58 protein-coding genes and 1 riboswitch (2 of these 59 cut by a window edge) are annotated in these 57,671 nt (G+C 43.3%); of the genes, 16 read left to right on the forward strand and 42 right to left on the reverse strand.

Going from position 1 to position 57,671, the window contains the following annotated elements; translation table 11 throughout:
- Positions 1 to 86: the 5' end (the start) of an Lrp/AsnC family transcriptional regulator gene (locus FQV28_RS01045; protein ID WP_146493747.1), read on the reverse strand. The gene continues 364 nt to the left of window position 1, outside the view; only the first 86 of its 450 coding nucleotides appear in the window; its start codon is at positions 84 to 86; the stop codon falls past the left edge of the window.
- A 183-nt stretch (positions 87 to 269) separates the two neighbouring features.
- Between FQV28_RS01045 and FQV28_RS01050 the strand changes: the two genes are divergently transcribed.
- On the forward strand, positions 270 to 1,394 hold the full coding sequence (locus FQV28_RS01050; RefSeq protein WP_146493748.1) for an amidohydrolase: 1,125 nt from the start codon (positions 270 to 272) through the stop codon (positions 1,392 to 1,394).
- 87 nt (positions 1,395 to 1,481) lie between these two features.
- On the opposite strand, the gene FQV28_RS01055 is transcribed toward FQV28_RS01050, so the two are convergent.
- From FQV28_RS01055 to FQV28_RS01065, 3 genes are read right to left on the reverse strand one after another with little or no spacing between them, the layout of a single operon-like run.
- On the reverse strand, positions 1,482 to 1,985 hold the full coding sequence (locus FQV28_RS01055) for an NUDIX domain-containing protein (protein WP_146493749.1): 504 nt from the start codon (positions 1,983 to 1,985) through the stop codon (positions 1,482 to 1,484).
- Positions 1,975 to 2,655 (reverse strand): Type 1 glutamine amidotransferase-like domain-containing protein, encoded by a 681-nt coding sequence (locus FQV28_RS01060; protein WP_146493750.1) that lies wholly within the window; start codon positions 2,653 to 2,655, stop codon positions 1,975 to 1,977. The genes FQV28_RS01055 and FQV28_RS01060 overlap by 11 nt, the downstream gene beginning before the upstream one ends.
- A gap of 27 nt (positions 2,656 to 2,682) precedes the next feature.
- A complete protein-coding gene (locus FQV28_RS01065; protein WP_146493751.1) occupies positions 2,683 to 3,207 on the reverse strand; it encodes a P-loop nucleotide/nucleoside kinase family protein in 525 nt (174 codons plus the stop codon).
- Between the two features lie 166 nt (positions 3,208 to 3,373).
- Here FQV28_RS01065 and FQV28_RS01070 point away from each other — a divergent pair, with 166 nt between their 5' ends.
- The 3 genes from FQV28_RS01070 (at position 3,374) to FQV28_RS01080 (ending at position 6,734) form a co-directional block, all read left to right on the forward strand.
- The gene (locus tag FQV28_RS01070) at positions 3,374 to 6,142 is read left to right on the forward strand and encodes a YfhO family protein (protein WP_146493752.1); all 2,769 of its coding nucleotides are present in this window, start codon (positions 3,374 to 3,376) and stop codon (positions 6,140 to 6,142) included.
- Positions 6,143 to 6,190: 48 nt separating this feature from the next.
- Entirely contained in the window at positions 6,191 to 6,412 is a 222-nt protein-coding gene (locus FQV28_RS01075) for a spore coat protein (RefSeq protein ID WP_146493753.1), read from the forward strand.
- Between the two features lie 73 nt (positions 6,413 to 6,485).
- The gene (locus tag FQV28_RS01080) at positions 6,486 to 6,734 is read left to right on the forward strand and encodes a spore coat protein (RefSeq protein ID WP_255472753.1); all 249 of its coding nucleotides are present in this window, start codon (positions 6,486 to 6,488) and stop codon (positions 6,732 to 6,734) included.
- An 84-nt stretch (positions 6,735 to 6,818) separates the two neighbouring features.
- Here the strand turns inward: FQV28_RS01080 and lipA are convergent, their stop codons facing one another.
- From lipA to FQV28_RS01095, 3 genes are all read right to left on the reverse strand, one after another.
- On the reverse strand, positions 6,819 to 7,763 hold the full coding sequence (gene lipA / locus FQV28_RS01085) for a lipoyl synthase (protein ID WP_146493755.1): 945 nt from the start codon (positions 7,761 to 7,763) through the stop codon (positions 6,819 to 6,821).
- Positions 7,760 to 8,599 (reverse strand): lipoate--protein ligase family protein, encoded by an 840-nt coding sequence (locus FQV28_RS01090; RefSeq protein WP_146493756.1) that lies wholly within the window; start codon positions 8,597 to 8,599, stop codon positions 7,760 to 7,762. Before FQV28_RS01090 ends, lipA begins: the two co-directional genes overlap by 4 nt.
- A gap of 75 nt (positions 8,600 to 8,674) precedes the next feature.
- Positions 8,675 to 8,777: riboswitch (TPP riboswitch) on the reverse strand.
- A 110-nt stretch (positions 8,778 to 8,887) separates the two neighbouring features.
- Positions 8,888 to 9,817: an aldo/keto reductase gene (locus FQV28_RS01095; protein WP_146493757.1), complete on the reverse strand. Its 930-nt coding sequence runs from the start codon at positions 9,815 to 9,817 to the stop codon at positions 8,888 to 8,890.
- Between the two features lie 199 nt (positions 9,818 to 10,016).
- Here FQV28_RS01095 and FQV28_RS01100 point away from each other — a divergent pair, with 199 nt between their 5' ends.
- Positions 10,017 to 10,304: a hypothetical protein gene (locus tag FQV28_RS01100; RefSeq protein ID WP_146493758.1), complete on the forward strand. Its 288-nt coding sequence runs from the start codon at positions 10,017 to 10,019 to the stop codon at positions 10,302 to 10,304.
- A gap of 58 nt (positions 10,305 to 10,362) precedes the next feature.
- On the opposite strand, the gene FQV28_RS01105 is transcribed toward FQV28_RS01100, so the two are convergent.
- The 3 genes from FQV28_RS01105 to FQV28_RS01110 form a co-directional block, all read right to left on the reverse strand.
- Positions 10,363 to 10,839: a DinB family protein gene (locus FQV28_RS01105; protein ID WP_146493759.1), complete on the reverse strand. Its 477-nt coding sequence runs from the start codon at positions 10,837 to 10,839 to the stop codon at positions 10,363 to 10,365.
- Positions 10,802 to 10,942, reverse strand: coding sequence for a hypothetical protein (locus FQV28_RS19085; RefSeq protein ID WP_186763748.1), 141 nt, complete (start codon positions 10,940 to 10,942; stop codon positions 10,802 to 10,804). Before FQV28_RS19085 ends, FQV28_RS01105 begins: the two co-directional genes overlap by 38 nt.
- Positions 10,943 to 11,017: 75 nt before the next feature.
- Positions 11,018 to 12,028, reverse strand: a complete 1,011-nt coding sequence (locus tag FQV28_RS01110; RefSeq protein WP_146493760.1) for a glycosyltransferase family 2 protein — start codon at positions 12,026 to 12,028, stop codon at positions 11,018 to 11,020.
- Positions 12,029 to 12,171: 143 nt separating this feature from the next.
- Here FQV28_RS01110 and FQV28_RS01115 point away from each other — a divergent pair, with 143 nt between their 5' ends.
- Positions 12,172 to 13,713 (forward strand): glucosyltransferase domain-containing protein, encoded by a 1,542-nt coding sequence (locus FQV28_RS01115; RefSeq protein WP_146493761.1) that lies wholly within the window; start codon positions 12,172 to 12,174, stop codon positions 13,711 to 13,713.
- A gap of 8 nt (positions 13,714 to 13,721) precedes the next feature.
- On the opposite strand, the gene FQV28_RS01120 is transcribed toward FQV28_RS01115, so the two are convergent.
- The gene (locus FQV28_RS01120) at positions 13,722 to 14,393 is read right to left on the reverse strand and encodes a ribonuclease H family protein (protein WP_146493762.1); all 672 of its coding nucleotides are present in this window, start codon (positions 14,391 to 14,393) and stop codon (positions 13,722 to 13,724) included.
- A gap of 270 nt (positions 14,394 to 14,663) precedes the next feature.
- Between FQV28_RS01120 and FQV28_RS01125 the strand changes: the two genes are divergently transcribed.
- Positions 14,664 to 15,137: a hypothetical protein gene (locus tag FQV28_RS01125; RefSeq protein ID WP_146493763.1), complete on the forward strand. Its 474-nt coding sequence runs from the start codon at positions 14,664 to 14,666 to the stop codon at positions 15,135 to 15,137.
- Positions 15,138 to 15,184: 47 nt separating this feature from the next.
- Here FQV28_RS01125 and FQV28_RS01130 read toward each other — a convergent pair whose 3' ends face one another.
- Positions 15,185 to 15,937: a DUF695 domain-containing protein gene (locus tag FQV28_RS01130; protein ID WP_146493764.1), complete on the reverse strand. Its 753-nt coding sequence runs from the start codon at positions 15,935 to 15,937 to the stop codon at positions 15,185 to 15,187.
- Between the two features lie 178 nt (positions 15,938 to 16,115).
- Here FQV28_RS01130 and FQV28_RS01135 point away from each other — a divergent pair, with 178 nt between their 5' ends.
- Positions 16,116 to 16,823, forward strand: a complete 708-nt coding sequence (locus tag FQV28_RS01135; RefSeq protein ID WP_146493765.1) for an MBL fold metallo-hydrolase — start codon at positions 16,116 to 16,118, stop codon at positions 16,821 to 16,823.
- A 70-nt stretch (positions 16,824 to 16,893) separates the two neighbouring features.
- On the opposite strand, the gene FQV28_RS01140 is transcribed toward FQV28_RS01135, so the two are convergent.
- The 4 genes from FQV28_RS01140 to FQV28_RS01155 all read right to left on the reverse strand — a co-directional run bounded on the left by FQV28_RS01140 (position 16,894) and on the right by FQV28_RS01155 (position 20,378).
- Entirely contained in the window at positions 16,894 to 17,958 is a 1,065-nt protein-coding gene (locus tag FQV28_RS01140; protein WP_146493766.1) for a glycosyltransferase, read from the reverse strand.
- A gap of 184 nt (positions 17,959 to 18,142) precedes the next feature.
- Complete coding sequence (locus tag FQV28_RS01145) at positions 18,143 to 18,781, reverse strand: class F sortase (RefSeq protein ID WP_146493767.1); 639 nt, start codon at positions 18,779 to 18,781, stop codon at positions 18,143 to 18,145.
- Complete coding sequence (locus FQV28_RS01150; RefSeq protein ID WP_146493768.1) at positions 18,753 to 19,550, reverse strand: DUF4397 domain-containing protein; 798 nt, start codon at positions 19,548 to 19,550, stop codon at positions 18,753 to 18,755. Before FQV28_RS01150 ends, FQV28_RS01145 begins: the two co-directional genes overlap by 29 nt.
- 459 nt (positions 19,551 to 20,009) lie before the next feature.
- A complete protein-coding gene (locus tag FQV28_RS01155; RefSeq protein ID WP_146493769.1) occupies positions 20,010 to 20,378 on the reverse strand; it encodes a D-aminoacyl-tRNA deacylase in 369 nt (122 codons plus the stop codon).
- A gap of 255 nt (positions 20,379 to 20,633) precedes the next feature.
- Between FQV28_RS01155 and FQV28_RS01160 the strand changes: the two genes are divergently transcribed.
- From FQV28_RS01160 to ppsA, 3 genes are all read left to right on the forward strand, one after another.
- Entirely contained in the window at positions 20,634 to 22,118 is a 1,485-nt protein-coding gene (locus FQV28_RS01160) for a phytoene desaturase family protein (RefSeq protein ID WP_146493770.1), read from the forward strand.
- A gap of 228 nt (positions 22,119 to 22,346) precedes the next feature.
- Complete coding sequence (locus FQV28_RS01165; RefSeq protein WP_146493771.1) at positions 22,347 to 23,795, forward strand: sugar porter family MFS transporter; 1,449 nt, start codon at positions 22,347 to 22,349, stop codon at positions 23,793 to 23,795.
- A gap of 290 nt (positions 23,796 to 24,085) precedes the next feature.
- The gene (ppsA, locus tag FQV28_RS01170; protein ID WP_146493772.1) at positions 24,086 to 26,713 is read left to right on the forward strand and encodes a phosphoenolpyruvate synthase; all 2,628 of its coding nucleotides are present in this window, start codon (positions 24,086 to 24,088) and stop codon (positions 26,711 to 26,713) included.
- 81 nt (positions 26,714 to 26,794) lie between these two features.
- Here ppsA and FQV28_RS19400 read toward each other — a convergent pair whose 3' ends face one another.
- Positions 26,795 to 26,920, reverse strand: a complete 126-nt coding sequence (locus tag FQV28_RS19400) for a hypothetical protein (protein WP_255472751.1) — start codon at positions 26,918 to 26,920, stop codon at positions 26,795 to 26,797.
- A gap of 72 nt (positions 26,921 to 26,992) precedes the next feature.
- On the reverse strand, positions 26,993 to 27,859 hold the full coding sequence (locus FQV28_RS01175; protein ID WP_146493773.1) for an SDR family oxidoreductase: 867 nt from the start codon (positions 27,857 to 27,859) through the stop codon (positions 26,993 to 26,995).
- A gap of 207 nt (positions 27,860 to 28,066) precedes the next feature.
- Here FQV28_RS01175 and FQV28_RS01180 point away from each other — a divergent pair, with 207 nt between their 5' ends.
- Together FQV28_RS01180 and FQV28_RS01185 are read left to right on the forward strand one after the other, a co-directional pair.
- The gene (locus FQV28_RS01180) at positions 28,067 to 28,915 is read left to right on the forward strand and encodes an EAL domain-containing protein (protein WP_146493774.1); all 849 of its coding nucleotides are present in this window, start codon (positions 28,067 to 28,069) and stop codon (positions 28,913 to 28,915) included.
- Positions 28,916 to 28,954: 39 nt separating this feature from the next.
- Entirely contained in the window at positions 28,955 to 29,908 is a 954-nt protein-coding gene (locus tag FQV28_RS01185; protein ID WP_146493775.1) for a GGDEF domain-containing protein, read from the forward strand.
- A gap of 71 nt (positions 29,909 to 29,979) precedes the next feature.
- Here the strand turns inward: FQV28_RS01185 and FQV28_RS01190 are convergent, their stop codons facing one another.
- The 21 genes from FQV28_RS01190 to FQV28_RS01290 all read right to left on the reverse strand — a co-directional run bounded on the left by FQV28_RS01190 (position 29,980) and on the right by FQV28_RS01290 (position 52,458).
- A complete protein-coding gene (locus FQV28_RS01190; RefSeq protein ID WP_146493776.1) occupies positions 29,980 to 30,414 on the reverse strand; it encodes an Hsp20/alpha crystallin family protein in 435 nt (144 codons plus the stop codon).
- Positions 30,415 to 30,713: 299 nt separating this feature from the next.
- Positions 30,714 to 31,454 (reverse strand): GTP pyrophosphokinase, encoded by a 741-nt coding sequence (locus tag FQV28_RS01195; protein ID WP_146493777.1) that lies wholly within the window; start codon positions 31,452 to 31,454, stop codon positions 30,714 to 30,716.
- Positions 31,455 to 31,844: 390 nt separating this feature from the next.
- Positions 31,845 to 32,717, reverse strand: a complete 873-nt coding sequence (locus FQV28_RS01200) for an alpha/beta fold hydrolase (protein ID WP_146493778.1) — start codon at positions 32,715 to 32,717, stop codon at positions 31,845 to 31,847.
- 52 nt (positions 32,718 to 32,769) lie between these two features.
- Positions 32,770 to 33,858, reverse strand: a complete 1,089-nt coding sequence (locus FQV28_RS01205) for a hypothetical protein (protein ID WP_255472752.1) — start codon at positions 33,856 to 33,858, stop codon at positions 32,770 to 32,772.
- Between the two features lie 174 nt (positions 33,859 to 34,032).
- The gene (locus FQV28_RS01210) at positions 34,033 to 34,518 is read right to left on the reverse strand and encodes a glutathione peroxidase (RefSeq protein WP_146493779.1); all 486 of its coding nucleotides are present in this window, start codon (positions 34,516 to 34,518) and stop codon (positions 34,033 to 34,035) included.
- Positions 34,519 to 34,551: 33 nt separating this feature from the next.
- Positions 34,552 to 34,989 carry a MarR family winged helix-turn-helix transcriptional regulator gene (locus FQV28_RS01215; RefSeq protein ID WP_146493780.1) on the reverse strand — a complete coding sequence of 146 codons (438 nt, stop codon included), beginning with the start codon at positions 34,987 to 34,989 and terminating at the stop codon, positions 34,552 to 34,554.
- Positions 34,990 to 35,012: 23 nt separating this feature from the next.
- Entirely contained in the window at positions 35,013 to 35,432 is a 420-nt protein-coding gene (locus tag FQV28_RS01220) for an organic hydroperoxide resistance protein (protein WP_146493781.1), read from the reverse strand.
- Positions 35,433 to 35,617: 185 nt separating this feature from the next.
- On the reverse strand, positions 35,618 to 35,941 hold the full coding sequence (locus tag FQV28_RS01225) for a hypothetical protein (protein ID WP_146493782.1): 324 nt from the start codon (positions 35,939 to 35,941) through the stop codon (positions 35,618 to 35,620).
- 157 nt (positions 35,942 to 36,098) lie between these two features.
- Positions 36,099 to 36,839: a Na-translocating system protein MpsC family protein gene (locus tag FQV28_RS01230; protein ID WP_146493783.1), complete on the reverse strand. Its 741-nt coding sequence runs from the start codon at positions 36,837 to 36,839 to the stop codon at positions 36,099 to 36,101.
- A gap of 350 nt (positions 36,840 to 37,189) precedes the next feature.
- Complete coding sequence (locus FQV28_RS01235) at positions 37,190 to 39,463, reverse strand: glycoside hydrolase family 65 protein (protein ID WP_146493784.1); 2,274 nt, start codon at positions 39,461 to 39,463, stop codon at positions 37,190 to 37,192.
- Positions 39,464 to 39,500: 37 nt separating this feature from the next.
- The gene (gene pgmB / locus FQV28_RS01240) at positions 39,501 to 40,184 is read right to left on the reverse strand and encodes a beta-phosphoglucomutase (protein WP_146493785.1); all 684 of its coding nucleotides are present in this window, start codon (positions 40,182 to 40,184) and stop codon (positions 39,501 to 39,503) included.
- Positions 40,185 to 40,212: 28 nt separating this feature from the next.
- Positions 40,213 to 41,235 (reverse strand): LacI family DNA-binding transcriptional regulator, encoded by a 1,023-nt coding sequence (locus tag FQV28_RS01245; RefSeq protein WP_146493786.1) that lies wholly within the window; start codon positions 41,233 to 41,235, stop codon positions 40,213 to 40,215.
- 80 nt (positions 41,236 to 41,315) lie between these two features.
- Positions 41,316 to 42,020, reverse strand: coding sequence for a YesL family protein (locus tag FQV28_RS01250; RefSeq protein WP_186763749.1), 705 nt, complete (start codon positions 42,018 to 42,020; stop codon positions 41,316 to 41,318).
- A 25-nt stretch (positions 42,021 to 42,045) separates the two neighbouring features.
- On the reverse strand, positions 42,046 to 42,882 hold the full coding sequence (locus tag FQV28_RS01255; protein ID WP_146493809.1) for a carbohydrate ABC transporter permease: 837 nt from the start codon (positions 42,880 to 42,882) through the stop codon (positions 42,046 to 42,048).
- Complete coding sequence (locus FQV28_RS01260; protein WP_146493788.1) at positions 42,882 to 43,757, reverse strand: carbohydrate ABC transporter permease; 876 nt, start codon at positions 43,755 to 43,757, stop codon at positions 42,882 to 42,884. Before FQV28_RS01260 ends, FQV28_RS01255 begins: the two co-directional genes overlap by 1 nt.
- Before the next feature lie 115 nt (positions 43,758 to 43,872).
- On the reverse strand, positions 43,873 to 45,117 hold the full coding sequence (locus FQV28_RS01265; protein WP_146493789.1) for a sugar ABC transporter substrate-binding protein: 1,245 nt from the start codon (positions 45,115 to 45,117) through the stop codon (positions 43,873 to 43,875).
- A 104-nt stretch (positions 45,118 to 45,221) separates the two neighbouring features.
- Entirely contained in the window at positions 45,222 to 47,585 is a 2,364-nt protein-coding gene (locus tag FQV28_RS01270) for a glycoside hydrolase family 65 protein (protein WP_146493790.1), read from the reverse strand.
- Positions 47,586 to 47,924: 339 nt separating this feature from the next.
- Positions 47,925 to 49,091 carry an NADH-dependent flavin oxidoreductase gene (locus FQV28_RS01275; RefSeq protein ID WP_255472754.1) on the reverse strand — a complete coding sequence of 389 codons (1,167 nt, stop codon included), beginning with the start codon at positions 49,089 to 49,091 and terminating at the stop codon, positions 47,925 to 47,927.
- Positions 49,092 to 49,215: 124 nt separating this feature from the next.
- Positions 49,216 to 50,139 (reverse strand): DUF5996 family protein, encoded by a 924-nt coding sequence (locus FQV28_RS01280; protein WP_146493792.1) that lies wholly within the window; start codon positions 50,137 to 50,139, stop codon positions 49,216 to 49,218.
- Positions 50,140 to 50,389: 250 nt separating this feature from the next.
- Complete coding sequence (locus tag FQV28_RS01285; protein WP_146493793.1) at positions 50,390 to 51,835, reverse strand: DHA2 family efflux MFS transporter permease subunit; 1,446 nt, start codon at positions 51,833 to 51,835, stop codon at positions 50,390 to 50,392.
- A 56-nt stretch (positions 51,836 to 51,891) separates the two neighbouring features.
- A complete protein-coding gene (locus tag FQV28_RS01290) occupies positions 51,892 to 52,458 on the reverse strand; it encodes a TetR/AcrR family transcriptional regulator (protein ID WP_146493794.1) in 567 nt (188 codons plus the stop codon).
- A gap of 194 nt (positions 52,459 to 52,652) precedes the next feature.
- Between FQV28_RS01290 and FQV28_RS01295 the strand changes: the two genes are divergently transcribed.
- Positions 52,653 to 53,816, forward strand: coding sequence for an MFS transporter (locus tag FQV28_RS01295; protein ID WP_186763752.1), 1,164 nt, complete (start codon positions 52,653 to 52,655; stop codon positions 53,814 to 53,816).
- 48 nt (positions 53,817 to 53,864) lie between these two features.
- Here FQV28_RS01295 and FQV28_RS01300 read toward each other — a convergent pair whose 3' ends face one another.
- From FQV28_RS01300 to FQV28_RS01310, 3 genes are all read right to left on the reverse strand, one after another.
- Positions 53,865 to 54,914 (reverse strand): YkvI family membrane protein, encoded by a 1,050-nt coding sequence (locus FQV28_RS01300; RefSeq protein WP_146493796.1) that lies wholly within the window; start codon positions 54,912 to 54,914, stop codon positions 53,865 to 53,867.
- A 197-nt stretch (positions 54,915 to 55,111) separates the two neighbouring features.
- Positions 55,112 to 55,660, reverse strand: a complete 549-nt coding sequence (locus FQV28_RS01305; RefSeq protein ID WP_146493797.1) for an alpha/beta hydrolase — start codon at positions 55,658 to 55,660, stop codon at positions 55,112 to 55,114.
- Between the two features lie 89 nt (positions 55,661 to 55,749).
- On the reverse strand, positions 55,750 to 56,919 hold the full coding sequence (locus FQV28_RS01310; RefSeq protein WP_146493798.1) for a M20 peptidase aminoacylase family protein: 1,170 nt from the start codon (positions 56,917 to 56,919) through the stop codon (positions 55,750 to 55,752).
- Positions 56,920 to 57,068: 149 nt separating this feature from the next.
- Between FQV28_RS01310 and FQV28_RS01315 the strand changes: the two genes are divergently transcribed.
- Complete coding sequence (locus FQV28_RS01315; protein WP_186763753.1) at positions 57,069 to 57,620, forward strand: PadR family transcriptional regulator; 552 nt, start codon at positions 57,069 to 57,071, stop codon at positions 57,618 to 57,620.
- A 2-nt stretch (positions 57,621 to 57,622) separates the two neighbouring features.
- On the forward strand, positions 57,623 to 57,671 hold the beginning of the coding sequence (locus FQV28_RS01320) for a DUF4188 domain-containing protein (protein WP_146493799.1). The gene runs 452 nt beyond the window's last position; 49 of the gene's 501 nt are visible here — the first part of the coding sequence; the start codon lies at positions 57,623 to 57,625; its stop codon lies beyond the right edge, outside the window.

Genomic DNA, 57,671 nt, shown 5'->3' on the forward strand with positions numbered 1-57,671 from the left:
TTTGACAACTCGGCGAATGATACGCGCCCATCTTCTGATAGCCTCTTGATGATTCCGTGATCCAATTCGTCAAGTTCGTAAATCATGAAACACCTTCTCTCTGCCTTGGCGCCTCCTCGTTACCGGAATAAGGTCTTTTTTTCGATTTCAGTAACGCTTTACAATATTCTTAATATATTTTATTATCTAAAAAAGGAATATTAATGCTTAGTTTATAATATGTATTTTTATAAATCAATCCTTTTTTTTATCGAAATGGAGGTTTTTTTATGATAGCGATTACAAACGCGAAAATTTTTAATGGTATAGGTAAAGTGCTGGATGACCAGGTAATTTTCGTGAAAGACGGAAAATTTGAAGCAATCAAATCTTCTAACAATATTCCTGAAGGCTATCGAATTATAGATGCTTCAGGAAAAATCGTCACACCCGGATTGATCGATGTGCATACCCATTTAGGAATTTCAGAAGAAGGCGTCGGGAAAGAAGGCGCCGATTTTAATGAGACGAGCTCGGCCGTCACCCCCCAAGTCCGGGCGATTGACGGCATCAATCCAATGGAAGCCGGATTTGAAGATGCCCGCCGCGCCGGCGTCACGACAGTCCAAGTCATGCCGGGAAGCGCCAATGTGATTGGAGGAGAAATGCTTGTTTTGAAAACAGTCGGGCATATTGTAGATGAAATGGTGTTAAAATCTCCTTCCGGCATGAAAGCGGCTACTGGCGAAAACCCGAAAAAATATCACGGAGACAAAGGAAGAATGCCGGTGACCCGGATGGGCGTTGCGGCATTGATCCGCGAGAAACTGATTGAAGCGCAAAATTACATAAACGGAGAGAAAAAAGAACGCAAGCTGGACATGGAGAATTTAGCGAAGGTGCTGAACAAAGAAATCCCGCTGCGCGTCCATGCCCACCGGGCGGACGACATCCTCACTGTTCTTCGCATCAAGCGCGAATTTGACATTGACATCACCATTGAACATTGCACCGAAGGCCACCACATTGCTGACTATATCGCGAAGCACGATGTGCGGGTTTCGGTTGGCCCGACGCTGTCCACCCGCTCGAAAGTAGAACTGAAAGACAAGAACTGGGCGACGATCAAAACTTTGCTCGACGCCGGCGTTCCTTGTTCATTGACGACCGACCACCCTGTTGTCGGAATTGAGTATTTGGTGACAAGTGCCATCCATGCAATCAACCACGGCATTACTGAGCAGCAAGCACTGACGGCCTTGACTTCGGATGCCGCCAAGCATCTTGGCGTGGACGATCGTGTAGGATCCATCGAACCTGCCAAAGACGCAGACTTTGTCATTTGGAGCGGCAACCCGTTTGAGCTTTCAAGCCGGGTCGAAAGTGTCTATATCAATGGTGAAGCAGTTAATTGAACGGATGATAAACAAAAAAGCAGCCTCTTTAAAAATAAGAGGCTGCTTTTAATGTTGGATGAGGCATGCTAAAAAGTTAACATCAATTTATTCGTTTCGTTTTTCGAGCTTCAAAGCGTCCATTAAAATCAATGCACCGATTTCATGGTCGTCCATAACATATGAAAGTTCTTCGGGTTCGACCCAGATGCGGGAAAGGGTTTCGTTTTCTCTTAAAAATGGCAGACATTCGTCGATGTCGACTCGGTAGAATAATTGGTAGCCGATCTTTGGGTACGGGCCATTTTCCATGAAATCCGGATTGTCCGTATGATCCACTTCAATGGCTCCTATGTATTTAGAAGTGCCGACAACATAGGCTTCTTCGAAAATTTCCCTGTGCAGCGCCGCTTCTGCCGTTTCCCCGTTTTCCACATGTCCACCAGGCACATTAAAGCCGCGTCCCTTAACGTGGACCAATAGCACTTTTCCTTCGCTGAAGCAATAGCCATGGACACTTGTGACAAGGTCTTCTGCTCCAACTTTCTTCTTGGCGTGCCACCGCAGGCAAATCCTTTGTCCTCCCCAATTTACAAACACATCATTGGCCATTTAGCTTCTCCTCAATCCAGTGTCCGTTTTTGCATTCAAGTGTATATGCATCTCCACCTTCGATGGATGCCAATTGTTCGTTTTCAAAATACAAACCTGTCTCATCATCTATTCCATATCCACCTGAAGCACCTGTTTTGGCAATTGCCTTCTTCAAGTTATCTTCCTCTTCCCAAAAGGTATAATGGACGCTAACGACACGGTCTCTCAAAAGCCCTAATCCTTCCAAAAACAAATGTTCATTTTTCGCATTATCAATCGGCGGGATAACGCATACTTCCGGACTAATCAAAGCGCCAGCCGAAAAACCGGCAACCGGAATTCCCTGTTCGTACCGTTCTTTTATGAGCGGCCCAATTGCCGTATCAACAATATACTCCCGGTAGCGTTCAGTGTCGCCACCGCCGATAATGATGCCAGTACAAAACCGCAGCTCCTCTATGTCTTTACTAGATGTCTGGGATTTTAATAGCAAACAAAAGAAATCCGCCACTCCGTTCTCTCTTAAAATATCGGTATATTGAGGCAAATATTTTTCCCATCCTTCCCGCTCTACAAGCAAGATGGCCACCTTTCCTTTTTCTTTCAAAGATAGTCTGGAAAATTGTTCGGCCAATTGCGCTTCAAAAGGCGGACTGCCCCCTTGTAAAAATAAATGTCTTTTCCCCACTTCCTCTTCCCCTCTCTATATCAATTGCTATTTCAAGATATAATCGAGCACCTCGTCTATATAGCTGTCGACCGGCTTGCCTGAATCGATTATCAAATGCTCAACATTGAGCGGTTTTTCGCTGCTGTCGACAGCAACGGAGAATATCTTTTCAGATAGAACTTCTTGGATTTGGCTAATTTTCGGATTCCGATTTTTCAAACGCTCGTTTATTTTTTCAAAATCATTCAAATAACATTCGACATATTTATATTTGACATTGTACTTTTCCGCCAAACGCATGCCTTTACCGAGCATTTCGGCGTATAAGCAAGGGCTATCAAAGATGACAGCATGGCCGATTGATAAGTGGAAATCGATTAAGGACCAATCGATTCCATAGGAAATTTTCCCGGCAGTTTTGGCGTCAACCGCTTGGATTTCCATAAATTCCATCAATGCAGATTTGACCACATCATGATCTACTATGACGGCGCCTGTTCTTCTCGCTAGCAATTGGGCCAACGTTGATTTTCCGGAGCCTGGAAATCCGGACATTTGAAGAAAAAACATAGCAGCAGCCTCGCTTTTTCAAGTTATTTAGGACAATGCTATCCTATTTTATTTTCTAAAATATTTTAACGCGCTCTTTACTTTCCAACGCTATACTGAATAAAAACCTGGTGATTAAAACACAAAAGGGTTGGCAGTTCCCCGCCTAAACTAAAGGAGGTTGCCCATGCGAAAAGTGCTGTTCTGCATTCTTTTTTTAGCCGTATGCCTGATTGTCAGTACACTTTCCCACATTACTTACTTATACGAATGGACGCAAGGCCGTTTCATGGTGGGCAATAATGATGGCTTGTCTCAAATGCTGCCATTCAAAAACCATTTATATCATCAATACACTTCCGGTGAATTTTTCTATTCGACACAACTAGGACTGGGAAGCGGCACTTTAGGCTGGCTTTCCTATTATTTCGCAACATCCATTCTATTTATTTTAACCATTTGTGTGTTTTATGCGCTGGAATCACTCGGCATTATACCTGAACCAGATATCTTATTTTGGGGACAAGCTGCTGTCTTTATCAGCATTATCCGCCTAGCTGCGGTTTTGGCTATCGCCTCTGCGGTTTTTCGTTTTATGAAATTCGGACCGATTCCTGCTTTTCTCGGTGCTTGCGTCTATGGCATATCCGGCATGTATTTTAGCCATACCACATATTGGGAATTTTTCGCAGATGCTTATTTATGGCTTCCTTTGCTGTTGTTTGGCGTTGAAAAGATTTTTCGGGAACAGCGCTCTGGCTGGTTCTTGTTTGCTGTCGCGCTATCCATGTTCGATAACTTTTACTTTGCTTATATCAATTTACTGCTAACAGCTATTTACATTCTTTTACGGCTCTTTATGCCGCTAGGAAAAAACGAAGTATCCAAATCCATCATTTTTAAACAGCTATTGATTGCCGGTTTGGCAGGCGCCGGCATCAGCTCCATCTCTTTTGTCCCGGCGGCCTATTCTTTTTTAAATAATTACCGTCCGCCGTATGCCCACGAAATCAGCTGGTTTGAGTGGATTGACAATATTTTATTTACAAGCAGTTACTTGGTTTTGCCCGCCATTTTTGTATTGATGGCGTTTGCGTTTCCCCTTTACAAAAGTGTCCGATTCCGCTTTTTTTCGTTGCTTGTATTAGTTGGCGTGGTGCTCCATTACAGCCCGGTAATGGCAAGTGCCTTTAACGGCTTTTCCGCTCCTCAATACCGCTGGGAATATTTTATTTCCTTTGCTGCAGGAGGTGCTGTAGCAGCAGGTTTCAGCAAGTTGGAACAGCTGAATATAAAACATGCCGCAATTGCAGGCGTTTTCGGGTTGGCAGCTTACTTCAGTTTTGCCGTAATCGATCCGGCACGTGACGTATCCATACCTTTCTTGGTGGCAGTTTTCGGTTTCGCGCTGTCTATTTTCTTCTTGTATACCCGGGCCGTTCAAAAAAATTCTATGAAAGGCCAACTCTTGGTCTTAATTATCATACTATTGGTTATTTTAGGAAGTGGCTACCAATTTATACAGGCGATTGCAGAAAACCAACTCGATGTCCGCCTTCCTCTGTATATCGGCGTAATAGGGGTCGCCATCGTCACTTTTATGTTGTTCTCGAGGGCTGCCAAGGATAATGGAAAAGCATCACAGCTCGCTCTATTCGTGGTACTTGCCTTGATTTTGGCTGCTAATGGTTTTCAGTATGTCGTACTCGTTACTAGCGGAAATACGCATAAAGTTTCGGAAGAGCTTATTACTGGCCAGGATTATGATGATCCGGAAATAGTAGATCTTCTAGCTGAGATAGAAGAACGGGCATCCGATTCAGTTTACCGGGTCGAATGGATGGAGAGCCAGCGGAACAATACACCGCTTGTCCAAAACTTCAGGGGATTGAGCGCTTATTCCAGCATCTTAAACGGCGAAGTGGTGCATTTTTATTTGACGGACCTTGAAATCGATATGGCACGTGAAAGTGTTAGCCGCATTACGACGCTTGGCAAACGAACAAATCTGCACAGTTTGCTTAAAGCCGATTATGTCATTTTACGCCCGAACAATGAAAACGTGCCTGCTGGTTTCGAACAAGTGCTGGCTGGCGAAAATTTTGCGGTTTTTGAAAATCGTTATCGGCTTCCTTTTGTCCGTGCCGCATCACTTGTCTACAGTGAACAAGAATTGGATCAGAAACCCATTCTTTTAAGGGAGCATGCGATGTTAAAGGGGGTCGTTTTGAACAACCCAGAAGCCCCTGCGCCGCTCCCCCCTGCACCTGAAAAGTTGAAGTATAGCATCCAGGAAGACAACGCCAGTTTTGAAGGCAAGATTCTTGATGTGACCGGCGACTCGGGCGGTTTGGACTTGATATTAGACAAGCCGCTTCCTGCAGCAAGCGATTTGTATGTATCGTTTCAGTTGACCAACAAAAAGCCCGATAACGGGTTTACCCTGCAAGTCAATCCGTATAAAACTTCTCGAAAATGGAGCGGCTCTGTCTATAAGACATATATTGACGACTTAACCATCCGTATTCCTGCTGATAACACAATCCGGATTCGGGTCCCCCGGGGAGTTTACGAACTTGCGGAATTGGAAGTTTATGAAGAACCATATGAGGTGCTGCGACAGGAAGTTGAAGAGGCGTCGCAAGAAACCAAAGCGGAATGGAATGGCAGCCGTTTTTATGCCGAGTATCCATCTGCCGAAGAAGGAGATTTCCTTGTAATGCCGATTCCTTATGAAATCGGATGGAGCGCGAAAGTGAATGGGAAAAGCAAGAAGATTCTAGAAGCAAACTACGCCTTCACGGCTATCGCAGCTGAAGGCGGCTTCAACAAAATCGAACTTACTTACCGGCCGCCCTATTTTTACCGTTCGCTTTTCTTTTCCCTCCTTTCACTTGCCTTCGCCTTTATCTGCATTCGAAAAGAAAAGAGGGTTAAAAGGCACGAAACTGGGTAAACCGGTACTAGCAACTTTAGTAACTAACTTATACCAGGAGGAGATTACATGGCAAAACAGCTCGCTATGCATGAAACACTCGAAGTCCATGAGGTGCTTATTTTTAAAACGGCATGCCTCGCAAAAAACAAATTGTTTGTTGACATGGTGCAAGACAAGAAGCTAAAGGAAATTATCGAAGAAGATACTGAGTTATCCACAAAAGCGGTCAAAGATTTGCGTAAAATCCTGGCGGATGCCAGCAAACAATCAAGCGGGGAGGAAGCCTAATATGACTAAAAAAGATGAAGAAAAACAGTTGGAGGCTGAAGTGCAAGTCGTGCCTGAGGGTTTGATCGATGATATGGTCATTGCAACCGACCTGCTTGTATCTGCAAAAGCCGGTGTCCGCAATATAGCCGTTGCCATTACGGAAACAGCAACCCCAAGCGTAAAAAAGATTTTGCGCCGTGAATTGGACAATGCTATCGAGCTTCATGACAAGCTCGCGCAATACATGATCAAAAATGAAATGTACCACGCTTACGATATAGACGAACAGCTTGAACACGATCTTAAAAAGGCGGATATTGCTCTTAAATTCAGCAAATAAGCTATTATCGAGAAAAAGCACCGGCAAATCAGATGATTTGCCGGCGCTTTTTTGCGTCGAGGAGTTTGGTGAATTCAACTCCTTTTAAAATTCCGCGCTTTCCAACAGTTTCCCCTGTGATTCATAGCCTTTCATGTATTTGATCCGCCGCTGTGCCGATGTTTCGCTGACTTGTTCATCCGCGTGGTAAGAAGAACGCACCATTGGGCCGGCTTCACAATGCTTGAATCCTTTTTCAAGAGCAATTTTCTTTAGTTCCGCAAACTCATCCGGATGGTAATACCGGACAACATCCAAATGCTTTTTGGTCGGCTGCAAGTACTGGCCGATTGCCATAATATCCACGTTATTTGCGAGCAAATCGTCCATCGCTTCCAAGATTTCTTCTTTCGTTTCTCCCAGCCCCACCATGATGCTCGATTTGGTTGGAATATGGGGAGCTATTTCTTTAACACGCTCCAAAAGCTTCAGCGACCGGTCATAAGTCGCAACAGCTCGCACGCGTTTCGTCAAACGGCGGACGGTTTCAATGTTGTGATTGAAAATATCCGGCTCGCTGTCCATTAACATATGTAAACTTTCATAGTCCCCTTTCATATCGGAAGGCAAAATCTCAACAGTACAGGCAGGAACTTTCCGTCGGATGGCCCGAACTGTTTCAGCGAATACTGCTGCTCCGCCGTCTTTCAAGTCGTCTCTTGCCACGGCGGTGACTACAACGTGTTTCAAGCCCATAATTTCAGCAGATTCGGCGACACGTTCCGGCTCTCCCCAGTCGAGTTCGTTCGGCAATCCCGTTTTGACCGCACAAAAACGGCATGCCCTTGTGCATGTGTCGCCTAATATCATGAACGTCGCCGTTTTCCGCACACTCCAGCATTCATGGATATTCGGGCACCGGGCTTCTTCACAGACGGTATTCAAGTTTTTCTCCCGCATCAGCTTTTTCAATTCGGTGTAAGATTCGTTAGTATTCAACTTTACTTTGAGCCATTCAGGTTTGCGTATGTATTCTTTGTTTCTTGTCATGATTGCCGCACTTCCTTTCTTCCTCTTGAATAGTTCCACTCTTTACTCTTGTACTTATGTTCCAAATGCAAAACTTCCTCCAATAAAGAAGGAGGCAGTTCAAACGGAATCAGTTCAATTTCCAGCCCTTGCTCGAATCCTTTTTTAAAAGCCGCTTTTGCCTCATCAAAACTGATAGGATGCGGCAAAACATCATTTATGGCAACTGCACGATTGCCAAACGCCTTTCTTGCCCGTTGTTTTACTTCTTCATTTGGGTACAAAAACAAATCAAACAATTTGATGTCATCTATTTCGAGCGGTATTGATCCATGCTGAAGAATCACACCGCTTTTGCGTGTTTGGGCGCTTCCTGCCGCTTTTTTTCCATCAATCACCAACTCGTACCAAGAAGGTTCTTCAAAACAAACCGCTGACCCTTTTTTCGCCAGTTCGCTTTTCGGCATCGCAAACTCCGCTTTAATTCCGAGCTCTTTATAGCCTTCGAATAGCCCTCTGGATAACACCAGATAAGCCTCTTTAACGGTTTTCGGCATATCCGGATGCTCCTCTGAAACAATGACGCTATACGTTAATTCACAGTCGTGCAGTACCGCCTTGCCGCCAGTCTGCCTGCGCACAAGTTCAATTCCGAAGTTTTTGGCGCCTTCCATATCAATTTGCCCATCCACTTTTTGAAAAAAGCCGATGGAAATACCGGCCGGTTCCCATCCATAAAAACGCAAAACCGGCGGTATTTTGCCAGCGCTGTGCCAATTCAGCAAAGCTTCATCAAGCGCCATATTAAACGCCGGAGTGCAATGGCCGGAATCTATAAAAAACCATGTATCCTTCATTTTCCCCCTCCTTTTTTGAAAATAAAAAGCGCCGCTTCCCATGGTGGGAAGCGGCGCATGCAGTCGCAAAAAAGAAGCATTCGCACACTACTTCCCTCCGCTGGCATGGTCCAGATCAGGTTCAAAGGGTCCGAGCAATGCTCGTCTCAGCCGATATGCGGCTCCCCCAGTAGTCAACTTTTATTTTCATTTGAGTAAAATTCTATCACATTGCAAACAAGAGAACAATGAATAGTAAGAAATTTCCTATTTATTTTTAAAATCTAATTTCGCATCACAATTCTGCCTTTAGCTTTGCAAAATCTCTTCGATTTCGTCCATCAACTCAGATTCAATCCGTATTTCTGCAGCCGCTATATTTGACTGCACCTGCTCCGGTCTTTTCCCTCCCGGAATGACAGCATCGACTCCTGGCTGCTCAAGCAGCCAGGCCAGTGCCAAGTTAGAGACGTCCGTCCCTTTTTTGTCCGCTATTTTTTTCAGCTGTTCCACTTTATCAATATATTTTTCAAAATTTCCTGATTGGAACAACGGCGAACTATTACGCCAATCTCCTTCTTCCAATTGAAAATCTTTGGAGTATTCCCCTCCCAGAATACCATATGCTAACGGCCCATATGCAATGACCGAAATATTGTTTTGAACGCAATATGGAAGTAGATCTTTTTCGATTTCCCGCTGGAACATATTGTATTGCAATTGGACAGCAGAAATTTCAAGGCTGCTATTGGCTTCTTTCAATTGTTCGAGCGAAACGTTTGAAACACCGATCGCCTTGATTTTCCCTTCCTGCTTCAGCCGTGACAATTCGGCCACCGCTTCACCAAGCGGCGTTTTTTCGTCTGGCCAATGGATATAATACAAATCCACAGAATCCAGCTGCAGACGCTTCAAGCTATCTTCCAAGGCGCTGCGGAGATAAGCCGGGTTATTGTCTTTTGTTCCGTTTCGCCAGTTGCTTCCGCCTTTTGTAGCGATAACATATTGATCCCGCCCGTACTCTTTCAGCACTTCACCGACCAATTCCTCTGAACGCCCTTCGCCGTAAACATCAGCAGTGTCGATAAACGTGATGCCTAAGTCTATTGCAGCGCGCACCAGATTTCTTCCATCATCCTCATTTAAATCTTGGTAGAGGTTATGTCCGCCTACCGCATTCGTTCCAAGGCCTAAAACAGAAATTTGAAGATCTGTTTTTTTCAATGTGGAAAATCTCATCAAAACATCCTTTCTATTGAATTCATTCTTTCAGAATAACCGGCCTGATTTTTTTCTTTGAAAAGAAAAACACCAACTTATCCTGCCAGTAGTCTCTTTTACCCGCATTCCACAGATATATGTCAGCTCTTCAAAATGATTAACTTTCCGATAAAAGGGAAATGCAGAAGAAACACTATTTTTGAATGGAGGAAGAAGAATGGATAAATACAAGACACAGAATATCTTATACGCTGGAATTGCGGCGACCAGCATATACTTGCTTCTTAAAAATTATAAAAAACAAAAAAATACGTATTGGATTTATAAAGATCACGATATTCGAAATAGCGTAGAAGTCGACCATAGAGAAAGCCCAAATGCAGCATATGACGATGCAGAAATTGGACTTTCGGAACTTGATGCCACATACCGCGCCGAATGGACGTCAATGGGCTATCCCCTTACCAACCGCGAGCTTGAAGAAAATGAAAACAAATATAGCTAAAAAAGAAGCCGAGTTGGATGAAACACCAATTCGGTTTCTCTTTTTCGCTTGATATTCTTTACCAAGTATCCCTGCCTGAAGGAGGCGGCCAAGCTTCAAGCATTCTCCGGACCAGAACTGCTTGGCCAGTGTGGTAAGCATTGTGGAGAATAATGCCCATCAACCAGTCTGCACGTGTTCTTCCTTTGCCTTCCAGGCCTTTTTCCATCAAATCTTTTGCGGCTTCCTGTTCGGCTTCCTGCAAGCCGAACAGGAAGCGGGAAACTGTATTGTCCCATTCTTCCTCGCTTGCTGGAGCAGGTGAGTCCGGCCATGATTCTGCTGCATGTTCCGGGCTTTCCGGAGTTTCCCCTTTCAAATAAGCCAACATGAAGTCTTGCCAGTAAACCATATGTTTGAGAAGTTCCCAGACCGAATGCGGGCAATTCCCCGGCTTTTCACCAGCCAATTGCCATTCCAGGCCAGCAAATACTGTCGCTGTGTCAACATGTGCACCTTTACCATGAAACCCATTCTGAAAAAATTCCTTTTCCATAACGCTCCCCCTTCACTGCTGTCCCTTGGCGAAACAGTTCTGCTTCCGGTATAGTTTCGTACCAGGCATACCACTTTTCACGTATTGTCCAAAATCCTTGCATCCATCCCTCCCTATGGATAGTCAATGGCCGCTGAACTGCTGATTAATACCATTCAACGTAAGCAAAAAAGCCTGCTTAGAAATCATTCGATTTCTTAGGCAGGCTTTTTCGATTTAACTGAATAACCGATTTGTTTTCCTTGCGTTTGTCAGCGTGCATACGGGAATAATATTCTTGCACCAAATAAACAGGTCGGCCTTTTGTTTCTTGAAAGACTTTCCCTAAATATTCACCGATAATCCCCAGGGACAGCAACTGGATGCCGCCGAGGAATAATATGACCGCCATCAGCGATGGATAACCGGGAACAGAATCATTGAATAAAAGAGTTCGCACCAATATGAAGAGCATATAAAGAAAAGCGCAAAGTGATACCGCCATCCCCAAGAATGAGGATATCCGCAACGGGGCAATTGTCGATGCCGTGATGCCGTCGACCGCCAAGTTGAACAATTTGGGATAATTCCATTTCGTCGTCCCTGCTGCCCTAGGCTCACGGTCGAATAATATTTCTTTTTTGTTATAGCCGATCCAGCTGAACATCGCTTTCGTGTAGCGCTGGGTTTCCCGCATCTGGTTCAGCGCTTCGATGCATTTGCGGTCGAGCAGCCGGAAGTCGCCGGTATTGCTTTGGACTGGAATGGAAGATACTTTTTTCAGCAGATTATAGTAGGACTCGGACGACCATTTCTTAAACCAGGTCTCGCCCGCCCGGCTTCTCCGCCTAGCAAACACATCGTCATAGCCTTGTTCCCAATAGCGCAGCATCTGCGGAATCAATTCCGGTGGATCTTGCAGATCCGCATCGAGAATGATGACCGCATCTCCGCGCACGTGGTCAAAGCCGGCAAGCATGGCGATTTCTTTCCCGAAATTCCGGGATAAATTAATATAAGAGATTTCCGGATGAAACACAGACATTCCCTTCAACATTTCCAAGGTACGGTCGGTACTCCCATCATTGACGAACAAATATTCAAAACGGTAGTCCGGAATTTGGGATGTCACTTTTTTCAATCGCTCCAAGAGGACGGCAAGAACGGCCTCTTCGTTATAAGCCGGAATAAGAATTGTAATCAGCCTCATCGTCTTCCACACCTTTCATGCATCTGTTCTTTTCTAGTTGAAATTGCAGTATAGTAGCTTGCTTTGAAATCGGGGGTTGCTATGCTATACTTTCGATAGTTTTTCCCCTATAACAAGGGAAATTTAAAACAAAGGAGCAGCTTATGCCAGAACAGTTATTATCCAAATGGATTCAACACGTTAAACCCCGCTGGAAGACGGCTTTTCTTTCCACGGTGATCATCGGCTTCTTAACCCATATGTATATATTTACCAATGCAATCCCGAATCACGATAGCTTAATTAATATATACACCCCTCAATTCAATTTTAATCTTGGCCGCTTTTATCTATCCCCGTTTAGTGGAATCAGTTCTTATTTTGATTTGCCCTGGATCAATGGGATTCTGTCCATTTTTTACTTGGCAGTGTTTTCCGCCATGATTGCGGAACTGCTGGAATTGAAAAAAACGCTTTCCATCGTTCTAACTTCCAGCCTGATCGTCTCGTTTCCGGCAATAAGTGCCATTTTTTCGTATATGTTTACGGCAGACGGCTATATGGCAGGGTTTTTGCTTACAGCATTCGCTTTATTGCTGACGAAAAAATACAAGTATGGCTTTTTGCCAGGCTCACTACTGGTTTATTTCGCAGTGGGAATCTATCAAGTCAATTTACCACTACTCTTAACATTGACTACCCTTTTCTTGATTAGCGAAATCCTTTATAGACAGATTTCGTTAAGAAAATTTTTTACATACGTCCTTCGCTTTTTTGCATTAACTGCCATCGGCATGGCGCTTTATACTATCACATTCACGCTTTACCGCAATTTCTTTGCAGGTAAGGTGCGGGATTACCAAGGGTTGAATGAAGTAGGCAGTGCATTCAGTTTATGGGATCCTATAATTCGGGTCCGCAATGCCTTTTCCCACTTTTTCTTCCGAGGTTTTGGCCCCGAGATGCCGGTCAATTTGTTTGAGATTGCTAACGTAGCCGTTTTTGCGTTGCTCCTGCTGGGATTTGTGATGTTCATCAGGCAGCGCAAACAAGCTATGGCAAAGCCCATGGTGGCCATTGCAGCTGTTTTGATCTTAAGCTTGCCTTTTTCGGCCTACAGCCTTTACTTTATTTCGCCTGGCGTGAATTACCATATGTTGATGATGCTGCCACTCATTCCATTTTATTTACTGCCTATTCTTTTTTACGATAATTTTACAGCCTCCACTCAAAAAACAAAGCTGTTTTCTTGGGGAACCGTTCTTGTATCGGCAGTCGTCATCTTTAACTTTGCGTTGATTGCGAATATCTCGTATTTCAATATGAACTTGAAATATGAAAAATCGACCGCAGCAGTAAACCGGATCGTCAACCGCATTGAACAGACAAGCGGCTACGAAAACGCCAGCAAACTGGCAATATTCGGAGAAATCGCTATGGAATCCAAACTGGCAACAGAGGATGTTCCAGAAAGTGTCCCACGGATGACAGGGACGCTTGGGGATACTTTCTTGAGGTTTCCAAGCCATTACCAGTATATGATTGAAAATATGTATGGCATCTCCTATGATTTAGTAACACCTCAAGAATATGAAAGCATCTTGTCAAGCAGCGTTTATGCGGATATGGAAAGCTGGCCCGCTGCAGATTCGGTCCGGATTATCGGCGATACGCTCATCATCAAGTTAGGCGAAGAGCTCGAATAAGGTGTTTGTCAGCTTTTTTCATCAGCTCCCAATTCCAGCGTCCCGCTGATTTCGATGCCATTTAACGCTTGGGTCGCCAGCCGGTCCGCTTCTGCATTCGATTTTCTCGGCACCAGTTCGTACTCCGGCTGGATGCCGAGTTTTTTTAATTTGTCGTCAATCCGGTCTGCCCACCGGGCCAAATCGGTTTCAAGCGCTGGCCAGTTTCCGCCCATCTGGTTGATCACCACTTTGGAATCCCCGATGAACCGCACAGGCAGATGATGGACATTCAATAGCTCCAATTCCTGGACGGCCAAATGCAGCGCTGCATATTCCGCTTCATTGTTTGATGTCAATTCCGAAGAAGGTGCATTTTGGCGCAACCGGTACGCCTTGCCATTTTGGTCATAGTAAATCACACATCCGAGTCCCGAACGATTTGTCGCCACGTCAAAACCTCCGTCAAAATAGACCTCGATATTATGGGGTTCCGTTTCGATTCCTTTTATATAGCCTTTCAACTCTTTTAGTGTCCACATGCTGTCAAACCGGTCAACAAACTGCAGGCTTCTTACGCGCCCTGTCCGCTCAATATCCTCTGCAATCAATACCGCTTGCGCTGCCGGCATTTCTTCCGAGCGGAAAAAAGTTTCTGTCCCCTTCGGTGTGCGGTAAGCCCATTCAATTCGAATATTCATAGCTGCTACCCCTTTTCATATTCATGTACTTTAATGTACTTGTCTTATTTCCGTTTCAGCAGCCTGTAAACACCCACCCACTAGCAGCTTTTAAAATACACATTATTAAAATATTTTGCTTCCATTCTTATAATTTAATGCCGCTTATTTTATAATTAATTCAAAAACGCTCTTCAGTTAAAGGGGAATGGAAAAGTTGCAACAGCCAGTTGTTAAAAAACGCAAAACCAATTATTGTCTTGGTTCGTTTTGATCATTGGTGGATTATTTTTGATTTCCACTTTGCCGTATATGTTGATTTTGTTATTTATGCCGCTCTGGAAACCGGACGAAGTCAGCATGCTTTCCATGATATTTACTGTGATTCCTGTCAGTATATGTGCACTTGTGATCTGGACAATGCGCAGGGCCTATAAAACGGTGCGATCCATTAAAACCTTGGCAACCTGGCAAGCACCGGACTTAGAACCGGCGACCCAAAACACCGGAGCCGAACCGCCTCATGCAGTGAAAAAACCAGTCTGGCCTTGGTTGGTTATCGTTCCCGGCGCTTTGCTGCTGCTCTCTATGGGGCCAGGTGCTATGATGCTGCCAATCATGCCCTTGTATTTAGCAGCTATGTCCACCGATTCAGGAACAGCGCCAAGCTATGTGCCTGCACTCTTAGTCATTATTGGATACGCATTGATTTGTGGATATGTCGTGCTGCTTGTAAGAGCGATAAAAGCGCTGCGGGCAAAATAAAAAGAACTTTCCAAGCAAATGCTTGGAAAGTTCTTTTTAGTTCTCAATCATTCTATTACTACAACGGTTTCCCAGCCATCGTATTCCCCTTGGAATCTCTCTGAAATTTCCAGCAGAAAATCGGTCAGTTCATCGATAGCATTGTATGTTACAAAATCGACTCTTGAGATATATACCACGTAATTGCCTTCATCGTCTTTTTCGAATGAGCCTTCTTCAATTGTAAAACCTTCCCGTTGAATGCTGTTTGCAAACCGCTTCATCATCTTCTTATCTTGGAACAAAATAAAATGGTCCACTCTTCGCGGCGCTTCTAAATTATCGCCTGACAGCGCAAGTGTCTCCAATACATCTCGGTTGCCCATATGCTGAAATTGACAAGGATCCGGGTAAAGGAATTCAAAATAGAAATCCCAGCTCTGGGTTTCCTGCAGTTTAAAAACCTCCACTTCATAGCCGGCTAAAAAGTATAATTTGTTCGCAAGCAGTGCAAGCGGCTCCTCTTCTTCCTGCGGTGAATAAAAGAATATATCCCGATTGCCGTCAGTCGTCAGTTTGCCGACATTGGCATACATCTTAAGCTCTGCTGCTTCTAACAGCTCTTCTTCGATGAGGGCCAAACGGTCCGCTTCCACCCCGGCATGCAAGCCGTCCACATTAGGCTTTTTCAGAGGCACCCGTACTGCAAAGGCGTATTTGTACTCTTCCGCATTAAGTTCTTGCGAAACCTCCATATCCAAAACGATTGATGCCGGTTTGCCATCAATTAAATCCACATACGCATTCCAGTATTCCGACATTTCAATCCCTCCATCCCATGGATAATTTCTTGCCCAGATGCCATTCAATTGCAACCCTTATAGTAAGAGTTGAATTTATTATACTTTTTTTCAAAGAAAATGAAATGAAAATTTTCCGACTTTTGAAGTTTTACTTGCAGCCTCTGTTGTATAATCAGAAAAAAGGAGTGGTGTATCTGTGAAAATGGTCCAGGCAGGAACTGTTTACCAATTGACTTTCATGCCCCGTTTTTTTCCTGTGAGCTGCTATTTGGTTGAAGAAGAAAATGAACTGACATTGATTGATGCCGCGCTTCCCTTCAGTTCAAAAGGCATTTTGAAAGCTGCGAAGAAAATAGGCAAGCCAATTACGAACATTATTTTGACACACGCCCATAGTGACCATATCGGTGCACTTGACACATTGAAGGCGAAGTTTCCGGAGGCTATGATATCCATATCATCGAGAGACGCGCGCTTATTGGCCGGAGACAAAAGCCTGCTCCCTGGAGAAGCCGGGCATCCGATAAAAGGCGGCGTTCCGAAAAACATTAAATCCAAGCCGGATATCCTTCTTCAGGAGGGGGATTTCATCGGTTCTTTAGAAGTGATTTTTTCACCAGGCCATACACCCGGCTCCATCTCCCTTCTCGACCGGCGAACCAATAGTTTGATTGCGGGAGATGCACTTCATACGAGAGGCGGCGTTGCCGTATCAGGCACCTTTAAACCACTGTTTCCATTTCCTGCCCTCGCCACATGGAATAAAAGAACCGCGCTTGCAAGCGCCAAAAAGCTGCAAAGTTTCCATCCCCATCTGCTGGCAGTTGGCCATGGAAGAATGATTCAAAATCCCGCGAAAGCCTTTCAAAAAGCCATAAAGGAAAGCGAAAAAAATATAAAATAAGATGGCAATGCCGCTTCCAAAACTTCCCGGTTTTTGGAAGCGGCTATTTTATTTGCACTCGCAAACCGGGCTAAATCCATTTTTTAGATTTTGGCCCAAAAGCATTCAATTTTTTGCGAAGAAAACTCCTGATTTTAAAATACCAGTAAATCCATTCCACTTTTCTTGCCGCCAGCAAGTTTCCGACAAGTTTTTTCTCAAAATTTCCTGTCGCAAAATAAGGCAGTTGTTTATTCACTTCATCATCCCACATGATTATCAATATATGTTTTTTTATTTGGCGTGAAGATAAGGTGCTATTGGGGTGAAACAGATTCGAGAAGCAGGCCACAATTCGGGTTGTATAAAACTCTTCTACCAAGTCGATATTTCTGTCGGTATATGCCTGGTTGCGCTGCAGGAATTCCCGGGCACTTTGAAAAAGCAGCTGCTGGTTTTCAAACAAGTCAGGGCGAAAAGTACTGGTGATTGAGCCGCTGTTGGACGTCATATAATTGTAGAAGGGATCTTCAATGATTTTTATGCGGCTGCATTTTTCCAGGTAGTTAAGATTAAACAGCATGTCTTCTCCACGGCTCACGCCGCAGTCAAACCTCAAACCGTTTTCTTTGATAATTTGTGCCACATAAATTTTATTCCAATTAAAATGGATGTAATAGTCCCGGTAAAGTTCACCAAAAAAGCCTAGAAGGTCTTCTTTTAGGAAACTCCCTGTTTTGTAAAAACAAAAAATTTCATCACTGATTAAACTGTTATTGCACTCAATCATATTTTTGTATCCGCAAATGACCAGCTGGTTTGCTTCACCAATTGCGGCTACCATGCTTTGCGTCATGTCCGGTTCAACTGTATCATCACCGTCGACAAACTGAATATAGTCTCCCCCGGCTGCATCGAGTCCCGTATTCCTGGCCGCTGAAGCTCCCTTATTTTCTTGGTGCAGCACTTGTATTCGGCTGTCTATCTGGGCATATTCGTCGCACACCTTGCCGCTTTGGTCTGTGGAACCATCATCTATAAGAAGCAATTCAATATTCTCATAAGTTTGATTCAGTATGCTGGATATGCAATTGCCGATATAGTTTTCCGAATTATAGACAGGGACAATGATGCTGACTAACTTTTGCCTTTCCAAAATTCCCCTACCCCCTTTGCTTCAGTGCGGGCCACCCATCCTTCCTATAATCATTTTATTCTCTGAAGCAGGCACTATCTCCTTCTCTGCTAGCTCCGCTAAAGACTTTCCTCCAATTCTACTGTTTCTTAAAATAAAAATGCAAAAAGGCTTTGCCCTGGCTAAGAGGCAAAACCTTTTTGGTCTACTCTTCTATATGACTGGCATACACAAACAATCTTTCCTCACGAGTGCCCATGGAATGGCTATATACCCCTGAACAAGTGATGAGAACCAATTCCGGCGAAGAGGTATAGCCGAAAACGGAAGATACATCAGCCTGTTCAAGCGGGACCGACTCCATTGCATAGACTTGGAACGTCAGCTGCTCTCCTTCACCTTCCACAATTATTTTATCCCCTTCTTTTAATTGAGTCAGGTTCCAAAAGATGGCTGGGCCGTCCAATCCGTCTACATGTCCAGCAATAACGGCACGTCCATTCTGCCCCGGCCGGTACCCCGGTTCAAACCAACTGACCTCATTGATATCATCCGGTACGGCCATTGCCCCGGCTTTTGTGGTTCCAAGATGCTGTACGGCTGCTTCCACGCCGATGGCTGGAATAGACACCTTTGCCGGTTTGACACCTTCCCGTTTAGCAGCATTGATAGGATTTTCAGCGGCAGGGCGATGCGAAAGTGTAACTGCCGCAGACTGTTTTGAAGAGAACTCGATATTTTCACTTCGTATGCTCACTTCGTCTTTTGTGCTTTGGCATCCAGCTAATAAAACGAGCGACAGCAATATCAGCCGCTTAGTTTTGAATGCGTTTTTTCCAAACAAAACCGCTCGCTCCAACTACCAGGATGAGGCCTCCTACCATTAATAGCCAAGAGCTTTGCTGGGTATCTGGCGTACCAAGGCCGGTAGTCGGCATGCCGCCTGGAGAACCGGCGCTTTCATAATCCACCAATGCTATCACTTCAAGCGCATCTGCGTTGTTCACGGCAAAGATGCTATAGACTGTCCCTGCTGCCAGTTCCGTTCCTTCAAGCGGCAATACTTGTGTGCCATCAGGCAAGCGGATTTCAAGATCGTATGTGCCGGCATCCACCTCAGCATAATCGGTGATGCCAGGAAATTCAGCTCCGCTGAAAAGGGCATCTCCATCGATCACACCGACATCAACTGCTGGAGCATCTGGCGATAAATGGCCGACACGGACTTTCGCTTTTCCTTCTGATACTTCCATTGAATCTTCAGCAACTACAAATTCCAATGCATCGACTGTATTGGCCGCTGCTACGGTATAAGCTTTTCCGGCTTCAACCGCCAAATCCGCCCGCAGCACCCCTTCACCTTCAGCATATTCAGATCCATTTGCAAAAACTTCTACATCATGTGTTCCAGCCGGAACATCCAAATATCCGGAATTCGCCTTAAAAGCAACATTTTCTAACGTTAATTCGCCATTGACATAGACATCGACCGCCGGGGCATCGGGTGAAGCATGAACGACCCTAACTTTGGCTGTATCCGCTGCATAAACTCCTGAAACCATTGTAAAAACCAAAGCGAAGGCAACAGCGATCAAAGCAAAAACCTTTTTCATCCTAACATCTCCTCTTTTGTATAAGATTTATATAACATTGACACACTTTATTTATACTACTTTTTTGATTTAAAAGCAATATAAAATTCTGATAATTAAAAATATTTACTACAAGTTAATAAACTTTAAGGTTTTGATAAACATAATGAGTTAAGTTTGCAGGTTTACGGGTAACTTAAAAATTAGGAAATATACGAAAAGCCACTGTTGGAAAACCGCAGTTTTCGTGCGGGAACTGATATTATCGAAACTAAACAATCGATTGGCCTAAAGAGCCTAAAAAAACCAAGCTTTTAAAGTACAAGATTTATGCCAGACAAGCCTGCACTTTGATTTTTCCAGATACAGAAGAATTTTTAACCTTTAGGAATGCGCCATACTGCCATATACAGCAAAAAGCGATGCTGCCTCCGGTTAAAGAAAGCATCACCGCTTTGTTTTATATAAAATCTATATATTTCATTCTTTTCGACTGTCCAACCGCATGATCCATCTGCGCATTGTTCGGCGTTGCCGTCTCTCTTTCGGCAATATCTCCCTTGCCTTATTCAATAATACATCGATTTTCTCTTCAATGGCCGCATCTTCATGCCAACTGTATTCGTATAAAAAGTAGTGAAGCAAACGGATGGCTTCTATGCAACTATCTTTGTCTTGAGGGTTCAAAAGGTTGATGTCATCCAATATAATCGAAGCCTCGTCATCCTCCTCCAAGTCTTCCTTTTTAGGTCCATACTCTTGGCAGTATTTCAACATTTCTTCATAGAGTTTTTGCAGTTCTTCCGGGATCGCAGCGGACATAAAAGATTCATGCGGATTGATCAACATCTTCTTTTCCCCCTCTTTTTTTCTGCGACATTAAAGTAGCTCGGTACCCATTTGTTTGACATCTTCTCTTTTTCGTCTAATACTTAAATTCGCTGAAACTTTTAAAAATTCCTGCATATTTATAGGCATGACCGAATATTTTTATATCATTGTTTTATTATCATTCACTAAATGCCATTACCTATGCTTACCTGTTTCAAGGATTTTCAAACTTATATATTTCTTATGCATTTCAAACTTTAAGGGGCGGTTAAAATGAATCAAAAAGCAATAGTCATTGGTGCGGGAATAGGTGGATTGACAGCCGGAGCATTACTCGCTAAGCATGGAATGGAAGTTATCCTTCTAGAAGCTTCTTCAGAATTTGGGGGCAGCGCAGGAAAATTCAAGCGCAAATCTTATTTGTTTCCAGTAGGAGCGACGCTCGGCATGGGGCTCGAACCTGGCGGCATCCACGAACGGGTCTTCCGTTACTTGGAAAAGCCTTTGCTAATCGAACCGCTTGAAACCGTTATGGAAATGGTTCATCCAGAAGCAACATTCACATTTATCAAAGACCGGCAGCGCCATGTTGATGAACTTGTTCGACACTTTCCGGATCATAAAAAAAACATACGCGGCTTTTACAAAGAGATCTATCAAACCGCTGCCATTGTTCGGACACTCATGGGGCCACTGCCGGCACTCCCTCCTTCGACCATTAAAGAGTGGATCGATTTGATGAGTTCAATCCGGCTTCAACATAGCCAGCTTCTGCCTCTATTCCACCAAACGCTCGGACATCGGCTAAAACGCCATCACTTGGATAACCTCACTCCTTTTCGCCAAATGCTCGATGGTTTGTTGATTGATAGCATGCAAACGGACAGCGGGCATGTGTCTTTTCTGCTTGCTGCTGTCGCACTCGACATTTATCATGAAGGCGCTTATTACGTACCGGGCGGCTTGTATCAGTTTGCGGAACTGATGGCATCTAGTATTCAGGAAAATGGCGGCGTTGTTAAAAAACGGCGGACCATAACTAAACTTGAGCAGAATGACGGCCAGTGGCTAGCGACAGACCAGCGCGGCAATTTATACAGTGCAAAAAATGTTGTGTTAAATATACCAATTCACCAACTGCCCTCCCTAATGGCGCCTGATCTGATCGCTAAACTAAAAAAACCGCTCCGTGAAGGACTAAAGACGCCAACTTGGACAACTTTAACACTCTATATGGCAATCGATGAAAGCAAACTGCAAGCGCCTTTGCTTCCATTCCGTCAAATTTCAACCGGCGCAGGCGACTCGCTGACAGAAGGAGAACATTTTTTCATGTCCGCTTCCCTTCCGGGAGATAGCTTGCGGGCTCCTACAGGCTTTCAAACCGTCACTGTATCCACCCATTCCAAGGCGCAGCTATGGAATACAAAAGAGAAATACGATACCATGCGCGAGGTGTTGACTGAGCGGATCTTGAAGGCAATCGATCAAGTGATCCCTCATTTCCGAGATGCGATTGTCCATTTGGAAACGGGCGCCCCTAAAGGCTGGGAGCGCTACACTGGCCGGCTAAACGGCTATGTCGGCGGATTTCCACAAACATTGGACAACGCTTTGTTCAACTCTATTTCCCATCGTTCGGGTTTGCCTGGACTTTACGTCTGCGGCGACCATATATTCCCCGGCGGCGGCACTATTGGCGCGGCGGCAAGTGGCATTCACGCTGCCCGCTCCATAGCCGGCAGCCGGCTCATTTAATTAGAATTCCAATCACTCTATAAAAAATTGGAAGCAGCCTGATAACTAATTTTAAAAAGCTCACTTTATTATACTTAAATAATTATTTTTCATCTCTTTTTTCTGTTTTCAAGTTTTTGTCTCTTCAAAAGCTATGGCTCCCTTAAATTATTAAATAATTTACTTAAGTTTAGTTAACAACATAACGGGTAAATCTATTTTTATATAATTTATAGGAGGCGACCCATAATGGATCAACATTCACTTGGGAGTGATAAATCGGACACCCCCCAAAAATCGGTTAGAAAAATCGCTATAATTTCTACGTTCGGCGGGTTGCTCTTCGGATATGATACTGGAGTTATAAATGGCGCTTTGCCATTTATGTCTAGAGAAGACCAACTCAATCTCACCCCTTTCACCGAAGGCCTCGTTACAAGTTCACTATTATTCGGAGCAGCTTTCGGCGCTATGTTCACCGGAAGATTGGCAGACCGGTTCGGACGCAGGAAAGCTCTCCTTTTCCTTGCCGTCTTCTTTTTAATCACTACACTTGGCTGTACATTTGCCCCCACCGTGCCAGTAATGGTCACATTCCGCTTCTTGCTCGGACTTGCGGTCGGCGGCGCATCAGTAACTGTTCCAACTTTCCTTGCTGAAATGGCACCAGTTGAACGAAGGGGGCAAATCGTCACCCAAAACGAATTGATGATTGTTTCTGGTCAATTATTGGCTTATGTAACGAATGCTATTCTCGCCACTGTCTTTGAAGATTCCGGGCATGTCTGGCGCTATATGCTTGTGCTGGCTACTCTACCGGCAATTGCGTTATGGATTGGAATGTTTATCGTTCCTGAAAGCCCGCGCTGGTATGCAACCAAGGGCAAATTCGGAGAAGCATTGAATGTCCTGCGCAAAATTCGCAGTGAACAACGCGCACATTCAGAAATAGAAGAAATCAGAAATTCACTCGGCGAAGAATCAAAAGTCAAACAGGCTTCATTTAAAGATCTGACGATTCCTTGGATTCGCCGGATTGTTGTTCTTGGGATTGGGCTTGGGGTCGTCCAGCAAATTACTGGCGTTAATTCCATCATGTACTATGGAACACAGATTCTTGAACAATCGGGATTTTCTACTCAAGCAGCTTTAACTGCAAATATTGCAAATGGGGCAATCTCCGTGCTTGCTACATTTGCAGGCATTTGGCTTCTTGGCCGCATCGGCCGCCGTCCGTTGTTGATAGGTGGATTGATTGGAACCACATCAACATTATTATTGATCGGGATTTGCTCGAACGTCCTCGAAGGCTCTGCTTTTTTGCCTTACGTCGTCTTATCATTGACTGTGACATTTCTCGCGTTCCAGCAAGGGGCAATCTCTCCAGTTACATGGCTCGTTTTGTCCGCCATCTTCCCGCTTAAATTACGCGGCATCGGTATGGGTGTAGCAGTGTTCTGGAGCTGGATCACAAATTTCATGATTGGCTTTGCATTTCCAATTTTACTTGATGCGATTGGCTTGTCTAACACGTTCTGCTTTTTTGCAATTTTTGGAGTAGGGGCCATTGCGTTCATCTACAAGTTTATGCCTGAGATCAAAGGGCATAGCCTAGATGAAATTGAACACCACTTCCACAGCCATAATAAAAGTACAAAAATCAAGAAAAAGCCAACTGAACCTCTTTCTAGCATATAAACTGAAATACTCCTTTCCCCCTTGCGTGGTGGTAAAGGAGTATTTTTCTTTTAACTTATGCGCATCTTTTCGTATGCTACCGCTTTGCTTCTGTAAGAATTCTCATTTTTTAAATAATAATAAACCTGCATTCTGTTATATTTAAGATTATAATAGTCCTAATAAAAAAATATTTTCTTATGTATCCTTTCGTCAATAAAGTTAATATAACTATTTACTTTTTGTTTTTTAATAATTCTATTCCTTAAACATAAATTCATGTTTTTCATTTTCGCTGAGGAGGGATCGTGTTGAAAAAGTATGTATTAGACTTCCAAGAAATCGAAGCAGAGGATTTATCGCTCGTAGGCGGCAAAGGATTAAATCTTGGCGAAATGGCGAAGATTCCAAGAGTACGGGTGCCTATCGGTTTTTGTGTCACAACAGAAGCTTACAAAAAGATGATGGAACAATATCCTGAAATCAACGAATTGCTCGAACACCTTGCCCTTTTGAGTGTTGATGATATTGAGCAAATTCGTGAACTTTCACAAGTTATAAGAGATACCATTGAAAAAACAGTTATTCCTCCCGAGGTGCTGGAAGACATTCTCCGCCTCTTTCTAAACTTTGGAGAAAACTTCTTTTATGCAGTACGCTCCAGTGCGACGGCAGAAGATTTGCCTACCGCTTCGTTTGCCGGACAGCACGATACGTACTTGAATGTCCAGGGCCAACGCGCCATCCTGCAGCATATCCGCAAGTGCTGGGCTTCGCTCTTTTCAGACCGGGCAATTGTCTACCGGATCCAGAACGGCTTCGATCATCGGAAAGTGTACTTGGCAGTCGTCATTCAGCAAATGGTCTATCCCGAAGCTTCAGGTATTCTTTTTACGGCAGACCCTGCTACTTCAAACCGAAATGTGCTATCCATCGATGCAAGCTTCGGTCTTGGTGAAGCTTTAGTGGCCGGAATCGTCAGCGCTGACAATTACAAAGTACGCGAAGGGAAAATACTAGAAAAAAAGATAGCCGAGAAAAAAGTGGCCATTGTTCCCTTGAATAATGGCGGAATCGACAAACGGGAAATTGCCACTTCCCAGCAAAAAGAACAAACCCTTACCGATGAACAAATTCTGCACTTGGAAAAGTTGGCAAGAAAGATTGAAGGGCATTTCCGTTCGCCGCAGGATATCGAGTGGTGCTTAGCGGATGGTGTGTTTTATTTTGTCCAAAGCCGTCCTATCACTACTTTATTCCCGCTGCCAAATAAAATGGATGGCAAACTTCGAATATATTTGTCAGTCGGCCATCAGCAAATGATGACAGACCCCATTCGGCCGCTTGGCATGTCTTTTTTTGGGTTCTTAACGGAATATCAGGTGAGTGAAGCCGGAGGGCGATTGTTTGTGGATTTGACGCACGATTTGGCTTCCCCTCTTTCCCGCCGCACTCTCTTGGGTACTATGAAAAAAAATGATCCTTTGGCGTATAACGCCATTCTCGCTTTTTTAGATCGAAAAAATCCGCTTCCTAAAGGAAAGCGAATGTTGAAGTTTGGCAAGGACCAGTTTTCATGGGCTCTCCCGGGTGAATTGCTTCGCTTGCAGCGCAATAACGACAGCAGCCTTGTGCCGCAATTGATAGCTGAAAACGAAATTTCCGTAAAACGGTTAAAGCAGGAGATTCAATCGGTTTCAGGAGATGAAGTGTTTGCATTCATTGAACAGGATTTAAAAAAGGAACTTCGAAGAATTTTATACAATTACAAAAACATGGCCGCCCTTTTGACAGGCATATATGCTTCTTACTGGTTGAATGAAAAAATGGAAAAATGGTTAGGGGAAAAAAATGCAGCGGATGCCTTGACCCTATCGGTACCGAATAATATCACTTCCGAAATGGGGTTGGCGTTATTGGATGTAGCGGATGTTGTACGGCAATACCCAAAAGTGGCAACCTACTTGGAACAGGCCAAAGACGAGAGCTTTTTTGAAGAACTGGAAAATCATATTGGCGGAATACAAGTCAGCAAAGCCATACGGAACTATCTTGAGAAATACGGTGTACGCTGTACCGGTGAAATTGACGTTACCAATCCTCGGTGGATCGAACAGCCGACAGCAATCGTTCCGATGATTTTAAGCAATATCCAAAATTCCGAACCGAACGCCCGCCTTGCTAAAATCGAAAAAGGGCGAAAGGAAGCGAAAGAAAAAGAACAAAACTTATTGCAGCGCTTGGAAAAATTGCCTCAAGGCAAGACGAAAGTGAAAAAGACAAAGAGGCAAATCAGCCTTTTGCGAACCTTTATCGGCTACCGGGAATACCCGAAGTTTTCTTTTATCCAGCGGTTTTATTTCTATAAGAAAGCATTGATGAAAGAAGCAGCCATCTTGGAGCAAAAAGGCGTTTTGCAAAACAAAGAAGATGTTTTCTATTTGAATTTCGATGAATTCCGAAAAGCGGTACGAACCGAAAGGGTGAATCTTCAAATCATCGAAAAACGAAAATCGGACTATGCTTATTATGAGAAACTAACACCGCCCCGAGTGATGACGTCAGAAGGCGAGGTAATATCCGGCAAATATTCAGTTGAAAATTTGCCGATTGATGCGCTTGCTGGAGTGGCCGTGTCTTCAGGAATCGTGGAAGGCCGTGCCCGAATCGTTTTAAAAATGGAAGACGCAATTCTAGAAAAAGACGACATTCTCGTGACCGTTTCTACCGATCCAAGCTGGACACCGCTTTTTGTATCCATTAGCGGGCTGGTCACTGAAGTTGGCGGCTTGATGACACACGGCGCTGTCATTGCCCGTGAATATGGGCTTCCAGCCGTTGTCAGCGTCGAAACCGCTACCACACGCATTAAGGATGGGCAGCGCATCCGGATCAATGGCACAGATGGCTATGTGGAAATATTAGAGGAAGATACATGAAAAGGGCCTTTTCCAGGCCCTTTTTATATGCCGTATTGTGCCGCTTCCAGATACCATCCAGGGCTAGTCGACAAAACTCATTTAAACGCGAGTAAACAAACCGGCTGTTTCGGCAAGGCGGTGTTTCGTGCCGCGGTCATTAGCTTTAAATTCATGTACTTTAAATACTTTTGGGTTCCTGAAATCGACGGCTGCGTTTTCACTCATCGGGCTTCCCCTTTCATCCAGCATAAAAAAGTTGCAGAAAACGCGCATGTCGCGCTTTTCTGCAACTTATTTTTAAGAAGACATTAGCATGCCGCCGTTGACATGGATGCATTGCCCTGTAATATACGCGCCTTCATCTGAAGCCAGTAACACATAAGCTCCAGCATGGTCTGCCGGCTGTCCTGGGCGTCCAAGCGGCGTGGATGTTCCAAATTCCTCTACCGTTTCTTCATCCATAGTGGCCGGAATAAGCGGTGTCCAGATAGGCCCTGGTGCAACCATATTCACACGAATCCCTTTTTTCGCCAAGCTTTGCGCCAAACTGCGGACGAATCCGACAATGGCGCCTTTTGTTGCCGTATAGTCCATCAGTTGCGGATTCCCTTTATACGGGTTGATGGAAGTGGTGCTGATGATTGCGTCGCCTTGTTTCAAATGCGGGACCGCATGCTTGCTCATGAAAAAGTGGGAGTAAATATTGGTCCGGAATGTTTTGTCCCACTGTTGTTCTGTTATATCTTGAATGTCTTCTGTCGGGAATTGAATGGCAGCGTTATTGACCAGTATATTCAACTGCCCCAATTCCGATACAGTTTTTTCGATTAATTCCCGGCATGTCTCTTCCTTGGATACATCTCCAGGAAGCAGCAAGCAACGGACGCCTTCCGCTTCGATTAATCGTTTTGTTTCTTCCGCATCATTATGTTCTTCTAAGTAGTTGACAGCTACGTGTGCGCCTTCCTTCGCGTAAGCGATGGCGACAGCGCGGCCGATTCCGCTATCTCCACCGGTAATTAAAGCCACACGGTCTTTTAATTTTCCGCTTCCCTTGTATTCATAAGGCTGAACCGGTTTGGGATCCATTTCTGATTCGAGTCCCGGCTGATTTTCTTGGGTTTGGGCAGGCTGCCCCTCTTTTTGCCGATCATAAATATTCATCGCTCTTCTCCTCCTCATCCAAATTTTCTCACGCTACTCTTTAACCCTTCTATTTAGGGCTTAAACGTAAGAATTAAAATGACGTTTTTGTATTTTTTATTTACATAAAAATCATGAAATCTTTACATGAACCCTACAATGAATTAGTACTATAGCATTATCATCAAGGAATATTGTAAGTATTAAGCATTAAAAGGAGTTAAGTTCATGCAGCTAGATTTATTGATGACTCGTACAAATAATCCTTTGTGGTATATTTCCTTTTTACTCCGGAAAAGAAGGAAAACCTTGCTGGAATATAAACAGCTAAAAGAATTGCAATCTATTTTAAAGACACAATCAGTAAAAACCTACTTTCAGCCATTAGTATCGTTGGAGAATGGAGAGACAATAGGTTATGAAGTTTTTAACCGCCCTGTCGCCTCCCCCTTATTTCCAACTACAGAAATGTTTTATGACTTTGTTGGACAGACTGACTTGATATTCTCACTTGAAAACACATTCCGGGAAATATCGTTAAACCGCTTTTCCCAATGTGTCCAGCTTCAGCCCAGCGAGAAAGATTCGCTAATCTTTTTAAATGTTCATCCGCATATTTTGATGGACCCCCATTACCGTACGGGGGAAACATTAAAATTGCTGGCTAGCTATGGCTTTTCACCAGAACAAATCATCTTCGAAATATCGGAAAAAGCTGCCATAGAAAACTACTCCCACTTTGAAGAGATCTTGACCAATTACCGTTCACAAGGATTCAGGATTGCCTTGGATGATGCAGGGTCTGGATACAATAGCTTAAAAACACTTGTTTATTTGAAACCTGAATTTTTAAAACTGGATAAGACGGTCATCCAAAACATCGATCAAGACCAAACAAAGCAGCAATTGGTCAAATTGCTGCTTAACTTTTCAAACGAGTCAAATACTCACTTAATAGCCGAAGGAATTGAAAGTGCTGAAGAACTTCTTTACTTGAAACAGAACGGCATACATATTGGACAAGGCTATGCCCTTGGCAAACCAAAGCAAGAATTAGTTAAAGGGACAATGCGTTAAATCACCTACATGGTAATTTAAGTTTTGGGGGAAAATGAGATGTTTACATCTATTGGAGAAATCTACGAGGAAGTGCCGTGTGTGGGGCCGGAAACAAAAAGCCGCGAAGTCGATAAAATTTTTAAAAGCTTGCCCAATATTCAAGGCATCATCGTTAAAACTGATGAGTCTTACTTTGCGCTCGTTATGAAAACATCGTTCTACCAAGTAATCGGCAATCAATATGGATATAATTTGTACATGGGCCGGCCAATTGACTTGATTATGAACAAATCTCCATTGGTGCTGGACCATATGAGGCCGATTTTGGAAGTAAGCCAACTCGCTATGGAAAGGCCCATTGAGGAGCTTTACGACTATATAATTGTAACAAAAGAAGACCAATGTCTTGGCGCAGTGAGCATTCAAAGTTTGCTGCTGGCTTTTGCCAAAATCCAAAAAGAAACGGCACTCTTGATGAATCCACTTACTGGGCTTCCCGGGAATAATTCAATTGATCATGAGTTGGCGAAAATACTGGATGTGGAAAGATTCAGCGTATTGTACGTTGACTTGGATAATTTTAAAACTTATAACGATACGTATGGTTTTAAAAAAGGGGACGATCTGCTTTTGGCGACTGCAGATGTTATAACCAGAAATGTTGCCAACAATTTCTTTGGACATATAGGAGGAGACGATTTCGTAGCTATCCTCCATCATCACAACTATGAAGAAATTGCCGGAAATATCATCAATGATTTTAGCCGGACCATACAAGGTTTCTATTCCGATTTGGATTGGGCACAGCAATACGTTATTGCTGAAAACAGAGCGGGGCATATAGAAAAAATCCCTCTCGTAAGCATTTCGATAGCCATCGTGACCAATAAGGAGCAGTCATTCGTCGGCATCCAACATATTGTGGACGAAGCCGCAACGATAAAAAAATTGTGCAAACAGCAACAATTCAGCTGTTTTATCACCAATTCTCCTAAGACGTTGGCCAAGTGATTCGTTTTATAATATTGAAACACAGCAAACAAAAAAGGGTCCTTTAGGGACCCTTTTTTGTGCATCATCCTTTATTCGATCATGATGCGGTGAGATTTTTCTTGTTTTTCTTCTTCCTTAGGCCGTGGAACTTGGAGCATCAAGACCCCTTCTTTGAATGAGCCAGAGATGTTTTCTTGCTCGATTTCACCGATATAGAAGCTGCGCCGGAACGAACCGTACGAACGCTCTTTGCGGATAAAGCGGCCGTCTTGCTCTTCCGCTTCTTTCATTTGTTCTTTTTTGCCCCGAATTTCCAAATAGCCATCTTTGTATTCAACGTCAATGTCTTCTTTCGTAAACCCTGGCAGATCCACCATAAATTCATAGTGATTTTCTTTTTCCTTAATGTCTACTTGCGGAAAATGAGTTTCCCCAAAAAACTTATTAAAAAAGTCAGTTTCCAATCCACTTCCTAAAAGGCTTGGGAATAACTCAGTCCGTCTTCTTGGAAATAATGTGCTCATGGTAACCGCTCCTTTGATTTTGATTTTTTGGTGTTTAGCAATCCCTAAAACCTGTTGCTACAGAGAATCAGGTGTACACAAAAAAGCAACTTGATGGCTGGCCCCTGCGGGTTCTGCCTTCCCACTCCATCACCTTCTTGGCCCACATTGCCAAACTGCTCCTTTCTATCAATATTCACAGTTAACTTAAGGAAACTAACCCGTAAAATTATTCAACTATTCCGTTTTTTCTTTCCCAATAAAAATTATATTTATTTTTAAAAAGATGTCAATTGATTTACTATCAAAAAAGATATTTATTACAAGTTCGGTAGCGAAGCCAGCAAGCCAAGAGGCACCGAAAGCCTTTCGTTCTCGATGAACCATTCGATTGAACTTTCTTCTTCGTTAGCTGATGCTTTGAGTTTGTTCATCTCTTTATGGAGCCGTTCCATCTTCTGGTCCAATTGAGCTGCGGTAACAGCAGCATCTTTCAATTCCAAAAGCAGCTTCTCAGGAACTGCCCGGTTATATTTGTAGAAAATTTTATGCTCTAAGCTTGCCCAGAAATCCATGGCGATTGTTCGGATCTGCACTTCGATGCACACGTGCTCTTCCCTGTCAGACATAAATACCGGAACTTGCAAGACCAAATGCAGGCTTTGGTAGCCGTTCGGTTTCGGGCTGTGAATATAATCTTTGACAGTCAAGGTTTGGATATCTTTCTGGTTTTGCAGCATTTCACTAATCTGATAAATATCTGAAATGAATGAGCATGTGATTCGTATTCCTGCAATATCGCGTATGTTTTCTTTGATTGAAGGCAATGAAAGTTCATAGTTTTTCCGGCTGATCTTCTCGAGGATACTTTCGAACGATTTTAACCGGGATTCCACGTGTTCGATTGGATTGTATTCATGTATGTATTGGAATTCTTGTTTTAAAATGTCGATTTTCGTATTCACTTCATCAAGCGCAAATTTATATGCCATCATAAAACGCGTGACTTCCGTCTTCATGAGCTTGAGTTCCTGTGAATTCATTATCGTTTTCAGCGCCATTTTATCTGCCCCTTCTCTTCACAACACCCGGCAACTATCCTTTATGCCGTTTGCATACTTCAGCGTGTATGCCTTTGCTTCTCAATGCTTCTACAATTTGAATTGACGTTTTTCTGTTCATCATGTTCCCTTCCTCCTCCCCCGGCAATGAAATCAGCAAGGCTTTGCCTTCTTTTGTTTTGCAATTCGCCTTATTCATATTCCACCAGCCCCTTTGGACAAAATGTTTCGTACGCGGTTATACTTCCAGTGTAAAAGATGAGTATGAACAAACTATTAACGGGAAGTGACAATAAAGTGAAGTTGCATTTTAAGGGGAAATCTATTGAAGTATAAGAAATAAAAAAACACGTCTTCCGCATGAAGCAGAAAACGTGTTTCTTCGGGAAGTCAATGATATTGGGATAAAAACCCTTTAACTTCCTGGCCCATTTTTTCTTTACAGGACTCTGATGGAAAATGGGCCATGTCATATGCACAGCATTTTATCAGATTAGGAATGACATTTGCTGCTGTTTTAATGACAACATCACTTGGAAAGAAAATATCATGTTCTCCTGCTATCAAAAGTGTCGGCGCTTGATAGTTTAAAAGCTCTTTTTTCTTCGTTAACTTTGGCATTTCCTGCTCCAACTTCACATTTTTGAAGACTTCTCCAATGATGTCTTTATCCAGCGCCTGCATGCTGTTCGCAGACATTGCGTCTGTGATTTTCGTCAAATTTTTAGTTGAAAATGTTCTGGAATAGAACATTAAAGGCAACAGTATTTTTCGGATCATGGCCGTTTTAGAGCCTAGCTTCAGCCCTGCAGGAGCAACCAGGACTGCACAAGCAATTTTTTCCGGCATGAATGCAGCTAAGCGCAAAATGATTCCGCCTCCGTAAGAAGGGCCGATAAAAGCAGCTTTTTCCACTTGAAAAAAAGCCATTAGATCTGAAACCCATTCCGAAAAACTTTGATCTGCAGCAGATATCCGGCTTTCTTCACTGTACCCGGGATGTCCGACCGTATCCGGTGCATACACCCGATAGTCTTCCAGCAATCCTGAAAACCAGGACAAGGTCATGGGATTGATGCAGTTCCCTCCCTGAAAAATAAAAATCGGTTTTCCGGCAGCCGGTCCAGTAACCAAAACATGGGTTCTGCCATGGCGCGTATCGACATATTCTCTATCAAAGTCAACAGAGAACGTGTCCAGGTAGGTTTCATAATAATTGAGCAGCTTTATTTTTCCTTCATCACTTTTGTAAATTGATTTCATTTTCACCCTTCTTCCCCTATCTTTTAATAATAATTAAAATTGAAGTACTCGCTTAAACTGATCGAGTAGAGGTTTTTTCAAGGAACTCAGCACTTTTTTTCTTCAGCTCATCACATAACAGCACCAATCGCTTTTTAATCGCTTCCTTGTTTCCATAGCGGATGCGCATTGATTTTGTCAACTCGCCATCCAGCATCTTCTGATGGCTGAACGCCGATTCAAGCAATTGCAGCAATTGTTCTGCACGAACTTCTCTTGCCACTTGTTCGTTTCCTGCACTGTATCCTGCCAAAAAGCCTTTTGCCATCCACCGCAAAATTTCCGCGCATTTATCATATCCGAGCTTTCCATATCTCTCTGTATCTGCCAACAAGGCAAAGAGCGTTTCGTATAAATTCATAAAGTTCCCCGCCATACCACGAGCATAATAGACAATTGGGTAAGGATCGATAATCCGGACCTGCCCTTCACTCAGCACCAAATTTTCAGGTGAAGCATCTTGATTGCTTAAACTAACTTTCGTGAACGCTCGCTTTCTTATGTCGCAAGCTTCTGTAATCGCTTTGCTCATTTTTTCTTCCTTAATCACGGGATTAGCTTGGCAAAGAAACTGATAATCCGCCAGCTGTTCCTCGTTTTCTTCCAGAAGGTTGTCATACGGATTCCCTTCAAGGGATCCTTTCAGCCCATCTTGTTCAGACCAGTAGAGATACCCGAAACCGTTTAGTCCATGCGGAACTTCTTCGGTTTCCCGATAAATCCTTCCGATGTTTTCCCCGATTTTAAAAGCTTCCTCATCTATAAGCCCGTGAATATTCAGACGTTCCCCAGCAAATGCTTCAAGGGTATAACTCAATTCCTCTGAAACATAGAACCGGAAATATTCCGGAGCTGCCCCGCGCACTGCTTGATTGACCGTCTGGTAATATAATGCCGTTCCTCTATATTCTGCATTCAGTGCCGCTTTATCAAATTCTACTGTTTTGCCATATGCTATTTCTTTTGGGATGCGCAATACCAGAACTTGTTCTCCTGTGTTGATTTTCCAAGCATGATGCCATGCCCCTTCTCCCAGGAACGAAGCTTCTGCCTGCTTTAAATCCTCGTGCTGCAATGCCAATTCCAACTTTGATTGATCCATTGTTTTTCCCGCTTTCATAAATGATTGTTTAAGTTTCTTTTATTGTAGCTATTTATTTAGAATATTGGCTACTTTATATTTCATTTTCCTGCGGATTGATACGCGTATCAAAGAAGGCTGTCATGCAAAAAAACCGTTCAGGAATTTAAACAATTCCTGAACGGCTAATTAAAGTTAGTTTTCATTTTTTGCCAGCACTTTATTTATATCTTTTTCAAACGATTCCGGTTGGTCTTTCGGTGCATATCGGCCAACGACATTCCCTTCTTGGTCAACCAGAAACTTGGTAAAGTTCCATTTAATGCTGCTCCCTAAAAAACCTTTGCTATTTTCGGTTAAATAACGGAACAATGGATGGGCATTTTTGCCGTTTACATCAACTATCCCGTGCATCGGAAATGTGACGCCATAGCTTACTCGGCAAGCTTCGGCAGCTTCTTCTGCGCTTTTTAACTCTTGGCGGAACTGGTCAGAAGGAAACCCGAGAACAACAAGCCCATCTTCTTTATACTCCTGGTATAACTTTTCCAGGTTATCAAATTGATTGCTCAACCCGCACTTTGTCGCAGTGTTGACAATCAGCATCGGCTTGCCTTTGTACTCTTTCAACGAATAGTCTTCCCCTGACGATTTTGGTACTTTGATATCGTAAATGTTCATGTTGTCCTGCCCCTTCGTTTGATCCGGCGCAGCCTATAAATCCATTTCAGCGAACGCCGAATTCAATTGCTTTAAATTTTTCATCAATGTAATTGCGCTCATATCGATAAAATTGCAGCTAATGACTTTGTCGTATATAGCTTGCTCAATTGGCCCTTTTTCGTCCAGTGCTTGTCGGGTCAAAGAAATCACATATGCGCGTTTATCTTCGGCTGATTGTTGTTTCGTCAGACGGCCATGTGCAATCATCCGGCTGATAATGGGGTTTAACGTACCGATTCCCAATCCGAGCCGCTCCCCGATATCTTTTGTCAGCAAATGATCTTCTTCCCATAATACTAGAAGGACCAAATATTGCGGAAACGTCAAATTGAACGGTTCAAGCGTACGCGCGTATAATTTTGTGAAATTGCTCGACGCTTTATACAGTTCAAAGCATAATTGCTGGTCAAGTTTTGATGGCAACGCCATGGGAATCACACCTATACATTAGTTTATAAAACAGCGATTTCCACATCGATCGAATCTTTAACAGCTTTGGAGTATGGGCAATACTGGTGCGCTTTATCGACATATTCCCATTTTTTATCATCATCTAAGCCGACGATTTCAACTACAAGTTTAGCGGCCAGCTTAACGCCGCCATTTTCTTTGTCTCCAACTAAAGCGATCGTCGCTTGAACTTCGCTTTTTTCCACTTCCACTTTATCACGTTCTAATACCAATTCCAATGCACTGTTAAAGCAAGCGCTGTAACCTGCAGCAAACAATTGCTCCGGATTGGTGGCTGTTGTTGCCTCGCCGCCCAATGCTTGCGGCTTTGCCACATCCAAATAGAAAATGTTATCCTTCGAATAAACTGCTCCCTGTCTTCCGCCTGTATTGATGACTGTTGTTTCATAAAGTGATCTCATAATAATTTCCTCCTCCGCTTTTATATCGTCCACGATATAAATTTAAACTATATCGTCTACGATGTAAAGTAATGGGCTTGTCTCTTCAAACAAAAAAAGCCGCCATAAAGGCAGCTTTTTTCAGATGAAAGAGGAATTGTCATTCGTATGATGGAAAAAGGGTTTTCGGTTAACTTTGGAATCACTTATTTCAACAATACACGTTTTTTAGTTTGATAGATGGGTGTCAAAAAATAAAGCTCTTTATGACATACAGTGGATATCTTTAATAATTCAAGGAAAATGTTTTCTGATACCGTATACGTATTCATGCTATTATGCATGCTCTGGAGTTTTTCACTCGCTTGATCCCACTTCACTTCTTCGATTTCAACCCATGTGGTCTTTGTCTTAACGGCGGTTTTGACTATCAGCCTTGCGAATAAAGTGATGTAAACAGTCCCTTCTTCTACATGCGTATCTTTTACTCGAGTAAAATAATAGGATCTTCCTTTTACAAATAAGGACATCTTGCTATTCTCCTCCTTAGTCTGCAGTTTTGCCGCTGTCTTCATACCTAACTTGCTGCAGCCCCTACACGGCAGAAACCGAGAAAACAATTTCTTCTATGTATTAAGAATTCGCTTATATATGTTCGGCATTTACATTAACCCATGATAGGTTCAGTTAATTATTTTGCGCGTCTTGCTGGTCCTCTATATTTTCAATATTAGCATTGCTGGGTTTTAGGATAAATACAATGTAGCCTAAATCGTCTTCAAAATCCCAATCCAAAAAGGTTTCAGAAATAATCCGATTTAGTAAAGGTTCAAATTCAATGTCGCTAAGAACTTTTTGTTCCAATTGCCATTTTGCCCATTTTAATTCTTCCTTATGTCCATGCTTGATTAATTCTTTTTCAATCGGCAGCAGGAAATTAGAGCGGCGGACAAGGATAGTGCGGTTGTCCAGCCAATACGTCTCTTGTTCTTCAGGAGCTTTTTCAGTCAAAATGCTGGCTTTTATCAATTGTTCCTGGAATTTTTTCTCGCTCAATCCATCTGGCCATTTGAATTTGCTTCGATCGACGTCTTCATCAATGACTCCGATGACAATGCCCGTTTTCTTTTCCAGGTTCCAATCCGAGTAAACCTCACTCAATTCCAGTTTGCCAATACTTTTAAGTTCCTGGATAACTTCTTCTTTCATGTTGTCCATTAACATATCCCGTGTTTCCAAAACACGCCGCTCCTCATTTTGCTGAAGGAGAAACTTTTCCATCGGTGTAATGAAGCCGCGAAAGTGAATGGTGATAAACGGGCGGCTGATGGTGACATGGACTGAAGTAGGACCTTTACCAAAATACGTACGCATCAAAGCGGAAATATAAGATCCTACTTCCTTTTGTGGTTTCTTTTCTATTTTCATCTGAGACCTCCCTTCCTTACTGAAATCTTCTGTTCAATTGCGTTTTTCCGCACGAGCCGTTTCAAGAAAATAAAAAAAGCCGAAAAGAGCCCCCGTTCCGGGAATTCTTTTCGGCTTTGTTAGCAGCTCTATAGTCTGTAACACTTCACCATTTATCGTGTAATGTATTTCTATATAGGTTGTTGTACGTAAAGGAGCGCAGTTTGAAGATTCATTGATAGATCAATTTGGAAACTCTATTGTTTTCCAAGTAGTTTTATTATACATGACTCGATTACAGAAGGGCAAGCTAGAAAAAATCTCCCGCAATTGGCTTCGTACTACCTTTTCATCAGCAAGCCACGCACAACTTATTGTACTTTCACTTCCTGCCCGCTTTCCAAATCTAAAGCTTTTCCGTTATGGGTGATGGTCAATCCTTCCCCTTCAACGACCATATACGTTGTCGCTTCTCTATTTTTATGGATTTTAAGCAAGCGCCCTTGATAGCGCAAGCGGAATTCCAGCGAAGTCCATTCGGCTGGAAGAGCCGGAGCCAAGGACAGGCCGCTTTCTTTCAAGCGCAAGCCGGCAAATCCGTAAACGATTCCGAGCCAGGTGCCGCCCATATTCGCCATATGCAATCCGTCTTTCGTGTTTTTATGCGTATTTTCCAAATCAAGGCGGGCGGTTTCATTAAAATAATCATAGGCTTTTTCCTGATAGCCAAGTTTAGACGCCATGATGCTATGGACACAAGACGACAGCGAAGAATCATGAGTCGTAATTTGTTCATAGTAATCATATGAATTTTTGATGGTTTGAAAATCCTGTTCGTCTTCTAAAAGAAAATGGGCAAGCACAGTGTCTGCCTGCTTTAATACTTGATAACGATACAAAGTTAACGGGTGGTAATTTAACAACAATGGAAATTTATCAGTTGGCGTATTCTTCAGATCCCAACGTGCTTTCCTTAAAAAACTGTCATCTTGAGCATTGATGCCAAGTGTTTCATCATAAGGCAAGTACATACTCGCGCCGGCACTTTGCCAGATGCCTACTTCAGTTTCCGTCAGTTCAAGTTGGCTGGCTAGTTGATGCAGACGGTCGCTGTCTGCTTTTTTAAGAAATTCATATACTTTTGCCGCCCATAATAAATTGTGCTTGGCCATGGCGTTTGTATAGTAATTGTTGTTGACGATACAAGTATATTCATCCGGCCCCGTTACAGAATCGATTCGAAATTCTCCGTTATGCATATGGCCGGCATCCGCCCACAGACGCGCCGTCTCAAACAGAACTTCTGCCATATAGTCTTTCATGAATTCCTCATCTTTTGTCGCCAAATAGTATTGGATATAGCTGTACGCAATGTCCGCACTAATATGATATTGAGCTGTTCCAGCCGGGAAGAATGCCGAACTTTCCGAACCGGTAATGGTTCGCCAAGGGAATAAGGCCCCTTTTTCATGACCCATTTCTTTTGCCCGTTTTCTTGCACTGTCCAAAATTGAATAACGGTGCAGCAATAGGTTTTTGGCGATTTCCGGATTGGTCATCAAAAACACTGGAAAGATATAAATTTCCGTATCCCAAAAGTAATGCCCTTCGTAGCCTTCGCCTGACAACCCTTTGGCTGATATATTGCTGGCAGGGTCTTTGCCCACTGATTGTAAAAGTTGGTATAAGTTAAAGCGAATTCCTTCTTGGACACGCTCGTCTCCTTCAATTGCTACATCAGCAATCTCCCAGTAGTTGTCCAAATATGATTTTTGCTCTGCAAGTAACATCTCAAAAGTTTTGGTTTGTGCTTGCTGAAGAATGTTGACTGCTTCTTCTACAAGGTTTTTGCCGTGCCGCAAAGTATCAGTGTAGACGCTGAATTTAGTAAAGTGAATGGGCTCTTTGCCCGCGCAAACGTAAACTTCTTCTATCCTCGAGTTTGTAAGATTGCTGTCGTATGTATGATTCTCTGCTTCAATGGAAGAAGTAGAAACACAGGCCACTTCCAGACTGGTGACATAAGTCGTGTCTTTCACAATATTGAACCGATTTTCTTGCCGTACCTCTGTTACATGAAGCCGCTTGGCATGGCCAGATGCCAGGCGGGGATCTTCTTTGTCAACAAAGTTTGAAACATCGCCGTTGACCGTAGAAACAATTTTAACTTGCTCGATAGGGGTAACCGCTTCCACTTTGATGTCTATAGCAAACAACTCTCTTGTTGCAAATGAAACAAGCCGCTTAAAATGTATCTTCACTTCTTTGCCTTGCGGGGATATCCAATGGACAATGCGTTCCGCAAAACCTCTATCCATGTGCAAGTTGCGTTCGCAGAAAAGAACTTCTCCTTCAAATAATGAAAAAAGTTCCCCGTCCAGGTAAATGCGGATAGTCTGCGCATCAATGACATTCAGTATTTTTTGCTGAGTTCCCGGAAATCCGTACAGCTTTTCTCCGTATGTGATGTCCGTTTCATCATGAAAAGCGTTAATATAAGCGCCCCGAATGGATTTGTAGCCTTCTTTGTAGCCTTCTTCGAAATTCCCTCTGATCCCCAGATATCCATTCCCTAAAGATAAAAGGCTTTCATTAACCAATAGGTTTTGATTATCCAATTCAAACTTCGTCAATTTCCAGGTCATTCTTCTTTCACTCCTTGCTTGCTGATAATTTTTTCTATTAAAATCTGGGGCTTTTCTTTTGATACTGCCCGATAATTTCTTCGAAAACCAAGGCGGCAGTATCCGTTACCAGATAATCGGCATGTGAAAGATGGGCAGCGTCTCCGATGCCAACTGAAAACATATTCGCTTTATTTATAGCCTCTACACCAGCGGCTGAATCTTCCAGTCCAACGCAATCAGGGTACGCAATTCCCAGCGCATCTGCTGCAGTAGTAAACGTTTCAGGATCGGGTTTTCCTTTTTCCACTTTTGACGCGTCCACCAGATAATCGAAATAACCGGTCAAGCCAAGTTTATCCAAAATTGCCGGAGCGTTTTTACTGGCTGAACCAAGCGCAATTTTCACGTTTGCTTCCTTGTTTGCCAGTAGCAGCGCTTCAATTCCCGGAAGGATATGAGACGGATTGACCGCTTCGATCAATTCCAGATAATATTCGTTTTTACGGGTTGCAAGTTTTTCCTTTTCTTCGGAGGAATACGTTTGTAGAGAAGGATCAATGGCCAAAATACGGTCCAGCGAATCCATGCGGCTGATTCCTTTAAGTTGTTCGTTAAACTGGCGGTCAAAAGATATTCCTAGCTCTTCGGCCAGTTTTTGCCATGCCAAAAAGTGAAATTCTGCAGTATCTGTGATAACACCGTCAAGATCATAGATAAAAACTTTTGGAAATTTCGTCATGCAGCAGATTCCTCTCTTTTTCAAGCATCTAAACACTTGGTAATGTTTTAACGCTTTCCCGCGCCATCAATTGATGCTTGACCCAAATATGCTGGCGCTCAAGATTGTTTTCTTTAATGTCTTGAAGCAAACGCGCGGCTACTTTTCCGATTTCGACAAAATCCTGTTTGATTGTTGTAAGCGGCGGCTGAGTATAGCTGCTAAAGATTAAATCGTCAAATCCGGTCACTGAAATATCTTCGGGTATACGCAGCCCTGCTTCCTTTATAGCCTTTATAACGCCAAAGGCCATCAAATCGCTAAAGCAAAAAAAAGCTGTCGGCTGTGTTTTCTGCAAATACATTTTGCTTAGCTCATACGCTGCTTCCTCAGAAAAATCGGCATCCAAGAAATCCACATCGTCCAGTTTCATGCCATGAGCATGCAAAGCCTCTTCCAACCCTTTCATCCGTTCCTTATTCACATATGTTTCTTTTGTTCCGCTCACTACGGCCAGGTTTCGATGATTTCGCTCCAGTAAGTAAAGCGCCATTTCTTTGCTTGCTAAAGCGTTATCAATCGAAACACTGCCAATCAAGCCATTTTCAGTTTCGTTCATAATATCAAGCACAACACAAGGAATGTTGGTATTAAGTAATTCTTTATAGTACTGGTCATCCGTCCGAATTCCTTGGAGAATCGCACCGCCGATATTTCGTTCCCGGCAATATTGGACATAGCTTTGCTGTTTCTGTTTTTGAGAATCTATAAGATTGATGGACAACTCAAAGCGGGTCTCTGAAATTTCCCGGTATACCCCTTTGAATATGTCAAACGCATTATTGTCTTTTTCGTTATCATTCAAAACGCCAGATGAAATCAACCCAAGTGTCATCTGCTTTTTTGAAGACAGATTTTTTGCTACGATATTCGGTGTATAGTCCAATTCTTTTGCAACCGCAAAAATGCGCTGGCGTGTTTCTTCGCTCACGTCCACATAATTGTTGTATGTCTTTGACACTACACTGATTGATACACCGGCTTTTTTTGCAACATCTTTAATGGTGGCCATAGTCTACTTCACATCCTGAAAAATAATAAGTACTAAGAAAACATTCCCTGAAAAATATTACTAGGCTCGTTGCAGGCAAATCAAACTTCTTTGCTGCTCAATGCTTTTTTCTCCACTTTTAAAGTGAATCGATAGAAAGCCAAAAATGAAAGAAAGGCGCTGATCGTGCCTGCAAAAAGCGGCAATAAAAACAAAAGTTCTGTAGCACTTACATAAAAAATCGATAAGTTGCTGAACAGGATGAAGAGACTTAGCAAAGGATTTCCTACTGTGACGAAAAAAGCATTTTTCATTAACGCTTTAGCACTCATTTGATAATGGGCACTTAAAGAGAAAAAGTTTATGGTAAAAACGAATAGGATCAACCCTATGACCACAAACACTGTACGGAGCAAATCATTTTCGTTTTTGATAAAAGTAAAATCCACAATCCAGACTAACCAAATGGCCGTTAATGCCATACCTGAAACAAAGCTTTTCTTATAATTGTCTTTTACATGCGAAAAATACGTTTTCGTTAGAGAAGCTTGATCTTTTTTTAGGATCCATTCCCGCGCTGCAGCAAACATTGCAACTGTGCTTGGAAAGAACAAGGCTGGCAGCAAAAACACGAGCGGCAACAAATAAACCAATGTCCCGATTTCTGAATCCCCGAAGAAAGCACTGCTGATTGTAAAGAAAATTGGAATATTAAGGATAAACCAAAAAATATTGATGACAGAAAAACGCATGATCCATTCAGTGGCAATGTATAAGGTTTCTGTTAATCCTGAAAAGTCACGCATATTGTTCCCTCCTGCAAGAATGGCTTCACTTGACTGCTCCTTCACCAATTCCTTTAATAATGTGTTTTTGTGCAAGTGCATAGAAAATAATTACCGGAATAATCGTCAACGTCAAGCCGGCCATTGCAAGATTCCATTGAATCGAGAATTCGCCAAAGAAATAAAACGTTGATAATGGAATTGTCCGTAAACCTACATCGATAAGGGTCAATGAAGGCAGCAGGAAGTCATTCCATATGCTGATAACATTTAAAATCATGACTGTCGCGGTTATTGGTTTTAACATCGGGAAGATGATTCTCCAGAAAACACCGAACTTCGAAGCGCCATCAATTGTAGCAGCTTCCTCAAGCGTAATCGGAATTGATTTGATGAATCCATGGTATAGAAAAACGGAAAGGCTGGCATGGAAACCGACATTCATGAAAATGAGCCCTTCGCGTGTGTTGTACATTGGAATGTTCAAATTGTTCGTAATAGAGCTCATAAACTGCATCAGCGGCATCATGAGCGTTTGGAAAGGAATTAACATGGTTGCGATAAACGTCATGAATATGATGGTGCTGAGTTTGCCGCCAGTCCGAACGAGCATCCAGGCAGTCATGGAAGATAAAACCACGATGATCACGACTGAAAGAATCGTGACATAAAGTGAATTGGCGATGGCACTAAGAAAATTCATTTTTTCCATGGCTTCTAAGTAATACTGCAGGCTAAACGTTGCCGGCAACGAAAGGGCATTGTCATAAAGTTCCTGGCGATCTTTGAAGGAGTTTACAAAGATGATGTAGATAGGAGACAAAAAGACAATGGCAAGCAGGACGAGCAAAATCTCTTTTGAGTATCCAAATAGTTTCCGCATCACATTTCTACCTCCCGTTTCTTTGTAATATAAACCTGTGTCAACGTAATAGCAGCTACAATCAAGAAAAAGACAATGGCTTTTGCTTGTCCGAGCCCATAATTTCCGCTTCCGAAAATTTCGTTGTAAATATTCATTGCAAACATTTCAGTAGAGTTGGCGGGACCTCCGCCTGTCAACGATAAGTTGACATCGTAAATTTTAAACGCAGAGGAAAGCGTCAAAAACAGAGAAATTGTAAGGGCCGGCATCAAAAGCGGCAAAGTGACCCTGCTGAAACGCTGCCAAGGAGAAGCACCGTCTATTTTTGAAGCTTCGACAACTTCGTTCGGAATTCCTTGAAGCCCTGCGATGTAAATAATCATAACGTATCCTGCCATCTGCCAAGTGAACACGAACACCAAGCCGTACATAGCAAATTGAGGATCAATCAGCCAGTTGAAGAACACTTTGTCCAATCCGGTCACCTCACCGAACAAGGCGAAAACATCCAAAAAGACGAACTGCCAAATATACCCCAAAATTAAGCCGCCGATCAAGTAAGGCATAAATAACATCGTACGTGCGACATTTGACGTCCGCAGTTTAGAAGTCACCAACAGTGCAAATGCAAGCCCTACGACATTGATTGCAATGACTGATAGCACGGTAAATAAAGTTGTGATCCAAGCGGATTCCAGAAACCGTTCATCTTGCAAAAGACTCGTAAAATTTTCCATTCCAACAAATACTTTAGGATTCGCTGCTATGCCATCCCATTCAAAAAATGCATAATAAATTCCGATTAAAAACGGGATAAGTACTACAGTCGTGAAAATAAGCAATAAAGGTGCAGTAAATAACACGTACCATCTTCTTTTATTCTTACTTGCCATGTCCTCCGCCCCTTCTTTCCAATGATTTCTTTATTAGATCTTTAAATTAAGGATTGGACACGCCAACAATGGCGTGTCCATAGTCCCTCGCCTTATTCTTCTATTACAGAATTCATTACTGGGCGCTTTGCCAAGCATTATCAAATTCCTCAACAAATTGTTCCCCTGTCATATCCTCAGAGAAGAACTGCTGCGCGAACGGTGTCAAGTCGTTTGGTACGATATTTGCGGGATAAGCGTTTTGTGCCCATGGAATTGTGTCTCCGCTGTTTGAAGCTTCAGAAACCGCTTGTGACAGTGGATCCAATTCACCTGGCTCGATGGTCGTGAGAGCCGGGACAAAGCCGAATTCTTCTACAATGTATTTCTTGCCGACTTCGCTTGTGTGCATCCAGTTCAAGAAATCTTTAGCAGCTTGAATCTCGCCTTCTTCTTTTTGGCTGTTGATAGCCCAGTTGTTTCCTGTTCCTACTGCCAATTTGTCGTTGCCCATTAACGGAAATGGCAACATGCCGTATTCAAAGTCCATTTCAAATTCTTGGAGCATCCCCGCAGCCCAGTTTCCTTGGTGAATCATAGCAGTTTTGCCGGATGCAAAGTCACCGATTTGCTGATCATAAGTAACGCTCAAAGGAGTTGGTGTGTTCACTTTAATCGCTTCCATGAATTGGCCGAATTCCTGGAACTCCGGAGTTTGTGCCATTGTCACTTCGCCAGCATTCAATTTGCTGATGAAATCAGTTGGGTCCGGCTGCAATGAGAACGGATAGTTGCTGATGTGGCCAATCAAGAAATAAGCATCTTGAGCAAGGCCAAATCCATTAATGTCTTGGGCTTTAAAATTTTCAAGTGTGCTTCTGAACGAAGCCAAATCTTGCACATCTTCGGGTTTAACAAGGTCTTTATTGTAAATGATTCCGAATCCTTCAACACCGTACGGAATGCCGACAACTTTGTCTTCAAGCTTCAGCTCCATATTTGGCGCAATATCTTTGACGTATTCTTCAGCACTTAAATCTGCCACATACGATTTTAATTTTTCAGCTTCCATTGCATGCTGCAAGCTGAAAATAGAAGGTCCTTGATTGCTGTTCAAACGGATTTGCAACTGCTGGAAATAATCGTCCCCAGTTGTCCCCAGCACTTCAACTTCCACGCCAGTTTCTTCCGTGTACTCTTTAGCCAATGCCTCCAGCTGATCAGAAATTTCGACTTTGCTTTGGAAAATCGTGATTTTGTTCGCCGAGCCCTCTTCTCCGCTGCTGGTCGAGCCCTCTTCCTGTCCCCCGCCGCATGCTGCCAGCAAAAGCAACACTAATACCAATACCAGACTGCCTAATGACTTCTTTTGAAACTTCATGTAAATGCCCCCTTTGTTCGATTTGGAATACTATAGTAAATAAAATGAAAAATTCATTTTATAACTACTAACTTTAAATTTCCGTACTAGATCGATTCCGCTTTTTATGCAAGAGGAACTTCGACAAAACCGGTGCATTCATAGACTGCGTTATTCGATACAAATTCAATTGCTCCTTCACTTTCCAGTTGGACTGACAACAAAGTAGGTGTGATTGTGATTCCCACGGCCAGCCCTTGCCACTGGATGTTGAATTTCATAATGCGCCAAGGTTTTGGCAATTTTGGGTCGATCCGGAGCCGCCCATCAATCAGCCGGATGCCAGCGAATCCGAAAACCGCGGCTTTCCAAATCCCCCCGATTGATGCAGCATGGATTCCTTCGTCCGAAGTATTCATCAGCGGACCCAAGTCAATCTCAGCCGACTTCTGGAAAAGCGAGTAAGCCAAGCCAGGTTCTCCGATATCGCTTGCCAGAATGGCATGTGTGACTAAGCTGAGCGATGAATCGTGCAATGTTTTCGGTTCATAGTAGCGGAAACTGGCTTTTTTAACGTCCGCTGAAATGCGCGGATCCTCACGCAAAAATGTTTGCTCCAGCAAGTACAGCAAAATCAGTGCATCCGCTTGTTTGGTCACTTGGAAAAGGTTGATTTGTTCGGAATTGTAATCCCGGTAAATGGTCCGCACTTTTTCCTGGTTTTTGTATTTTGTGAGATCAATTTCTTCCAGCTGCAAATACGTATCATCCTGCGGAATCACGCTGTCTGTTTTCCGCGGCTCCGGCAAAAACAGTTTTTCTGCTTTCTCCTGCCAATCCGGATATGCGGCAGCCAGTTTCAATGGACCTGCAATTTTTCCAAGCAGCTCCGGATTTTCCTTAGCCAGCCTCTCATAGTAGTGTATGGCAAGTTTTAAGTTGAAGTAGGCCATGTAATTCGTGAACGCATTGTTGTTGACGTGTTCTTTGTATTCGTCGGGCCCAATAACGTTATTGATTTCATAGCGCCTTTTTTCCTCATTCCACTCCAAGCGGCTCGCCCAGAACGTCGCCGTTTCGAAAACGATTTCGTAACCATACTGATTCAAGAATTCATGGTCATTGGTAACTTCGTTATACTGATAAACTGCAAAAGCAATGTCAGCAGAAATGTGCTGCTCGATTGCACCAGACCAGATTCGGGACTGTTCACCGGTAACGATATCGATATCTCCCCAAACAGGCGTTACTTCCCCATCAGTCGGCCATGCCATTTCCCACGGATACATTGCGCCTTTGTAGCCATTGCCGCTGGCTTTTGCCCTTGCACCAGCCAACCCAAGATAGCGATATGTCAAAAGCGATTTCGCCACCGTCGGGTTGGAATAAATGAAAAACGGCAAGATGAACACTTCCGTATCCCAGAACGAATGGCCTTTGTAACCTTCGCCGCTCAAGCCTTTGGCACCGATTCCCATACGGGCATCATGCGCTGGTGCAATAATCGACAAGTGGTAAAGTGCAAAACGCAAAGCAAGCTGGTCAAAAGGATCCTCGCTGTCAATTTCAAGCTTGTAGACCCCCCACACTTTTTGCTTCCAAACTTGCCGGTGCGCTTCAAAAAGTTCATTGTATCCTTGAAGTGCATGCAATTTTAAATCACCTAAAGAAGACTCGCGCAATTGCTGCAAATCATATTCTGCTTCCACTGCACCCAAATCACGGCTCGTATGAACCGTTGTTACTTTTTCCATTTCCAACCGGTCATTTGGCTGAAGGGTGAACTTGTAACTTAGCCATACTTTTCGGCGGGCCATGTCCATTTCTGGGTCAAGCCTTGTTTCTTCTCCATTCAATTTAATGTTGTGGGTGGTGTTAATGACCACATCTACATTCGATTCACTTGTCGTTTGGACGAGCTGGATCAATTGTTTATCAAATACTCTTCTTTCGCCTTCCAAAAAATGCTGCGTCCCTGAGTTAGTCATTTGTGCGTTGATGCCGGAACTTAAAGAAATTTCAATCGGATGGGATAAACTTTCAATTTCTATTTTTGTGGCCGTCAAATGCAAATTGGCTAAAGATACAAAGCGTTTAAAATGAAACCGAAGTTTTTTCCCCTGAGGTGAAATCCAGTCAAACCTTCTAGACAATTCGGCTGTTTTTAAATTTAACTGGCGTACATAATTCTCGGTTTCACCATACTCTAAGCTGAAGCGTTCACCATCTAAATGGATATCGATATGAGTAACGTCCGCCAAATTCGGCAATTCTGTCACTTCGTTCAATTGGGCTTTGTTGAACGTACCATTTACAAACCAATTTCTTTGTTCTTTTATGTAAGGTTCTTCAGTTGCAGACCGCATCCCCATATAACCATTTCCTAGCGACATAATGGCTTCGCATTTCCCAAGATGCTTGGATGAAAATGCTGTTTCTGAAACAATCCAATTTTCGAACTCTCCAGTGCCAAGTTTATACTCCATCATTTTGAGAGTCCCCTTTCTGGCATTAGCATCAAAACTTTTACGAAAACGTTTTTGTAAAATATAAAAATATATATGCTTTGTTTAAAACGTCTTTAAGAAGCGTCCAACAAAACAAAAGGTGTGCCAAAAAGGAAAGCGCTTTCATGGGAAGTATACGACTATTTTATCAAATAGTCAATATATTCCCAAAAATCAAGAAGGAATCACCGAATTTGTTTCGTTGGATTCCCGCTGCATAGGCATCTTTCTATTGAAATTGAGAGATTCATGTTAAGACGTCGATTTAAAAACAAAAATAGGCTATGGAGGTCATTGCCCCCATAGCCTTTCCGCCTTCTTCTATTCTTCCGCCACTTGTACCATTCCATACGAAGTGATCATTTTCCACATCGATTCCGGAATATCCAGTTTGCCGACTCTTTTCTTCGGAATGGTTGTGTAAATTTCCTCTTCGTTTCCTGCTTTCACTTTCTCTGTCCATTCTGGATCGATGAGCACTTGGCGCGCCATCGCCACAATGTCTGCGCCTTCTTGCAAAGCTTCTAAAGCATCTTGCGGCGTTTTCACACTGCCCACTACAACAAGCGGCACACGGCCATTGATATAGCCAGACAAGATGCTGACGATGCTGCCTTCTTGAACACTGCCAGCTGGCAGTGTTTTAAAATCAAACAGGGATGTATGGATATAATGGACGCCGTTTTCAACCAATAAATCGATCAGCACTTTTGTTTCCGCCAACGTATAACCCACCGTTTCCCCGTGAATTTCTTCCGGAGACACCCGATAACCGATAATGAAGCTGTCGTCAGCGTATTTCGCGGCCACCTCTTGAACTTCTTTTAAAACAGCAAGTGAAAACTTCAACCGGTTTTCCAGTGTACCGCCCCATTCATCTTGGCGCTGGTTAAAATACGATGAAACAAACTGCTGCAGCAAATAATGGTTGGCCCCATGGATTTCTACGCCATCAAATCCGGCTTCGATAACTCTTCTTGTCGTTTCGCCGAAATCACGGATAATTGCCTGGATTTCTTCATTTGTTAACTCACGCGGTGCTACGGGGCTGTTTGGCGTTGTGACAGCACTTGGCGCAACAGTTTCATTTGCCGGAATCAATTCCGGCTGGCCATGCCGGCCCCCGTGCTGCATTTGGACGATGGCTTTGCTGCCATTTGATTTCATTTGAGAAGCAAGCTGCTTTAAGCTTGGCATGACACGGTCATCAAATCCGATGAACTGGTTCGGGAAGGCAATGCCGTTTTCCGAGATGGCGATGCATGCGGAAATATATAAGTCGCCAATAGTCGAGCGGCGCTTGTAATAAGTAAGTTCCGCATCTGAGACTGTACCATCCGGATTTCCAGAATATGTAGTCATAGGTGCAACGCCTAAGCGATCTCTTAAGACAACGCCATTAGGCAAAGCAAGTGGTTGGAATAAAGGATTGTATAGAGAGTTAATAGTAGTTCCTCTTTTCTTTATGCAAATTTCAATACATTTCACAAATTCATATATCAAAATAACATATAAAAATCTCGAATCCAAGGAATTGATCTTGGTTCCAAGCATGAAGAAAGGCCGCCAGTGAAAAAATCTTCACTGGCGGCCTTTCTTCATTTTTTATTCTTTATCCATCCGTTTTGGATAACGTGGGCTGGCTTTTCATCAATAATGGATTCCTATAGTAATTGCAGTTTTCCCATTTCAGTTCCTCAGATAAAATATCAAACGTCGTATTGAAAAAGCGCTGAACATGGCCGCTAGTGTCAGATGATGCCAACACTGCCTCCATGTCCAAGAAATATTCACTGACTTCTTTATTGTAATAGGCTTCTTCAGGTTCTAAGGATGGGGCATTCAAGTCTTTGTACAGAAATGGGTAAGGCAAGACAAAGAAACTCGGCACATCGACCTTGTCATCTCCCAGCCAGAATCCATACTCGATAAACTGCTCATCAAAGGCCGCTTTTTCAATTACTTTATCCATCGGAAAAGGTTCGGAAATGTTTTGGATGATGATGGCCGATATATCAAAAGTTCCCCAGAAAAGTCCCGGTTTGACTTTTCGGCATCGCATTGGTCCGATGAATTTCAGTTCTTCATGCAAGGCGAAATGGAAAAGTTCAAGTCCACGCAATGCATCTTCCTGAACATAGACGGTGTGTTCCGTATCTTCGTCAAGCGGGATCTTGATATCCATTTCCTGCGGTTTCGGATAAATGCTGACCGGGGTTCCGAGCTTTTCCAACGTTTGAAAAATAAAGTCATAATACGCTTTGACCGGTGTTCCATTTTCCAGTTCCATGGACTGTTTGTGCCCGTCAACTTGAACATGTATCGCGCTATTTCGAATGTCTGCATCCACTTGGAACATATGAGTTTCCCCGTAAAGAAGGCCCGTGGAAAACCCGTCTGCAGTCAAAGGCAGCATGACGTGTGCCCATTGCGGTTCTTGGTGTGCAACTTCCAATCGGATCTTCCCCAATATCTGGGATAGCAAGTGCAGTGTAGTCTTAGTACCTTTCCACTCGGAATACTTGATCAATTCCATGCAGTGTTCCCCTTTCGCTCAATAAGCTTAAGATAGGATAGCTCTCCAATGTCCGATTCAACTTCTTTGCGCCCCCTGATCCCCCATTCCATTTCAGACTCCAAACACAATGCAGCAATCCCTATTAGTTCTGCAAGGCGGCCTTGTTTCCCTTTTTCTATCTTCTTTCGTTTATAGGAAATTTTTCAGATGGCAAGGAAAGCCCCAAAACAAAAAGAGCCTTTTCAGGCCCTTCTTGGTTACTGCATATTTATTCTGAAACTACTTTTTTCGTTTGCGTTGATTTGATAAAGAAAGCAAATACAAAACCTGCAATGGCTAAAACTAATCCGAAAATGAAAGCGTCTTGAACGCCCGCTGTTAACGATTCGCTGATTAGTGAAGCAGATGCGGGCGCATTCGCTCCTTCTATATACGTGGTCTGGCCAGTAGACATGATGGTGATTGCTACAGCAGTGCCGATTGCTCCTGAAACTTGCTGCAGTGTGTTCATTGCGGCAGTTCCGGATGGATAGAGATGTCTTGGCAATTGGTTAAGCCCGTTTGTTTGTGCAGGCATCATAACCATGGAAACACCGACCATCAGCAAAGTATGCAGCACAATGATTGTAATCATGGATGTTTCGACAGTAACATTCGATAACATCCAAAGCATAACGCCCATAATGATAAACCCTGGAAGAACAAGCCCACGCGGCCCGTATTTATCGAAAATGCGGCCCGTTATCGGAGACATGATGCCGTTGAGAATACCCCCTGGCAACAACACAAGACCGGCTGTAAAAGCGGTTAATGCCAAGCTTGATTGCAAATACATCGGCAATAAGATCATTGAAGACATGATGATCATGAATGTCAAGAATACCATGAGCAATCCAAGGGTGAACATCGGGTATCGAAAAACCCGCAGATCGATCATCGGTTCTTCCATTTTGAATTGCTTTACCGAAAACAACACAAGGGCCATAAAGCCAACGGCAAGTGATAAGACTACCGAGGCGCTTCCCCAGCCATTTTCACCTGCAACACTGAAGCCATAAACGATTCCGCCAAAACCGATTGAAGAAAAAACAATAGAAAGAATATCGATTTTCGGTTTAGTCAACGCCGAAACATTTTGCATATACAAAATGCCCGCCAGCAAAGCGATAAACAAAAACGGCAACGAAATCCAGAAAATCCAGTGCCAGCTTAGATTTTCAAGGATTAAGCCGGAAATAGTGGGCCCAATCGCCGGTGCAAACATAATGACCAGGCCAATGAGTCCCATAGTGGCCCCTCTTTTATGCACAGGATAAATAACAAGAATGGTGTTGAACATAAGAGGCAATAACAATGCGGTTCCCACTGCTTGGAAAATCCGGGCAGCCAAAAGAATTTCAAAGCTCGGTGCAAGTGCTGCTATCAACGTACCGATAATTGAAAAGACCAAAGAAGCCAAAAACAATTGGCGGGTTGTAAACCATTGAATAAGTAAACCGGAAACAGGAACCAAGATCCCCATTGTCAGTAAATAGCCGGTTGTCAGCCATTGGATATCTGCTGGCGTTACCCTGAAAATTTCAATCAACTGATTGAGCGCCATATTTAAAGCCGTTTCACTGAACAAGCCGATAAAACCGGCGATTAAAAATGAAATTAAAATCGGTGCTGTTTTAATATTTTCTTCTATTTTCGAATTTGCTAATGTAGACAACTTTTGTTCCTCCCGCTAATTTCAAGCTGTTTTTATGAACCAGCTTGAAAAATAGTTCATTTTTTTATTAACAAAGGTATTTGGCTGGCAATGCGGCTCAGCGCTTCACCAGATTTTGAAGCAATGCTTAAAATAATTCCACCTTCTATTAGAGCAATCAAAACCAGTGCATAATCCGCTGATTGCTTTTCGCTATAGCCGGAACTTAACAATTTTTCCTCGTATAACCTTTGCCATTCATCAAAAACCGACTGACAGGCTGCCCGAATAGGCTCATTCGTCAAATAAGTTTCTCCGGCTATCGTTCCGATAGGCAAGCCGAATACCGAATCCTTGTTGAACTCTTGAGCAAGTTTCTGGATATGGCCTTGAATAGCATTGATAGGATCTGCCGCTTCTGCTAAATCTTCCTGGACTTTATCTGAAACAAAGTTTTTGGTATGCTCGATAGCCGCTATTGCCAATTGTTCTTTTCCTTCAGGAAAATAGTGATAAAGAGAACCTTTGGCAGTTCCGCTTTCTTCAATGATTTCCTTAAGGCCAACCCCATGATAGCCGCGCAAACGAAAAAGCCGGGAAGCTGTTTCTATCAATTGGTCCTTGGCGCTCCTTTTACTGCCCACAATTTTTCTCTCCTTCCGAATTATAACGACCGGTCTACTTATATTAGTTGAATAACCGGAAATTGTCCAATCTTTCTTTTCACTGGAAAGAAAATATTCTATCCCTTCTTTTTTCTAGACATTATATTAAAATTGTTTTACACTACTTTCTTATGTTATTAAATCAGCAAAGGGGTGACCTTATGGCCCAATTACTGACGTCACGAAAAGTGGTTTTAATTGTTTTTATGATTTCAACATTTGCGATCGGCATGACTGAATACGTCGTGACCGGCCTGCTAACTCAATTTGCGAACGATTTAAATGTGGAAGTCGCGACGACTGGGTTATTGTTGAGCGTCTATGCAATTAGTGTAGCGGTCTTTGGACCGATTCTTAGAATTGCGACAATCAGAATTTCTCCGCGTCCTTTACTGATTGCCCTTATGGCTTTGTTTGTTGTCAGCAACATCATTGCAGCCACTGCTCCAAATTTCACAGTATTACTACTATCACGGCTTTTCTCTGCAATCATGCACGCGCCATTTTTTGGATTGAGCATGTCTGTCGCCTTTACCATTACCGAGCCGCATAAACGCCCTGGCGCTATCGCCGCGGTGCAAGGCGGGCTCACGATAGCTATTATGCTTGGCGTACCGCTCGGTTCCTATATTGGAGGCATTCTCGATTGGCGCCTAGTCTTTTGGTTTATTGCCGGCCTTGGACTTCTGGCGTTAATCGGCATTATTATAAGTGTGCCTAATGAAAAATATGCCGTCATACCTAAACTACGCGATGAATTGCAAATCTTTAAAAACAAAAACGTCATGCTTGTTTTGGCAATCATCGTCTTCGGGTTTTCAGGCGTCTTCACTGCCTACACATTTCTCGAGCCAATGCTGCGGGACTATGCGGGCTTCGGTGTTGGCGGTGTAACAGTTGGCCTCTTTTTGTTCGGAGTCGGTGCGGTGGCCGGGAATTTCACTTCCGGCCGCATCCGCCCAGCGCTTTTAACACAAAGGCTAATTTTGGCCCTTGCCTGTTTAGCTGCTGTATTGGCCCTATTTACGTTCCTGCTGCATTCCACGTTGCTGGCTCTTGTGATGTGCTTTCTGTTTGGTGCCGGAACTTTCGGAACGACGCCAATCCTTAACGCCAAAATAATTTTGGCGGCGACCGAAGCACCTTCGTTGTCTGGAACCATTGCAGCTTCCGTCTTCAATTTGGCAAATTGCATCGGGGCTTTGCTTGGTTCGTTGTTATTGGACCAGGGATCCAGCTTTACACTGATTACGCTCATTGCAGCTGCTATGATTTTATTCGGCTTGCTTCTTGCCGCTATTACAAATAAAGTTGAAGACAAAACGCTATTTTCATAAGAAAAGGCCAGGTCATTATTCGACCGGGCCTTTTCAATATTGAAGTTATTATGCTGTTTTAGGTTTCCGCAAATCGGCTAGAATAAGGGCACCTATAAGGATTAGCCCCAAATAGCCAACTGCAGGATAAAACCAGTTGACAAGTTTCGTAAAGCCTACAAAACTCAAGCCGAAAGCAATAACTCCAGCGACTATGACAAAGATTCTAAAACGTGGAGTTCCGATACTAGCAAAACGCGCAGAGAAAGAGAGAAGCATACTGACGGCAGTATTGTAAATCATCAAAAAAATCACAAATGCCATAATGAGGCCAATCGCCGGCGATAAGTTGTCCGCTATTCTCAGCATAGGCAAGTCTGCTCCACCGACAACATCCACTTTAGCGAAAATGGCTAAAGCACTTAAGAAAAGCAAAAAACCAAATCCAAGGCCGCCGATCAGACCTCCTCGCCTTGCAACTTTAACGTCTTTTTCAGCGCCGCCCATGACTAGCGCCATAGAAGTGCAAAGTGCGATTGAAAGAGAAACATAGTTAACGGCTGATAATATCCAGTGGGGTGCGGCAGATAATTGAGATTCAGCAATGGGCTCAAGCGCCGCAAAGCTTAAATCTTTAGTTGCAATGCTGTAAATGACAATTCCAATGATCATCAAAATCAAAAAAGGTGTGATGCTCCCGATGATTGCAATCACCTTTTTCACGTCCATCATAATCGTGATAATAACCAAAACTATCATAAGCCCACGCCCAAAAGCTCCAGCTAAACCAAATTGCTGGGAGAAAATTGAGCCGGCTCCAGCAATCATCACAACTAGAATTCCAAACAACGTTAAGATGAGAGTATAGTCAATGATCTTCCCAATCACCTTTCCGCCGATTGCATAAATGACCTCTTCATGAGAGACTGTCTGCATCCGGCTGCCCATACCAGTCAATACCATCCCCAAATAGCCAAACAGCAGCATCGCCAGCAATGCACCGCCCATTCCCCAGTATCCAAAACTTGTAAAGTACTGCAAAACTTCCTGCCCCGAAGCAAAACCTGCCCCAACAACAATCCCGATAAAAGCACTTCCCATTTTTATACTTCTATTCATTTTATCCTCCAATCTTAATGTTCCGGCAGCAAAAAAATGTTTCTATCAAAATACCTCATATTGTTATTTCTTATTAAACGTATCATACCCTCCTATCTTTCATCTCAACCCGCTATTTCTCCTGTCCTTCCTACATTCTTCTCCTTCAATAAGGCGCAACTTAACCTTCGATAAAAAGGGCAGACGCCCCTATCCGTTTACATGTTTTTAATGCTTTTGCTTAACAGCGGCAATCCCTGCAAAAACAAGTGGTCATTTTGATCCAAGCATTCAATAAGAGCATCGGGCAATTGCTCCGCATAGCGCTCTAAATGCCGAAATGGTACAACTTCATCGTGCAAACTATGGAAAAGGAACAATAGAGGCAAGTGTTTTCTATTTAAAAAAGCATTTTCAGCTATTGTAAAATCCTCTTTCATCCACTCTTTATCTATCCCCCAAAAAGGCGCCGCAATGCTGATTAACGCATCGAACCGGCAATCCCCCTCTTCCTCCAGAAAAAATTTCAGTAAAGCTGATCCGCCAATCGAATGGCCGATCAACAATGCGCCATCAGGCATCCGGAAAATTTCTTCTTTTAATACCGCTTTCCATTCTTCGTATCGAGGGTTTTCAGGAGCCGGCATGGGAGGGCTTCTCACCTCATAACCTTCCAACGATTTTTCTAGATGCGCCACTAAACCTGAACTGCCTTCCCCGTTCCCTTGCGGACCAGCACTATGAATGAATAAAACCGATTTGCCCAATAGAGCCGCCTCCTTCTTATCCTCTTTACAATATCACCTGTGACTAGAGAAAAAAGCTGCCATTTAAAAAGGCAGCTTTTCTAAGAATATTACTGGGAAATCACTTCATGCTTTTCTTTATTTTCCTTTCCACTTTCCATATGTTCAAATGTGCGGATCACCACACGCGCCAATATCTCAACACCGGTCATCAAGCTCTCCCGGTTAAAGGACATTTTGGGATGGTGCAATCCTGGCGCCAAATCACAGCCAAGTCCAAGCATCGTCGCTTTGACCGCCGGGCGTTTCAATGTGTAGTAATGAAAATCCTCTCCGCCCGGAGTCACAACAGGAGGAACCAGAGATTCTTCCCCCACAGTTTCCTTTATTGCAGAAGCCATCAATTCTACTGCAGTTTCATGCACTTGGGCTGCCGCGATTTCCGCAGTCACTTCAAGGCTTATTTCAACATCTGCCAATTGAGCTACCGATTCGACCGCTTTTTCCACTTGGATCATCAGCTTTTCGATCACTTCGTTTGTCTGGGCCCGGACGTCAATGCTGAAAGTGCCGGTCCCTGGAATGATGTTCGCTGATTCACCGCCTGCTTGAAACATGGTCATCTTCGCTGAATGCGGAACCATCGGATCCACGTGGATTGACCGGATGGCATGGACAAGCAGCGCCATCACTTCAATAGCGTTTTGCCCTTGATGCGGCCTTGCTCCGTGAGCATCGGTTCCTTTGATTGAACCCTTCAGCATTCTCGCTGCACCATTCATGATGGCTGGAGCCGAATAGCCATGGCCGATTTCCTGAACTGGGCGAAGGTGGACACCGTATAAATAGTCGATATCATCAACGACGCCTTTTTCGATAAAGGACAATGCTCCATTCCCTTTTTCTTCCGCCGGTTGAAACAGCACTTTCACTTGTCCCAGCTTCGGCATGCCGATTTTCTTCAATACAAGCAAAGCACCAACTGCCATCGCCATATGCGCATCATGGCCGCATGAATGGTTGGCCTGGTAAATACCATCGACTTCCTGCCACAAAGCATCAATATCGGTGCGAAGACCGACGCACGGCTCTCCGCTTCCAATAGTCACTACAAGTCCTGTTGAATCATCAAACGTTTCAACAGTGAAGCCTTCTTTCTCTAAAAATGTTTTCAAGTATCGAGTGGTTTCAAATTCCTGCCAGCTGATTTCTGGATGAGTATGTAAATGTTCAAAGACCTTATGGACGATTGGTTTCGCTTCCTGTAAAGCTGTTTGCATATTGTGCCTCCCGTTATTCATTTTCTTAATAATTATCCTTTTATTTTATCACAATAATCTGATAAATGACTTTACATCCCCACTCATTTGGAATATATTATATATATATCAAAAAGATATATATCCGATAGATATATGGAGTGATTTTTATTATAAAGGAAAACAACACGCAATATGCGTTGCTGGGGCTTTTGACAATAGGCTGCGATACAGGCTATTCCATGAAACAAATGATTGATGGCAGTTTGAATCATTTCTGGAAAATCAGCTACGGGCAAATCTACCCGACACTTAAGCTGCTGGTCGATAAAGGATATGCCCGAGTTCATGATACAGCACAAGAAGGAAAACCGGATAAAAAAGAATACCAAATCACTGCGGAAGGAACCGAAGCGCTGAAACGCTGGCTCGCCCAGCCAATCGCAGATCTTCCGGTTGAAAAAAACGAACTGTTGCTGAAGTTATTTTTCAGCCGCCACCAAGATCCGGAATCGACTCGCCGCCATTTGGATAACTACCAAGAAAAGCTTTATGTGCGCTATGACACGTATAAAGCAATCAAAGAAATGATTGCTATTCGTTTAGCAGACGAAAAAGATGCGCCGTTTTGGCTGATTACGCTGGATTATGGCATGCGGACTACACAAGCAGCAATCGACTGGTGCGAAGAAACAAAGAAACTTTTAATCAAGGAGGAATAACGATGAGCGCTCAGGTTTTTCCAGGGAGACATACTGTCGAACACCATGAAG

The organism is Planomicrobium sp. CPCC 101079, assembly GCF_007859275.1.
GTDB lineage: Bacteria > Bacillota > Bacilli > Bacillales_A > Planococcaceae > Planococcus.

Coding starts and splice junctions, on each gene's coding strand:
- FQV28_RS01200 (WP_146493778.1), bottom strand. CDS start 32,717: ATGAAATCAATTTACAAAAGTGATGAAGGAAAAATAAAGCTGCTCAAT.
- FQV28_RS01190 (WP_146493776.1), bottom strand. CDS start 30,414: ATGAGCACATTATTTCCAAGAAGACGGACTGAGTTATTCCCAAGCCTT.
- FQV28_RS01280 (WP_146493792.1), bottom strand. CDS start 50,139: ATGGAATTGATCAAGTATTCCGAGTGGAAAGGTACTAAGACTACACTG.
- FQV28_RS01110 (WP_146493760.1), bottom strand. CDS start 12,028: ATGAGGCTGATTACAATTCTTATTCCGGCTTATAACGAAGAGGCCGTT.
- FQV28_RS01175 (WP_146493773.1), bottom strand. CDS start 27,859: ATGAATATTTATGATCGGCAAAAAGAGGGGCAGCCTGCCCAAACCCAA.
- FQV28_RS01155 (WP_146493769.1), bottom strand. CDS start 20,378: ATGTTGATCAATCCGCATGAATCTTTTATGTCCGCTGCGATCCCGGAA.
- FQV28_RS01230 (WP_146493783.1), bottom strand. CDS start 36,839: ATGAAAATAGAAAAGAAACCACAAAAGGAAGTAGGATCTTATATTTCC.
- FQV28_RS01130 (WP_146493764.1), bottom strand. CDS start 15,937: ATGTCGGAATACTGGAATGCGTATGTGGATTTAATTGATGGCAAACCG.
- FQV28_RS01270 (WP_146493790.1), bottom strand. CDS start 47,585: ATGATGGAGTATAAACTTGGCACTGGAGAGTTCGAAAATTGGATTGTT.
- FQV28_RS01165 (WP_146493771.1), top strand. CDS start 22,347: ATGGATCAACATTCACTTGGGAGTGATAAATCGGACACCCCCCAAAAA.
- FQV28_RS19085 (WP_186763748.1), bottom strand. CDS start 10,942: ATGCAAGGATTTTGGACAATACGTGAAAAGTGGTATGCCTGGTACGAA.
- FQV28_RS01070 (WP_146493752.1), top strand. CDS start 3,374: ATGCGAAAAGTGCTGTTCTGCATTCTTTTTTTAGCCGTATGCCTGATT.
- lipA (WP_146493755.1), bottom strand. CDS start 7,763: ATGACAAGAAACAAAGAATACATACGCAAACCTGAATGGCTCAAAGTA.
- FQV28_RS01185 (WP_146493775.1), top strand. CDS start 28,955: ATGTTTACATCTATTGGAGAAATCTACGAGGAAGTGCCGTGTGTGGGG.
- FQV28_RS01255 (WP_146493809.1), bottom strand. CDS start 42,882: ATGCGGAAACTATTTGGATACTCAAAAGAGATTTTGCTCGTCCTGCTT.
- FQV28_RS01055 (WP_146493749.1), bottom strand. CDS start 1,985: ATGGCCAATGATGTGTTTGTAAATTGGGGAGGACAAAGGATTTGCCTG.
- FQV28_RS01090 (WP_146493756.1), bottom strand. CDS start 8,599: ATGAAGGATACATGGTTTTTTATAGATTCCGGCCATTGCACTCCGGCG.
- FQV28_RS01310 (WP_146493798.1), bottom strand. CDS start 56,919: ATGCAAACAGCTTTACAGGAAGCGAAACCAATCGTCCATAAGGTCTTT.
- FQV28_RS01115 (WP_146493761.1), top strand. CDS start 12,172: ATGCCAGAACAGTTATTATCCAAATGGATTCAACACGTTAAACCCCGC.
- FQV28_RS01300 (WP_146493796.1), bottom strand. CDS start 54,914: ATGAATAGAAGTATAAAAATGGGAAGTGCTTTTATCGGGATTGTTGTT.
- FQV28_RS01260 (WP_146493788.1), bottom strand. CDS start 43,757: ATGGCAAGTAAGAATAAAAGAAGATGGTACGTGTTATTTACTGCACCT.
- FQV28_RS01205 (WP_255472752.1), bottom strand. CDS start 33,858: ATGGATCAATCAAAGTTGGAATTGGCATTGCAGCACGAGGATTTAAAG.
- FQV28_RS01220 (WP_146493781.1), bottom strand. CDS start 35,432: ATGAGATCACTTTATGAAACAACAGTCATCAATACAGGCGGAAGACAG.
- FQV28_RS01210 (WP_146493779.1), bottom strand. CDS start 34,518: ATGAACATTTACGATATCAAAGTACCAAAATCGTCAGGGGAAGACTAT.
- FQV28_RS01075 (WP_146493753.1), top strand. CDS start 6,191: ATGGCAAAACAGCTCGCTATGCATGAAACACTCGAAGTCCATGAGGTG.
- FQV28_RS01160 (WP_146493770.1), top strand. CDS start 20,634: ATGAATCAAAAAGCAATAGTCATTGGTGCGGGAATAGGTGGATTGACA.
- FQV28_RS01080 (WP_255472753.1), top strand. CDS start 6,486: ATGGTCATTGCAACCGACCTGCTTGTATCTGCAAAAGCCGGTGTCCGC.
- FQV28_RS01180 (WP_146493774.1), top strand. CDS start 28,067: ATGCAGCTAGATTTATTGATGACTCGTACAAATAATCCTTTGTGGTAT.
- FQV28_RS01100 (WP_146493758.1), top strand. CDS start 10,017: ATGGATAAATACAAGACACAGAATATCTTATACGCTGGAATTGCGGCG.
- FQV28_RS01095 (WP_146493757.1), bottom strand. CDS start 9,817: ATGAGATTTTCCACATTGAAAAAAACAGATCTTCAAATTTCTGTTTTA.
- FQV28_RS01065 (WP_146493751.1), bottom strand. CDS start 3,207: ATGTTTTTTCTTCAAATGTCCGGATTTCCAGGCTCCGGAAAATCAACG.
- FQV28_RS01245 (WP_146493786.1), bottom strand. CDS start 41,235: ATGGCCACCATTAAAGATGTTGCAAAAAAAGCCGGTGTATCAATCAGT.
- FQV28_RS01195 (WP_146493777.1), bottom strand. CDS start 31,454: ATGGCGCTGAAAACGATAATGAATTCACAGGAACTCAAGCTCATGAAG.
- FQV28_RS19400 (WP_255472751.1), bottom strand. CDS start 26,920: ATGAGTGAAAACGCAGCCGTCGATTTCAGGAACCCAAAAGTATTTAAA.
- FQV28_RS01150 (WP_146493768.1), bottom strand. CDS start 19,550: ATGAAAAAGGTTTTTGCTTTGATCGCTGTTGCCTTCGCTTTGGTTTTT.
- FQV28_RS01265 (WP_146493789.1), bottom strand. CDS start 45,117: ATGAAGTTTCAAAAGAAGTCATTAGGCAGTCTGGTATTGGTATTAGTG.
- FQV28_RS01215 (WP_146493780.1), bottom strand. CDS start 34,989: ATGGCGTTGCCATCAAAACTTGACCAGCAATTATGCTTTGAACTGTAT.
- FQV28_RS01250 (WP_186763749.1), bottom strand. CDS start 42,020: ATGCGTGACTTTTCAGGATTAACAGAAACCTTATACATTGCCACTGAA.
- FQV28_RS01235 (WP_146493784.1), bottom strand. CDS start 39,463: ATGACCTGGAAATTGACGAAGTTTGAATTGGATAATCAAAACCTATTG.
- FQV28_RS01225 (WP_146493782.1), bottom strand. CDS start 35,941: ATGTCCTTATTTGTAAAAGGAAGATCCTATTATTTTACTCGAGTAAAA.
- FQV28_RS01105 (WP_146493759.1), bottom strand. CDS start 10,839: ATGGAAAAGGAATTTTTTCAGAATGGGTTTCATGGTAAAGGTGCACAT.
- FQV28_RS01050 (WP_146493748.1), top strand. CDS start 270: ATGATAGCGATTACAAACGCGAAAATTTTTAATGGTATAGGTAAAGTG.
- FQV28_RS01120 (WP_146493762.1), bottom strand. CDS start 14,393: ATGAATATTCGAATTGAATGGGCTTACCGCACACCGAAGGGGACAGAA.
- pgmB (WP_146493785.1), bottom strand. CDS start 40,184: ATGACGAAATTTCCAAAAGTTTTTATCTATGATCTTGACGGTGTTATC.